General features: G+C 36.2%; 60 protein-coding genes and 1 tRNA gene (1 of these 61 running past the window's edge). 37 read left to right on the forward strand and 24 right to left on the reverse strand.

From position 1 onward, the window contains the following. Positions 1–554: hypothetical protein (locus ACW8TM_RS08025; RefSeq protein WP_491532773.1), on the reverse strand; the 554-nt coding region annotated here is incomplete at its 3' end. Positions 555–701: 147 nt separating this feature from the next. On the opposite strand from ACW8TM_RS08025, the gene ACW8TM_RS08030 reads away from it, so the two are divergent. Further along, complete coding sequence (locus ACW8TM_RS08030) at positions 702–1,241, forward strand: hypothetical protein (RefSeq protein ID WP_491532774.1); 540 nt, start codon at positions 702–704, stop codon at positions 1,239–1,241. A 5-nt stretch (positions 1,242–1,246) separates the two neighbouring features. After that, positions 1,247–2,581 (forward strand): Ig-like domain-containing protein, encoded by a 1,335-nt coding sequence (locus tag ACW8TM_RS08035; protein WP_491532775.1) that lies wholly within the window; start codon positions 1,247–1,249, stop codon positions 2,579–2,581. Positions 2,582–2,770: 189 nt separating this feature from the next. On the opposite strand, the gene ACW8TM_RS08040 is transcribed toward ACW8TM_RS08035, so the two are convergent. Further along, positions 2,771–3,976, reverse strand: a complete 1,206-nt coding sequence (locus ACW8TM_RS08040) for an anhydro-N-acetylmuramic acid kinase (RefSeq protein WP_491532776.1) — start codon at positions 3,974–3,976, stop codon at positions 2,771–2,773. Positions 3,977–4,010: 34 nt separating this feature from the next. After that, positions 4,011–5,765 carry a S9 family peptidase gene (locus ACW8TM_RS08045; RefSeq protein WP_491532777.1) on the reverse strand — a complete coding sequence of 585 codons (1,755 nt, stop codon included), beginning with the start codon at positions 5,763–5,765 and terminating at the stop codon, positions 4,011–4,013. A gap of 128 nt (positions 5,766–5,893) precedes the next feature. On the opposite strand from ACW8TM_RS08045, the gene nagZ reads away from it, so the two are divergent. Then, the gene (gene nagZ / locus ACW8TM_RS08050) at positions 5,894–7,486 is read left to right on the forward strand and encodes a beta-N-acetylhexosaminidase (protein ID WP_491532778.1); all 1,593 of its coding nucleotides are present in this window, start codon (positions 5,894–5,896) and stop codon (positions 7,484–7,486) included. Here nagZ and ACW8TM_RS08055 read toward each other — a convergent pair. The 3 genes from ACW8TM_RS08055 to ACW8TM_RS08065 are packed head-to-tail and all read right to left on the reverse strand — an operon-like array spanning position 7,472 to position 10,575. After that, positions 7,472–8,653, reverse strand: a complete 1,182-nt coding sequence (locus ACW8TM_RS08055) for an exo-beta-N-acetylmuramidase NamZ family protein (RefSeq protein ID WP_491532779.1) — start codon at positions 8,651–8,653, stop codon at positions 7,472–7,474. The genes nagZ and ACW8TM_RS08055 overlap by 15 nt on opposite strands. Then, on the reverse strand, positions 8,631–9,596 hold the full coding sequence (murQ, locus tag ACW8TM_RS08060; protein ID WP_491532780.1) for an N-acetylmuramic acid 6-phosphate etherase: 966 nt from the start codon (positions 9,594–9,596) through the stop codon (positions 8,631–8,633). Before murQ ends, ACW8TM_RS08055 begins: the two co-directional genes overlap by 23 nt. Continuing rightward, complete coding sequence (locus ACW8TM_RS08065) at positions 9,583–10,575, reverse strand: N-acetylglucosamine kinase (protein ID WP_491532781.1); 993 nt, start codon at positions 10,573–10,575, stop codon at positions 9,583–9,585. The genes murQ and ACW8TM_RS08065 overlap by 14 nt, the downstream gene beginning before the upstream one ends. A 110-nt stretch (positions 10,576–10,685) precedes the next feature. Between ACW8TM_RS08065 and ACW8TM_RS08070 the strand changes: the two genes are divergently transcribed. Then, entirely contained in the window at positions 10,686–12,056 is a 1,371-nt protein-coding gene (locus ACW8TM_RS08070) for a DUF401 family protein (RefSeq protein ID WP_491532782.1), read from the forward strand. A 12-nt stretch (positions 12,057–12,068) separates the two neighbouring features. Here ACW8TM_RS08070 and ACW8TM_RS08075 read toward each other — a convergent pair whose 3' ends face one another. Next, positions 12,069–13,334 carry an MFS transporter gene (locus tag ACW8TM_RS08075; RefSeq protein ID WP_491532783.1) on the reverse strand — a complete coding sequence of 422 codons (1,266 nt, stop codon included), beginning with the start codon at positions 13,332–13,334 and terminating at the stop codon, positions 12,069–12,071. A gap of 148 nt (positions 13,335–13,482) precedes the next feature. Between ACW8TM_RS08075 and ACW8TM_RS08080 the strand changes: the two genes are divergently transcribed. The 3 genes from ACW8TM_RS08080 (at position 13,483) to ACW8TM_RS08090 (ending at position 15,487) form a co-directional block, all read left to right on the forward strand. Further along, entirely contained in the window at positions 13,483–14,880 is a 1,398-nt protein-coding gene (locus ACW8TM_RS08080) for an amidohydrolase family protein (RefSeq protein ID WP_491532784.1), read from the forward strand. Positions 14,881–14,937: 57 nt separating this feature from the next. Further along, complete coding sequence (locus ACW8TM_RS08085; RefSeq protein WP_491532785.1) at positions 14,938–15,363, forward strand: OsmC family protein; 426 nt, start codon at positions 14,938–14,940, stop codon at positions 15,361–15,363. Between the two features lie 48 nt (positions 15,364–15,411). After that, positions 15,412–15,487 (forward strand) — tRNA-Gln (locus ACW8TM_RS08090). Between the two features lie 12 nt (positions 15,488–15,499). Here ACW8TM_RS08090 and ACW8TM_RS08095 read toward each other — a convergent pair. From ACW8TM_RS08095 to ACW8TM_RS08105, 3 genes are all read right to left on the reverse strand, one after another. Continuing rightward, on the reverse strand, positions 15,500–16,006 hold the full coding sequence (locus ACW8TM_RS08095) for a hypothetical protein (protein ID WP_491532786.1): 507 nt from the start codon (positions 16,004–16,006) through the stop codon (positions 15,500–15,502). A 64-nt stretch (positions 16,007–16,070) separates the two neighbouring features. Next, entirely contained in the window at positions 16,071–18,701 is a 2,631-nt protein-coding gene (locus tag ACW8TM_RS08100) for a hypothetical protein (RefSeq protein ID WP_491532787.1), read from the reverse strand. An 86-nt stretch (positions 18,702–18,787) separates the two neighbouring features. Next, positions 18,788–19,579, reverse strand: coding sequence for a winged helix-turn-helix domain-containing protein (locus tag ACW8TM_RS08105; protein ID WP_491532788.1), 792 nt, complete (start codon positions 19,577–19,579; stop codon positions 18,788–18,790). A 107-nt stretch (positions 19,580–19,686) separates the two neighbouring features. Here ACW8TM_RS08105 and pgk point away from each other — a divergent pair, with 107 nt between their 5' ends. Further along, positions 19,687–20,916, forward strand: a complete 1,230-nt coding sequence (gene pgk, locus ACW8TM_RS08110) for a phosphoglycerate kinase (protein ID WP_491532789.1) — start codon at positions 19,687–19,689, stop codon at positions 20,914–20,916. Here pgk and ACW8TM_RS08115 read toward each other — a convergent pair. Both ACW8TM_RS08115 and ACW8TM_RS08120 read right to left on the reverse strand, forming a co-directional pair. Continuing rightward, positions 20,913–22,421 (reverse strand): hydroxymethylglutaryl-CoA synthase, encoded by a 1,509-nt coding sequence (locus ACW8TM_RS08115; protein WP_491532790.1) that lies wholly within the window; start codon positions 22,419–22,421, stop codon positions 20,913–20,915. The genes pgk and ACW8TM_RS08115 overlap by 4 nt on opposite strands. Further along, positions 22,411–23,622: a thiolase family protein gene (locus ACW8TM_RS08120; RefSeq protein WP_491532791.1), complete on the reverse strand. Its 1,212-nt coding sequence runs from the start codon at positions 23,620–23,622 to the stop codon at positions 22,411–22,413. Before ACW8TM_RS08120 ends, ACW8TM_RS08115 begins: the two co-directional genes overlap by 11 nt. Before the next feature lie 87 nt (positions 23,623–23,709). On the opposite strand from ACW8TM_RS08120, the gene ACW8TM_RS08125 reads away from it, so the two are divergent. Further along, the gene (locus ACW8TM_RS08125) at positions 23,710–24,588 is read left to right on the forward strand and encodes a DUF8155 domain-containing protein (protein ID WP_491532792.1); all 879 of its coding nucleotides are present in this window, start codon (positions 23,710–23,712) and stop codon (positions 24,586–24,588) included. A gap of 10 nt (positions 24,589–24,598) precedes the next feature. Here the strand turns inward: ACW8TM_RS08125 and ACW8TM_RS08130 are convergent, their stop codons facing one another. From ACW8TM_RS08130 to ACW8TM_RS08150, 5 genes are all read right to left on the reverse strand, one after another. Further along, positions 24,599–24,775, reverse strand: coding sequence for a hypothetical protein (locus ACW8TM_RS08130; RefSeq protein WP_491532793.1), 177 nt, complete (start codon positions 24,773–24,775; stop codon positions 24,599–24,601). Next, on the reverse strand, positions 24,759–25,136 hold the full coding sequence (locus ACW8TM_RS08135; RefSeq protein ID WP_491532794.1) for a YkgJ family cysteine cluster protein: 378 nt from the start codon (positions 25,134–25,136) through the stop codon (positions 24,759–24,761). The genes ACW8TM_RS08130 and ACW8TM_RS08135 overlap by 17 nt, the downstream gene beginning before the upstream one ends. A gap of 88 nt (positions 25,137–25,224) precedes the next feature. Next, a complete protein-coding gene (locus ACW8TM_RS08140) occupies positions 25,225–25,407 on the reverse strand; it encodes an ATP-binding protein (RefSeq protein WP_491532795.1) in 183 nt (60 codons plus the stop codon). 46 nt (positions 25,408–25,453) lie between these two features. Next, positions 25,454–27,124, reverse strand: coding sequence for a hypothetical protein (locus tag ACW8TM_RS08145; protein WP_491532796.1), 1,671 nt, complete (start codon positions 27,122–27,124; stop codon positions 25,454–25,456). Between the two features lie 81 nt (positions 27,125–27,205). After that, positions 27,206–28,264 carry a radical SAM protein gene (locus tag ACW8TM_RS08150; RefSeq protein ID WP_491532797.1) on the reverse strand — a complete coding sequence of 353 codons (1,059 nt, stop codon included), beginning with the start codon at positions 28,262–28,264 and terminating at the stop codon, positions 27,206–27,208. Positions 28,265–28,354: 90 nt separating this feature from the next. Between ACW8TM_RS08150 and gcvPA the strand changes: the two genes are divergently transcribed. The 3 genes from gcvPA to ACW8TM_RS08165 are packed head-to-tail and all read left to right on the forward strand — an operon-like array spanning position 28,355 to position 31,567. Continuing rightward, a complete protein-coding gene (gene gcvPA / locus ACW8TM_RS08155) occupies positions 28,355–29,758 on the forward strand; it encodes an aminomethyl-transferring glycine dehydrogenase subunit GcvPA (RefSeq protein WP_491532798.1) in 1,404 nt (467 codons plus the stop codon). Next, the gene (gene gcvPB, locus ACW8TM_RS08160) at positions 29,758–31,293 is read left to right on the forward strand and encodes an aminomethyl-transferring glycine dehydrogenase subunit GcvPB (protein WP_491532799.1); all 1,536 of its coding nucleotides are present in this window, start codon (positions 29,758–29,760) and stop codon (positions 31,291–31,293) included. Before gcvPA ends, gcvPB begins: the two co-directional genes overlap by 1 nt. Then, positions 31,283–31,567: a ubiquitin-like small modifier protein 1 gene (locus tag ACW8TM_RS08165; RefSeq protein WP_491532800.1), complete on the forward strand. Its 285-nt coding sequence runs from the start codon at positions 31,283–31,285 to the stop codon at positions 31,565–31,567. Before gcvPB ends, ACW8TM_RS08165 begins: the two co-directional genes overlap by 11 nt. On the opposite strand, the gene ACW8TM_RS08170 is transcribed toward ACW8TM_RS08165, so the two are convergent. Next, positions 31,564–32,844, reverse strand: a complete 1,281-nt coding sequence (locus tag ACW8TM_RS08170) for a tRNA (N(6)-L-threonylcarbamoyladenosine(37)-C(2))-methylthiotransferase (RefSeq protein WP_491532801.1) — start codon at positions 32,842–32,844, stop codon at positions 31,564–31,566. The two genes, ACW8TM_RS08165 and ACW8TM_RS08170, sit on opposite strands and share 4 nt — an antisense overlap. 294 nt (positions 32,845–33,138) lie before the next feature. Here ACW8TM_RS08170 and ACW8TM_RS08175 point away from each other — a divergent pair, with 294 nt between their 5' ends. The 18 genes from ACW8TM_RS08175 to ACW8TM_RS08260 all read left to right on the forward strand — a co-directional run bounded on the left by ACW8TM_RS08175 (position 33,139) and on the right by ACW8TM_RS08260 (position 43,250). Next, a complete protein-coding gene (locus ACW8TM_RS08175) occupies positions 33,139–33,306 on the forward strand; it encodes a ribbon-helix-helix domain-containing protein (RefSeq protein ID WP_491532802.1) in 168 nt (55 codons plus the stop codon). A gap of 58 nt (positions 33,307–33,364) precedes the next feature. Continuing rightward, positions 33,365–34,408 carry a diphthamide biosynthesis enzyme Dph2 gene (dph2, locus tag ACW8TM_RS08180; RefSeq protein ID WP_491532803.1) on the forward strand — a complete coding sequence of 348 codons (1,044 nt, stop codon included), beginning with the start codon at positions 33,365–33,367 and terminating at the stop codon, positions 34,406–34,408. Then, on the forward strand, positions 34,392–35,021 hold the full coding sequence (locus ACW8TM_RS08185; RefSeq protein ID WP_491532804.1) for an METTL5 family protein: 630 nt from the start codon (positions 34,392–34,394) through the stop codon (positions 35,019–35,021). The genes dph2 and ACW8TM_RS08185 overlap by 17 nt, the downstream gene beginning before the upstream one ends. A gap of 62 nt (positions 35,022–35,083) precedes the next feature. Beyond that, on the forward strand, positions 35,084–35,674 hold the full coding sequence (locus ACW8TM_RS08190; RefSeq protein WP_491532805.1) for an exosome complex RNA-binding protein Csl4: 591 nt from the start codon (positions 35,084–35,086) through the stop codon (positions 35,672–35,674). Continuing rightward, on the forward strand, positions 35,658–36,332 hold the full coding sequence (locus ACW8TM_RS08195; protein WP_491532806.1) for a DUF2067 family protein: 675 nt from the start codon (positions 35,658–35,660) through the stop codon (positions 36,330–36,332). The genes ACW8TM_RS08190 and ACW8TM_RS08195 overlap by 17 nt, the downstream gene beginning before the upstream one ends. 19 nt (positions 36,333–36,351) lie before the next feature. Beyond that, the gene (locus tag ACW8TM_RS08200; protein WP_491532807.1) at positions 36,352–36,633 is read left to right on the forward strand and encodes a DNA-directed RNA polymerase subunit L; all 282 of its coding nucleotides are present in this window, start codon (positions 36,352–36,354) and stop codon (positions 36,631–36,633) included. Between the two features lie 8 nt (positions 36,634–36,641). Continuing rightward, entirely contained in the window at positions 36,642–37,034 is a 393-nt protein-coding gene (locus ACW8TM_RS08205) for a ribonuclease III family protein (RefSeq protein ID WP_491532808.1), read from the forward strand. Beyond that, positions 37,031–37,486: an endonuclease dU gene (locus ACW8TM_RS08210; RefSeq protein ID WP_491532809.1), complete on the forward strand. Its 456-nt coding sequence runs from the start codon at positions 37,031–37,033 to the stop codon at positions 37,484–37,486. Before ACW8TM_RS08205 ends, ACW8TM_RS08210 begins: the two co-directional genes overlap by 4 nt. A 33-nt stretch (positions 37,487–37,519) precedes the next feature. After that, entirely contained in the window at positions 37,520–37,858 is a 339-nt protein-coding gene (locus ACW8TM_RS08215) for a transcription factor S (protein WP_491532810.1), read from the forward strand. Further along, on the forward strand, positions 37,858–38,070 hold the full coding sequence (locus ACW8TM_RS08220) for a hypothetical protein (protein WP_491532811.1): 213 nt from the start codon (positions 37,858–37,860) through the stop codon (positions 38,068–38,070). The genes ACW8TM_RS08215 and ACW8TM_RS08220 overlap by 1 nt, the downstream gene beginning before the upstream one ends. Positions 38,071–38,129: 59 nt before the next feature. Beyond that, positions 38,130–38,876: a proliferating cell nuclear antigen (pcna) gene (gene pcn / locus ACW8TM_RS08225; protein WP_491532812.1), complete on the forward strand. Its 747-nt coding sequence runs from the start codon at positions 38,130–38,132 to the stop codon at positions 38,874–38,876. 44 nt (positions 38,877–38,920) lie between these two features. Continuing rightward, on the forward strand, positions 38,921–39,961 hold the full coding sequence (locus ACW8TM_RS08230; protein WP_491532872.1) for a DNA primase regulatory subunit PriL: 1,041 nt from the start codon (positions 38,921–38,923) through the stop codon (positions 39,959–39,961). After that, on the forward strand, positions 39,954–41,189 hold the full coding sequence (locus ACW8TM_RS08235) for a DNA primase small subunit domain-containing protein (protein ID WP_491532813.1): 1,236 nt from the start codon (positions 39,954–39,956) through the stop codon (positions 41,187–41,189). The genes ACW8TM_RS08230 and ACW8TM_RS08235 overlap by 8 nt, the downstream gene beginning before the upstream one ends. Positions 41,190–41,238: 49 nt before the next feature. Next, the gene (locus ACW8TM_RS08240; RefSeq protein WP_491532814.1) at positions 41,239–41,760 is read left to right on the forward strand and encodes a DNA replication complex subunit Gins51; all 522 of its coding nucleotides are present in this window, start codon (positions 41,239–41,241) and stop codon (positions 41,758–41,760) included. 6 nt (positions 41,761–41,766) lie between these two features. Further along, on the forward strand, positions 41,767–42,054 hold the full coding sequence (locus tag ACW8TM_RS08245; RefSeq protein WP_491532815.1) for a 50S ribosomal protein L44e: 288 nt from the start codon (positions 41,767–41,769) through the stop codon (positions 42,052–42,054). 5 nt (positions 42,055–42,059) lie between these two features. Then, a complete protein-coding gene (locus ACW8TM_RS08250; protein ID WP_491532873.1) occupies positions 42,060–42,263 on the forward strand; it encodes a 30S ribosomal protein S27e in 204 nt (67 codons plus the stop codon). A gap of 15 nt (positions 42,264–42,278) precedes the next feature. Further along, positions 42,279–43,070 carry a translation initiation factor IF-2 subunit alpha gene (locus ACW8TM_RS08255; protein ID WP_491532816.1) on the forward strand — a complete coding sequence of 264 codons (792 nt, stop codon included), beginning with the start codon at positions 42,279–42,281 and terminating at the stop codon, positions 43,068–43,070. A 9-nt stretch (positions 43,071–43,079) separates the two neighbouring features. Then, positions 43,080–43,250 (forward strand): RNA-protein complex protein Nop10, encoded by a 171-nt coding sequence (locus tag ACW8TM_RS08260; RefSeq protein ID WP_491532817.1) that lies wholly within the window; start codon positions 43,080–43,082, stop codon positions 43,248–43,250. On the opposite strand, the gene ACW8TM_RS08265 is transcribed toward ACW8TM_RS08260, so the two are convergent. Further along, complete coding sequence (locus tag ACW8TM_RS08265) at positions 43,247–45,286, reverse strand: STT3 domain-containing protein (RefSeq protein WP_491532818.1); 2,040 nt, start codon at positions 45,284–45,286, stop codon at positions 43,247–43,249. The two genes, ACW8TM_RS08260 and ACW8TM_RS08265, sit on opposite strands and share 4 nt — an antisense overlap. 174 nt (positions 45,287–45,460) lie before the next feature. On the opposite strand from ACW8TM_RS08265, the gene ileS reads away from it, so the two are divergent. Continuing rightward, a complete protein-coding gene (gene ileS / locus ACW8TM_RS08270; protein ID WP_491532819.1) occupies positions 45,461–48,643 on the forward strand; it encodes an isoleucine--tRNA ligase in 3,183 nt (1,060 codons plus the stop codon). A gap of 12 nt (positions 48,644–48,655) precedes the next feature. Further along, positions 48,656–49,768, forward strand: a complete 1,113-nt coding sequence (locus ACW8TM_RS08275; protein WP_491532820.1) for an ATP-NAD kinase family protein — start codon at positions 48,656–48,658, stop codon at positions 49,766–49,768. Here ACW8TM_RS08275 and gcvH read toward each other — a convergent pair. The 5 genes from gcvH to ACW8TM_RS08300 all read right to left on the reverse strand — a co-directional run bounded on the left by gcvH (position 49,765) and on the right by ACW8TM_RS08300 (position 54,956). Further along, positions 49,765–50,193, reverse strand: a complete 429-nt coding sequence (gene gcvH / locus ACW8TM_RS08280; protein ID WP_491532874.1) for a glycine cleavage system protein GcvH — start codon at positions 50,191–50,193, stop codon at positions 49,765–49,767. The two genes, ACW8TM_RS08275 and gcvH, sit on opposite strands and share 4 nt — an antisense overlap. Continuing rightward, entirely contained in the window at positions 50,162–51,301 is a 1,140-nt protein-coding gene (gene gcvT, locus ACW8TM_RS08285; protein ID WP_491532875.1) for a glycine cleavage system aminomethyltransferase GcvT, read from the reverse strand. Before gcvT ends, gcvH begins: the two co-directional genes overlap by 32 nt. A gap of 55 nt (positions 51,302–51,356) precedes the next feature. Further along, positions 51,357–52,301, reverse strand: a complete 945-nt coding sequence (radA, locus tag ACW8TM_RS08290; protein WP_491532821.1) for a DNA repair and recombination protein RadA — start codon at positions 52,299–52,301, stop codon at positions 51,357–51,359. Between the two features lie 62 nt (positions 52,302–52,363). After that, the gene (gene ahcY / locus ACW8TM_RS08295; protein ID WP_491532822.1) at positions 52,364–53,605 is read right to left on the reverse strand and encodes an adenosylhomocysteinase; all 1,242 of its coding nucleotides are present in this window, start codon (positions 53,603–53,605) and stop codon (positions 52,364–52,366) included. Next, entirely contained in the window at positions 53,595–54,956 is a 1,362-nt protein-coding gene (locus ACW8TM_RS08300; RefSeq protein ID WP_491532823.1) for an amidohydrolase, read from the reverse strand. The genes ahcY and ACW8TM_RS08300 overlap by 11 nt, the downstream gene beginning before the upstream one ends. A 97-nt stretch (positions 54,957–55,053) precedes the next feature. On the opposite strand from ACW8TM_RS08300, the gene ACW8TM_RS08305 reads away from it, so the two are divergent. From ACW8TM_RS08305 to ACW8TM_RS08325, 5 genes are all read left to right on the forward strand, one after another. Beyond that, positions 55,054–55,479 (forward strand): translation initiation factor IF-2 subunit beta, encoded by a 426-nt coding sequence (locus ACW8TM_RS08305; RefSeq protein ID WP_491532824.1) that lies wholly within the window; start codon positions 55,054–55,056, stop codon positions 55,477–55,479. Between the two features lie 46 nt (positions 55,480–55,525). Then, the gene (locus ACW8TM_RS08310; RefSeq protein ID WP_491532825.1) at positions 55,526–55,855 is read left to right on the forward strand and encodes a DUF424 domain-containing protein; all 330 of its coding nucleotides are present in this window, start codon (positions 55,526–55,528) and stop codon (positions 55,853–55,855) included. An 18-nt stretch (positions 55,856–55,873) separates the two neighbouring features. Beyond that, on the forward strand, positions 55,874–56,950 hold the full coding sequence (locus tag ACW8TM_RS08315; RefSeq protein ID WP_491532826.1) for a 60S ribosomal export protein NMD3: 1,077 nt from the start codon (positions 55,874–55,876) through the stop codon (positions 56,948–56,950). A gap of 75 nt (positions 56,951–57,025) precedes the next feature. After that, entirely contained in the window at positions 57,026–57,352 is a 327-nt protein-coding gene (locus ACW8TM_RS08320; protein ID WP_491532827.1) for a translation initiation factor aIF-1A, read from the forward strand. Between the two features lie 17 nt (positions 57,353–57,369). Beyond that, positions 57,370–57,671: the start of a serine protein kinase RIO gene (locus ACW8TM_RS08325; protein ID WP_491532828.1), read on the forward strand. It continues 496 nt past the right edge of the window; the window shows 302 of its 798 coding nt (coding positions 1–302); it begins with the start codon at positions 57,370–57,372; the stop codon falls past the right edge of the window.

Below are 57,671 nucleotides of genomic sequence, written 5' to 3' on the forward strand. Positions count from 1 at the left end.
ATTAGTATTGGCTTTATTATCCATGCCAATAAAGCCATTAGCATTAATGGTGGCACAGTTACTGTGAATATATAATATAATGCTTCTTCAAGTTTTGCTATTCCATATAGGGGGCTTAGTGAGGCTAAGGGTAGTGCTGTCCAGTATATTAATGATAATGCTTCGAGAATAACTAATATAGCTAACATTATTGTTATGGTATTACTGATTTGTACTATCTGGCTTTTAATTAAGATTATAGCTGACATTACTGATAATGCAACAATTACTTCCCCTATACCAGTTAGAGTATAAGCTACACTTAAACTCATAATTAATGTTGACATTAGAATTAATTTTCTCTTTGACGGTAAAGCTGATTGAATAAGCAGCATGGTTGATAATATTTGTATGATGAGCAAGATTTCTCTAGACCATTCCACCTGAAAATTTCTTGTTAAAGTTATTCTATGTACCGTGGGATAGTAATTTACCCTAAATAGGTGAAGTAACATTATAATTGTTAATATTGTTTGACATGCAAGAATTGCTGTGTTCACCGTTTTACTCTTCAATGATTCCACCTTTTCTCTTCTAGTAATAAGAGTTCACTGAAAATATGTTAATTTTATCTTGATTAAATATGTAAGATTTTAATTTAAATGATTATCATGAAAAAATCTTTAAATAGTTTCATTAATATAGAATTTTCGGTGAACTAGTTGCCTAGTGATGATAATGATGTTATCGTTATAACTGTCGATTTTAAAACTCTATTGGCAGTTGTAGCGATAACATTATTGATTGGGGGGATTATAGTCAGCTATATATTTTCTCTAGCAACCTATATTGCTCCATCACAAGATTACCCTCTATACATCCAAAATGCCTTCACAGCTGATCAAAATGGCAACCCCAAAAATACCTTTAAGAGAGGGGAAATTGTCCTTGTCAATGTAACTATTGAAATGGCTTTGCAGTATTACTTTAATACTGAAACCTATTATTTCGGTGTTCCGACTAGATTTCTAGTGCTTTTACAATTTGTCCATGACTATGAACCTGTATATCTTGGCTTTGTAGTGGCTGAGCTTCCTCCAGGTGAGAGTAGATCTTATGGTGTTGGCTTTAGGATTCCTGATACTGCTCCATTTGGCGATTATACGGTTAAAGTTATGGTTTGGAGTAACTGGCTAGATAAGGGTGGTGTAACCTTAGCATACAATAGTGGTTTGGAAATTACATTTAGAGTTGAAGGCTGATGGCGATGGGTCGGAGTTATCTTAGAGAAGTGATAATTACTATTCCATTAATTCTGTTAGTGCTTTATTCTTCTTTTATTCCAATATCATTTGCAACGTTATCTGTTGATACTGATAAGGATACTTATTATCTAGGTGACTTGGTTACTGTTAGTGTTAGTGGTGCTACTCCTAATGGACATGTAAACTTACAGGTTAATGATCCAGCTGGCACTCCTGCATATGTAGATGAAACTATTGCTTCTTCTACTGGAACTGCCACTTTTAAGTTTAAGCTTCCAACTACTTGGTCTACTGGCAGTTATACTGTTATAGTTACTGATTCTTCTACTGGAGCTTCAGCTTCTACTACTTTTAACGTTGAGAAGGCACCTCCACCTCCTGAGGTTGGTAGAGTTTTGATTTCTGCTGATAGGACTGAGGTTGAGGTTGGTGGTTCAGTGACGTTTATTGTTACTGTTTTGGATACTAATGATGAACCTATGGCTAATCAGCGCGTCTACCTCTATGTTGAGAATAACCTTATCGCTTCTAAGTTGACTGCCTCTAATGGTAAAGCAATTTTCACTGTCACCTTTGATGTGCCTGGCTATTATGATGTTTATGCTAAGGCTGATACAGTTAAGTCTAGTATTGTTACGATTTATGTTTATAGGGCTCCGTCAAGGGTCACACGTATAGAATTGAGTGCTAATGTAACTGAGATTGATGCTGGTGGAAGTGTACTGCTTTCTGCTGTTGTTTATGATCAGTATGGTGATATTATGGCTAATGTTCAGGTTGACTTGTATATTAATGGCTCCTATTACACTTCAGCTAAAACTTCTAATGAGGGTGTGGCTACTTTCATTGTTACTTTAAGGGAGAAGGGAACCTATGAATTCTATGCTAGGGCTGATACAGTTAAATCTGATAGTGTTTATGTAGTTGTTCGTCCTCCTCCACCACTTAAGCCTAAAGTAACGATAGTTGACATTAATGTTGATAAAATTGAAGTTTTAGTTGGTGGTTCAGTTAAGGTTAGTGTACGTGTGCTTGACCAGTTTAATAAGCCTATGGCTGATGTACTGGTAAAGCTTTATGTTAATGATACGCTTTATGCATTAAATAGAACTAATGTGAATGGTAAGACATTCTTCAGTGTAGTATTTGACAAGGCTGGAACCTATGTGCTTCAAGCTGAGGCTGAGGGTGTTAGGTCTGTTGAAGTATTAGTGTTTGTATCTCCACCACCGCCTCCACCTCCACCAATTATGCAATATTTAGTTTACATTGTATTGCTATTGATTATAGTGGTGGCCATAGTGCTAGTGTTGTATTATAGGAGGCGAGAATACTAGTATGGCAATGCATTATACATCTAATCTCTTACTTAATTTAGTTGAATGTCTTCATAGTGTTAGTTGAAATGGAGTGGCGTTTTCTACTATATATGATGGTTGAATTATGCTTGTAAGATTAATTATGAACATCATATGTTGAATGTAGGGTTAACTAATATTGTTTCAGCTACTGCTTGAGGATTTAGATTAATAGTATTTTCCTAGGACTATTTTCCCCATGATTACTTTTCTGGATGCTCCTGTTGCATTTGGCATGTTGTTGAAGTGGCCATGAATTACTTCATTTGCTAATATTACCATTAATAGTGGCTCTTTTGCTTGTGTAGGTATTCCAAATTCTTCGTGGAATCTTATTTTTACTTCTCTTAGTTCTTCTTTTAGCATTTTTATCAACGTTTTATTGTATGCTCCTCCTCCACCTATAATTACTTCTTCAGGTATTTCTGGGAGATACTTTTTGTAGCTTTCAGCTATTGTTCTGGCAGTGTATTTGGTTAGTGTTGCAATTAAGTCCTCATTTTCTACTTTTAATTTTCTTGCTTTTTCAAGTATTTTTTCTGCAAATTTTATTCCAAACTCTTCTCTTCCAGTTGTTTTTGGTGGGTTTCTTCTTAAGTATGGGTGTTGCATTAGCCATTCTAATAGTTTCTCTGAGATTTTTCCCTTGGCTGCGATTTCTCCATTTGGATCGTAGTTTAACTTTCCTTTAGTTATATAGTTGGTGAAGTAGTCTATGAGTATGTTTCCAGGTCCAGTGTCGAAGGCTATTACGTTGTTTATTGTTGCATTTTTAGGTATGTATGTTACATTTGCTATTCCTCCTATGTTTTGAATTGCCCTCGAAATTTCTTTACTTCTAAAGATTATGTAGTCTGCATATGCTGATAGTGGTGCTCCTTCACCATTTACCGCCATGTCTTTAGGTCTGAAGTCAGCTATTGTAAGTATCCCTGTCTCTTCAGCTATTATTGATGGCTCCCCTATCTGTAGAGTTGATTTTACTTCATATCTCCCTACTCTTGTCTTCTTTGGTTGATGATATATTGTTTGTCCATGGCTTGCTATGAAGTCTATTTCACTTATATCTATATTGCTTTCTTCAGCTATTCTTATTGCTGCTTCTGCAAATATTTTGCCTATGACAAAGTTCATTAAACATATTTTTTCAACTGTACTTGTTTTAGGATTGAATAGTTCAAATATTCTCTTTCTAATTTCCTTTGGATATGGATATGTTTTATGTGATATTATCTTGAATTTTGTGTTTAACCAGTTTCCCTTTATTTCAGTTAGTATTGTTGATACTCCATCTACTGATGTACCTGACATTAATCCTATTGCCTTTAGACTTTCCTTTTCCTGTAGTTTTGCTAGTTTTCTAATTGGATTCATGCTTTTCCTCAAATGAATATTTATTGGATTTATTTTACTTTAGATATTTCTCTAGGAATATTATTGCTGGGAACAATATTTTCAATGCGTCTTCCACTTTTAATATTACATGTCCCATGTCTGGTGCTATGTGAGCTTCAAAGGTTTTCTCATTTTCTAGTAGTTTCATGCAGTATTTTAGTACTGGTTTTAGCGGTGTCCTTGTATCGTTTTGTGGATGTATTATACATATTGGAGCTTTCAGTTTTTCTATAAAGTTTATTGCTGATCTATCCTTCCAGAGTTCCTTTTTGCCTGCAAATAGTATTTCTATGAATTTTTTGAATATGGAGTCGCTTAAATAATACATTTCCTCCCAGTCTACTATTCCTGCTCCTGCTACTCCACATTTCCATAAATCAGGATATTTAACTGTTGCTAGATAGGTCATGAAGCCGCCATAGCTGTAGCCCATTATCGCAATTTTATCTTCATCTGCTATTCCATTTTCAATTGCATATTTCCTTGCATAGACAATGTCCATTAAGTCTCCTCCACCTGGATCACCTATGTCTAGTCTTCTAAATTCTTCTCCATATCCAGTTGACCCCCTAAAGTTTGGGGCTAGTACATGGTATCCTGACACTAGAAGTGAGCTTATGGTTCTATTCCATGAATCATTTACTTCAGCCCACGGGCCTCCATGTACATATATTATTGTTGGCCCTGGCTTCGACACTACTTTGCTTTCAAATATGTACATTGGAATTTCTAGTCCATCGAAGCTTTTATATTTGGTGAATTTTATGTCTCCAAAGCATTTTGAAATGTGCTCTGGAATCTTTGCTCCTAGAATTTCTTCAATCTTACCATTTACTAGATTTACCTTTAATATTCTTGTGGGTGTTTTTGCGGATGACCATGTAACATAGACTTGTTTTCTATATATGTAGGCATTACTTGTAGTTCCTTCGGGGAGTTTTACCTCCTTTCCATCTATGAATAGTTTTGTTCTACCGTTGATTTCACCTATGAACCATATTCTTCCATCTTCAGTCCAGTCATAGTTTATGTATTCTGCAAACTTATACTTCTTATAGTCTTGGCTTGGCAGTTCTATTTCCCTTAGCTTATCTTCATAATAATCGTATATTACTAGTTTTTCTTCTCTAAAGGCGTTTGTTGAGAATAATATTTTTCCATTAAATATTCTTGGCGGCTTACATGTTGCCCCTTCCTTTGGAGTGTATATCTTGAATTTTCCGTCTTTAAGATCATATATGAATATTTCAAAGGTTTTTGGATCCTTAAATGAACCATATCCGGCGATTAAATTTTTACTGATACTTGAAACTATAGTTAAGGCTTTTATTCCATAAACTTTCTCATATCTCCCGTTTAGTTCGGCTGTATAGATTTCTACTTCTTTTTCACCTGCACAGCTGAGAGCTATTTTTTCTCCATCAAATGATATTCCAAAGATTCTTCTGGGTTTAAAGTCTATGATTGTTTTCTCTTCTAAATTATTTACATTTATCGAGAATACTTGATGTAACTCTTTTCCTCCACTTACATCTCTAATATAGATTACTTGTGGAGATTTGGATTTAATGTCTGCAACTCCGCTTATTCCCTTCTTTGTTAGTCTTAATGTCTTATTGGTTTTTAGATCTAGTGTCCATAGGTCTCTTATACCCTCTTTTGTTGACATGTATATTAATTTGTCATGTGTTACTCCTTCAACTCCATATAATGGTAGTTTAATTAATTCTTCTATATTTTTCAATTTATCTATGATGCTTGTTGACATAATTTTCCCAAGTATAATTAGTGTTGTAGTTGTTATTAAGTTTCTTAATGCTGATTTACAATAATGATTATTTATAGTTCGTTTTCAAATAGGATTGTTAAGATGAAATTATGGGTTGGGTGACTTGATTGGATTTAGATTTCCTTTCTGGTCAGTTACTTATGATTGGCTTTAGGGGTACTGAGTTTAATAGTGAGCATAAAGATTTGCTTAAGACTTTAAAGCCTTCTGGAATTATATTGTTCAGAAGGAATGTTGTTAGTCCATGTCAAGTTGGTGAGCTAGTTAGTGACTTTCAAACTTATGCTAAGGAGATTGGTTTACCTCCACTTTTTGTTTCAATTGACTATGAGGGTGGAATTGTAATTAGAATTAGTAGCGGTGTTACACCTATTCCTAGTGCCATGGCTATTTCAGCTACTAGGCGGGTTGAGAATGCTAGAATTGTTGCTGAAATCGCTGCTAAAGAGCTTAAAGCTATGGGTATAAATGTTAATTTAGCACCTGTTGTTGATGTAAATTCTAATCCTCTTAACCCTATAATTGGTGTTAGATCTTTTGGTGACGATCCATTGGAGGTTGCAAGATTTTGTGAGATTTACATTGAGTCTCTTCAATCTAATGGTATTATGGCGGTTGCAAAGCATTTTCCAGGTCATGGTGACACTTTGGTTGATTCTCATCTTAATTTACCTGTATTGAATTTAGATTTAGATACTATGTTGAGGAGGGAGCTTATTCCATTTAGGGCTGCTATTGATGCTGATGTTTCAGCTATTATGACTGCTCATATAGCTTATCCTCAAATTGATGATTCCGGCCTTCCTGCAACTCTTTCTAAAACTATTATAACTGGCTTGTTGAGGGATTGCCTTAAATTTAATGGCCTTGTTATGACTGATGCCCTAGAGATGAAGGCTATATATGATCGTTTTAGTCCTCGTGAAATTGCTGTTTTGGCATTGAATGCTGGGGTTGATTTGCTTCTTCCTTGTTCTAATTATGACTTAATGCTTTCTCTTAAGGATGAAATCGCTAGAGGTGTGAGGAGTGGAGAGATTAGTAGAGATAGGTTGATGGATATTTATTTGAGACTTGAAAAGTTTAGGAGGAAGTTTAATCTTTACTCATACAAGTTTAAACCTGAGCACTTATTGGTTGTTGGCTGTCGAGAGCATAGGAATTTGATTTCTAATGTTTATATGTCTTCAATTACTTTGGTTAAAAATGATAATGTTATTCCGTTAGATGGTGACTTGACTTCTATTGGAGTAGTTTTTCCTAAGATTGTTGTTGAAAGATTTCTTAGTTTTGATAATTTTTCTCTATGGCTTAATAAGATTCTCAGCAATTTTTGTAGTGATATTAGAGTTTTTATGTATGAGACTGATCCTTCTAATGAAACTATTAACTATGTTTTTGATGGTTTAAGGGGCTGTGAAGTTAACTTGGTTTTCACTTATAATGCATTGTCGAATAGGGGTCAAGTGGAGTTGGTTAGAAGGCTTATGGATGTAGGTGATTTAATTGTTGTTGCTTCTAGGGATCCCTATGACATATTGGCTTTTCCTGAAGTCAAATGTTATATTGCGACTTATGGTTTGAATGATGTTCAGCTTAGATTTTTGATTAGGGCTTTATTTGGTGAATTGAGTTTTAGGGGTGGTTTGCCTGTGAATATTGATGGGCTTTTCAGTAGGGCTCCTTTAAGTGTAGATTAAGTGTTTTTCTCTCTCAATTGCATATATATCCAAGTCTTTTTCCAGCTCGTCTAGTATTTGCCATGGATTTTCTCCTTCATCTATCATTTCTCTAAGTTTACTTGTTCCTGCCAGGTGGTCTATGAAGTATTTTTCTTCTCCATCTTTTATGCTTTTTATCCATTCAAATTTTTCTGGATACATTTTCTTAACTGTACTTAGAATGTGTATTCCAATTTCGAATGGTTTTAAATCATCTTTGTCGGTTATGTGGATTTGTATTCCTCCACATACTTGGTTTTTATATTTTGAAGTGTATGGGATGAAGTAGATTGGTCTAAATTTTACTCCACTTAAACCTTCTTTATTTAATTTTTCAGCTAGTTTTTTAGCTTTAATCCATGGGGCACCTATTACTTTGAATGGGTTTGATGTTCCTCTTCCCTCAGATATGTTTGTTCCTTCAATTAATGTTGTTCCCACATATGTTATAGCTGTTTCTGGTGTTGGAATGTTTGGGGATGTTGGTATCCATATTAGATTTGTGTCTTCAAACCAGTAGTCTCTCTTCCAGTTTTCCATTGAAACTACTTGTAGTTGGGCTTTTAGATAATATTTTTCATTTAATAGTAGTGCTAGTTCACCTATGGTCATTCCATATCTAACTGGTATTTCAGCTATTCCTACGAAGGATTTGAATTCTGGTTTTAGTATTGGTCCTTCAATTACTTCTCCATTTAATGGATTTGGTCTGTCTAGCACGTAAATTGGCTTCTTAGCTTTGCCGCATGCTTTGATGCAGTAGTATAGGGTTGAGATGTAAGTGTACCATCTTACGCCGACGTCTTGTAGGTCGAAGATTAATGCATCTAATTCTTCAAGTATCTCTTTTGGTGGTTCGTAGGTTTCTCCATATAGACTGAAGATATCTACGTCATACTCATCGTTGTGGATTATTCCCTTTATTTTATATGTGTCTGGTTTTTCTCCTGTGAATCCATGCTCAGGTGAGAATACTATTTCTACTCGGCATCTCCCTTTTCTTTTTGCCTCGTCTACTATGTGTGTTAATTCGCTTGTGACTGATGTTTGATTTGCCACTATTCCAATTTTTAATCCTCTAATTCTTCTGAAGTCTTCTTTTACTAGGATGTCTAGTCCTGTTTTAACTTTTGTTTTTCTCTTCACTTTTTCTCAGCTCCTCGGCTAGTTTAATTGCTTTTGTGGGTATGTTGTTTGCCATTCTTAAGAGTGTTTCTGCTTGTTGCTTGGTTACTTTTGCTTTTGCCATTACTATTGCTACTGTTACGTTTCCATGGGCTTCTTCTAGTAGTCTTGATGCTTCTTCATAATTTACATCTGCTTCCATCATTATGATTCGCTTTGCTCTTTCAATCAGCTTTTTACTTACTGGTTCTAGGGATACCATTAGGCTTCCATGTACCTTTCCAAGTTTAATCATTACTGTTGTACTTAGCATTGTTAGGATCATTTTTTGTGCTGTTGCCGCTTTCATTCTTGTTGAGCCAGTTATTACTTCTGGTCCTGTTTTTGGGCATATTATTGTATCTGCATGTCTTGTTATGGGTGAGTTGCATGTACTTGTTATTGCTATTGTCTTTGCCCCTAGAGTTTTAGCGTATTTTAGGGCTGCTATTACGAATGGTGTTCTACCACTTGCTGAAATTCCTATTACTACGTCTTTGCTGGTTATTCTTCTTGCCTTTAATTCTCTTATAGCCATTTCTTCATCGTCCTCTGCTCCTTCTATTGGTCTGAACATTGCTCCTGGTCCGCCTGCTATTATTGCATCTGCAGTTTCCGGCCCAACATTATAGGTTGGAAGTAGCTCTGCAACGTCTATTACTCCTAGTCTTCCACTTGTTCCTGCACCTACATAGATCCACTTTCCACCCTTTTTTATTGCATTGACTATTACTTCCACTGCTTCAGCTATTTTTGGTATTTCTTTTTCAATTGCGTATGCAATTTTTTTGTCTTCTTCATTTATTACTTTTAGTATTTCGATGATTGATAGTTCACTTATTTTTTCGAATTTTTTGCTTGTTTTTTCTGTTTCTATTTTTAGTAGTTCTTGGAAGACTTTCTTGTCTCCTTTAATTTTCCTCATTTATTAAACCCCATTTTCTAGCTGTTTCTATTAACTTTTCCTCTACTTCTCCTTTAACTTCTATTCCTAGATAGTTTAGGGCTAGCATTAATGCTCCTGTTACTGGTTTTAGGATTGGTTTTTCTAGTTTTGCTTTTATCTTTTTTTCTCTTAATCTTTCTTCTATTGGTTTTATAATGTAGTCTCCAGCTTCAAATACTCCTCCCGAGTAGTATATAGGAATTTCCTCCTTTTCTATTCCTAGTTTCTTTATTACTGTGTATATCATTTCAGCTAAATTTTCTCCTGCTTCTCTCAGTATTCCTATGGCTATTTTGTCTCCTAGTGATGCACATTTTGAGACTATTTCTGCTATTGATGCTATTTCTGCTATTGTTATTTTCCTTCCATAGGCTATGTCTACTAGTTGGCTTGGATTTTCAATATTAAATTTTTCTAGTATCATACTTGTTAGTATGGTTGTTTTCCCTCTTCCATCATGGGCTTTCATTACTTCTCTTAATGCCTTTAATCCTATCCAGTAGCCACTGCCTTCATCGTCTAGTAGATATCCCCATCCTCCTGCACGTGCAATTTTTCTTTCTCTATTTATTCCAAGGGCTATCGATCCTGTTCCCGATATTATTATTACTCCTGGCTTCATTTTTGTAGCTGCAGTTAAGGCTATCATGGCGTCTGAAACTATTACTATTTTTTCAGTAATTTTCATTTCTTTACAGATTTCCCTTATTATTTTTGAGCATCTCTTTCTCTCTGTTCCTGCGATTCCGAGTACTGTAATTAACGCTTTTCCATCTACTCTGCTAATTTTAATTGCATTTTTTATGGCTTTTTCAAGTTGTATTGCTACTGTGTTTCTATCAGTTATGTTTATGTTTGTTGATCCTGCCTTTCCAATTCCCATTATTTCTCCTTTTAATGTTGATATTGCTGCTATTGTTTTTCTTCCACCTCCATCTACTCCAACAATGTATTCCATTATCGCCCCTCGTTGCTTCTGATTTATTTATTGGTAAAGTTATACGTAACGTTTTTAGTTTTCCCTTATATTTTAATTAATCTGAACTATTTTGATTGGACGTGTTTGAAATGTCTATTGAGTTAATTGCAGTGTTGCTCGCTTTTGTTGTGCTTTTTATTTTACTTCTTTTTAGGGTTAACCTGGTTACTTCAATTTTTACTTCAACCTTTATATTAACTGTTCTTACTGTTCCTTTACATGTCCTCATGGATGCTTTGTTTAATGTTGATTTTTATTTGAGGATGTTGGAGCTGGTATTAACTGTTTCTTTGATCACTATTTTTGGCTTTTATTATCAAGAATCTGGTTTTTTGGATGGCTTGGTTGAGTGTTTGATGGGTTTAACTAGGAATGGTAAGCATGTCATGATGCTTGTTCCAGTTATTTTTGGCTTGCTTCCAACTCTTGGTGGTGTTTTACTTTCTGCCTCCATCATTGGTATTGAAGGTAAACGTTTAGGTGTTAGTAGAGTGGTTAAGAATTTTGTTAATTTATGGTTTAGTCATAGTGTTTCCCTTATCTTTCCTCTTGGGGTATTAATTGTCTATGCTTCTCTTCTTACTGGTGTTTCTGTTTTTGAGATTGTTTATTACTTGTTTCCATCCTTTTTTATTGCTTTAATTCTTGGATATTTTTTGGGTTTGAGGGGGTGTAGGGATGGAGTTTTGGATGTTTATGGTAGAAGAGAAAAAATAAATTTTTTTATAGATTTCTTTTCTCCCTTGTTGGCTTCAATTATAGTTGCCTTTTTTGCTAGATTTGCTTTTGGAATTGCTGTTTCAATTTTAATTGGAATCTTAATGATTTTGTTTTCTTCTGGATTTAGGGTTTCAATTCTATTGTCCGCTATTTGGAAGAGCCATTTTTATAAGATTGCATTGTTTTCTGTTGCCGCTATGTTGTTTAGAGTGGTTTTAAGTCTCTCTAGTGTTTCGAGGTGGATTATGTTTTTGAGTTTTGATGTTCCTGGATTTATTGTCTATACAGTTTTTCCTTTTATCCTTGGTTTCCTATTAGGTTCTCCTATTGCGGCTTTGACTTTTTCTTTTTGCATAATTTTTTCAATTAATGGTTTTCTTCCTGCTTGGATTGTTAGCTTAATTTATGCTTTCACCTCGTTTGGGTGTCTTGTTTCTCCTTTCTATTCAAGTTTTATTTCATCGTCAAATTATTTTAAAGTGAGAATGCTTGACATTTATCCTAGATTACTTATTGCTACTTTTATTACGCTTTTAAGTGTCATTATTTCGGTTTATATTTTAGGTGGCTTTATTTTATGGTTTTTAATTGATTTGTTTAATTGTTTCAAAGCTTCATATTTTGCTGTGATCTTTAAGGTTTTTGAGTATATTGTCGGTTTTTTCAATGTATTGGTGGAGAGTTTCATTTTACAAACAGTTTTAAGTTATAGGTTGTCTGAGGGTTTGACTTTATCTTAATTGAATTGTAGTTTAGAAGTATACTTTTTCTGGTTCTCTTATTATTGTAATTAACATTGTCAGGGTGATTATTGAGAATATAATGTCTATTGTGAATGGTGTAATTGGGTTTACTTCATATCCTGCGCCTGCTATATATCCTATTGGGATTAGTATTAGTTGGCTTAGCATTAATCCTACGGCGTTTATTCTTCCTCTTAGTCTTCTTGGTGTTAGGTCTGCTTGTAATGTCCTCAGTCCTGCTGATATTCCACTTCTAGTTACTGTTATTGATATTATTGCTAATAGGAAGGTGTAGAAATTGTTAGCATTTATGAATAGTAGGGTTGATATTATGAAGGCTATTGATAGTATTATGCTCATTCTTCTTTTCCCGTACTTGTCTATTAGGTATCCTATTGTTATTCCAAGTATTATTGAGAATGCACTTGAGATTGTTAGTATTAGTCCCCATGAAAAAATATCTAGTCCTTTCACCTGTGTATAGTATAATATTCTATATTGTCCCACTGTTTGTCCTAGTCTTCCTATGAATGATGCTATTAATATACACCATATTTCCTTTGGTATTTCTTTTAATGTTTTGAATAGGTCTTTCATGGCCATGTTGATTGATGTTTCTTCCTGTTGTTTGACTTTTAGGGTTTCCTTTAGGAATAATATTCTTATTGTAGCTGCTGTCATTCCACTAATAAATTGGAGTGTGAAGGCTAGTCTTACCCCTGTGTTGAAGCCGTATGTCTGGATTAGTAGTGCTCCTATGGTTGGAGAGAATATGGCTGGTATGCTTGGTAGATAGCTTTGTAGTGTGAATCCTATTCCTCTATATTCTGGTTTTAGTGAATCTGCAGTCATTGCTCTTAGGGCTGGCATGTAGATTCCAGCTATTGCTGATATTATTACTGCCATGAATGCCCATTTCCAGTCTGCTGCGAATACGTAGAATAGATATGATGATGCCATGAAGAATGTCATTATTGAAATTATCTTTTTTCTACCCCCTTTGTCTGCTATGTATCCTCCTGGTATGAATATTAGGAATCTAATTATTGATGAGACTGATGACATTAAGCCTATTATGGTTGCACTTCCACCTAGAACTTCAATTATGAAGGGTGATCTATATGGTTGAGCTAGCCTCATTGAGAAGCGCCAGACAATCCAGCTTGATAGTAGTACTAGAAAATTTCCTTTCAATATTTCTCTCCATACTTTTATGTCTTTTAATGTGAACTTACTTCTATCAATGCTGATTAGTTCTGGTGTTTCACCTTGCATTTCAAGTGCACCACTGTTTTTGTAGATTTTATATTATTTGTTTGACTGGTCTTTTATTGTTTTCTAATTGATTATTTTTTTGATTTGGTCTAATTACAACTTTTATATTAGGTTTCTCTAAGTTATGTTGTTTATGGGGGTCTGGATTATGGTGTGTTATGATTTACTTCTTAAAGGTGGATTAGTTGTTGATCCAAAGAATGGAGTTGAAGAGGTTCTAGATATTGCTATTAGGGATGGAAAAATAGCTGAGGTTGCTGATGAATTAGATGCTAGAAAGGCTGAATCGATAGTTAATGTTGAGGGTAAAATTGTTTTCCCTGGTGTTATTGACACTCATGTTCATATTCGTGGACTTGGGCATAGGATGATGGCTAAAGCTGGTGTTATAACTGCCTTTGACTTTGGCTCTAGGGTGGAGAGAATTGTAGATGACATTAGGGTTTATGGAGCTGGATTGAATGTTGCTTTTCTGACTAATATTCGGAGTTATTATCCCCTTTCTGGTGAAAAATTATCTGATGAGCAGATTTCAGAGGCTGTTTCTAGGGCTGTGAGTGAGGGTGCTTTGGGTATTAAGATTACGGGTGGTCATAGACCCTTTACTCCTGAGACTACCGCTAGAATTATTGAGGAGTGTAATAGGCAAGGTGTTTATATTGCATTTCATGTTGGTACTACTGAGACTGGAAGTGATATTAATGGTTTGATTGAAGCTGTTGAACTTGCAGGTGATAATGGACTGCATATTGCACATGTTAACAGCTACTGTAGAGGTTTAATTGATGATCCAATAGTTGAGGCTTTAAGGGCTTTGAGACATTTATCTGGTAGACGAAATATTGCTTCTGAATCTTATCTTGCAACTGTTAATGGTACTAGTGGTAGGTGTGTTAATGGTGTTCCTGTTAGTAAGGTTACATGTAATTGTCTAAGGCTTGGAGGATATCCCGAAACTTATGATGGCCTTAAACAAGCTATTCTTGATGGATATGCTTCTGTGAGGGTTAAGGCTGGTGGTGAAGTTATTCTTGTCTCTGGAAAGGAGGGTTTAGAGTACTGGTTGGAGGCTGAAACTGATATTGGTTTGAGCTTCCCAGTTAATGACCCTGAAGCTCAGATAATTTTAGCTACTGCTAAGGCTTCTAATGGCAATTTTATTATTGATGCTATTAGTACTGATGGTGGTGCTATTCCAAGAAATGTCGCTGTTGAGAAGGGTATGCTTCTAGTTAAGTTTGGTGCTTTGACTCTATCTGAGTTGGCTATTAAGCTTTCACTTAATCCAGCTAAACTTATGGGCTTAGAGAGTAAGGGGCATCTTGGTGTTGGTGCTGATGCTGATATAACTGTTATTGATCCTGTTAGGTGTAAAGCTTGTATGGGTATTGCTAGGGGTGAAATTATTATGATTAATGGAATTGTAGTTGGATGTGGTGGCTTCATTTTAACTACTGAGCATGGTGAAGAGAATATTAGTAAGACTGGTATTCCATACTCTTTAATTGATCTATCTAAGACTAAGATTTATAGTAAAGGCAACTAACTATAACAGTAATTATTTTATAATTTATGTTGCACTTTTAATGAGAGGGGTTTATCTGTGAGTGAACTTGAAGTTAAATTGAAACTTATTAGAGATGTTGGATTTATTGGTCAGACTAGCTCTTATGCAACTGTAATTTTAAAGGCTCCGTCAAGTGTAGTTGAAGCTCCAATTGGACCTAGCCCCATGGAACTTGTCTTGATTGCGCTGGCTGGATGTACTGCTTGGGATATAATTACCATTTTGGATAAAATGAAGCAGAAGCTTAATGGACTTGAAGTTCATGTGAAGGGTGAAAGGAGAAGTGAGATTCCAAGAATCTATACAAACATTCATGTACATTATATTGCTTATGGTAATATTGATAAAGAGAAACTTGAAAAGGCTATCAAGCTTTCCCAGGAAAAATATTGTTCAGTATCAATAATGTTAAAGAATGGGGGAGTAAAAATATCTACTTCTCATGAAGTGAGAAGCCTATAGATTGATATGCGGAAAATTTATACCATCTGTTTACTTCAATCTTTATGGAGCCGGGTGGTGTAGCGGCCAAGCATGGCGGGCTTTGGCCCCGCCGACGGGAGTTCGAATCTCCCCCCGGCTACCATAAACTTATAATTTAATTGTCTTTGAAGAACTTCGTTAATGTTGTTTCTTTTGTTTCTATTTCTCTTTGTTTTATTGTTTGTAGGAAATTGTCTCTTACTGGTTTGTAGACTTTCTCATAGAATTTCTGTTGATCTAGTAATGTGCTTCTGCTGAAGTTGCTTACATACTCTATTGCAGCTCTCCATGCTTTTTCGAAGGGGATTATGCTGTTTATTTTTGCTATTATTTGTCTTTCGAAGTCTTCTGGTTTTTGCTCTGTGTTGCCGATAGTAAACCATCCTTTATCTGACATGTATGCTCCTTCATCTCCTACGTATATCATAATCTTTTCTTTTCTTTTTCTTATTGGTTTTTGTGTCTCGACTTTGAGTTTTTTGGTTTGTATTCTTCCTCTTTTTTTAGCCCATGCATAGAATATAGCTCTATTTAATCCGAAGGAGAATGCCTTTTTTATGTCTTTTGATAGAATATAGTATCTTGCAGCTTGGAGTAATGCCATTACTTCAAATCTTCCCACCTTATCTCCCTTCTGAATAGTATCTAATGGAGAATAATTATGATCTAAAAAATAAAGATGGTGTTTAGGATTTAGGTTTAATTCTTCTTCTTGTTGCTATGACTGCTGTTGTTATTGCTCCTACTATTATAGCTGTTATTACTATTGTTTCTAGACCTACTATTAACTGTCTTGGTGATATTACTATTGTTAGTGTTGCTTCTGCCAGTGTATATCCTTCCTTTTCGGCATATATTTCTGCTTTATATTCTCCTACTTCTAGGTCTCCAGTTGATATTTCTGCTTTATATTCACCTGCACCTAGATCCCTTGCAGTATAAGTTTTTCCTGCTAATGTTACTTGGATGCTTGCTCCCTCTACTGGTTTTCCTGTGGCATCTTTTAAGATTACTTCTACGACTACTGTTTCTCCTTGAGTTGCTGTTATTTCTGTTTTAATTGGAGTTACAGTCATTATCATTAATGTTTTTTCAGGTAGTACTTCCTCTAATTTTGGTACTTCTATCGTGTAGATTGGAGTTTCTTCTACTTCTACCTCTAGGCCTATGCTTGGATCATGTTGTAGCGATGCTCCGTTAAAGTATGGGTAGCATATATAGATTCTTAGGAATCCTCCTGCTTCTAGATATGCTGCCTTTACACTAATGTCCTCTTCTGTTCCATTCGGGTAGGTTATCTTTGCTGTATTTATAAATTTGAAGAAGCCTCCTAGAGTTGCGTCTTCTGAGATGAATTCTAGTTTTAATGGTACTCCGAATCTTTTTGGGATGGTTAATGGTTTTTCTAGATCCTTTGTAGCATTAACTTTTACATTTACATTTATGTTTACTTCTCCTCCAACTGCATTTATATTGGTTAGTACGCTTGCCTTTGACGCTGATTTTTCAATTTCTATTGCTGCTTCCTCTAGGGGTTTTCCTATTTGTTTTAGTTTTGTTAGGTTTAATGATGCTATGTCAATCCATAGAGCCAATCCTTCTACTCCACTTATTGTTAAATTATATTGTTCTTCTAGTAGTTGTTTTACATTGTCTAGAATCCATTCCCATTTCTGTAGGATGAAGTCTACCTTTAATTCTGCCCTTGTAACTGTGTATGTTACATTGTCCACTTTTTCTTTCACTGGTACGTAGTAGAAGCGGCATCTAAGCATTAAGTTGTCTTCGAGGAATTTGAATTGTGGACTTGGCACTTCAATTAATTTGTAAAGGAAGGTTAGCCCAATGACATCTCCTTCTGGTGTCGTTATATTTTCTATGTTGGTTAGATCCCAGAATCCTGAGGCAAAGTGGAATAATGGTGGATGCCAACTTGTATACCAAATGTTTACCAATCCCTTTAATTCTCTTGCCCTTTCCGCTATTTTTCTTCCAAGATGTTTTGATTTTCTTATTTTCTCACTAATTTTCTCTTTCCATCTGTTTATTTCATCATTGATTTTTTCAATTTTTACTTCAATTTCATTTGCTATCTCTACGCATTTTGTTACGTTTAGATTTAATGTGTTATTTAACTCTTTTATCAAGTTTAATGTGTGGGTTATGTCTATTGACAAGTTTAACGTCATATTGAATATTAGTTGAATTTCTGTGTCATTTAGTTGAATTTCCCTTATTTTTATTTGTGTGTTGTTTATTTCCACGACTATTTCATGTAATTCTTCTTCTACACCACTAATTTCATGTAGAGTTTTCTCAAGTTTAACTGATAGTTCGTTCGTTTTTATATTTAGATTGTTGATTATTTCTTTTACTTCATCTATTTCATGAATTATTCTGTTTGTTTTGTTTAGACATATGTTTAGTTTTTGTTTTAAATATCCTGGTACTGGGATGTGTTCGAAGAATGTGTTTATTACTTGATTTATGATTGATATTTCATTTTCAATGTCTATCATTATTTCCGTTGTCTCGTCTACTTTAATGGTTATGTCTCTGACTATTTCAGTGCTTACTTGTATTGTGGCATTTTCTAGTTGTTCTAGTAGTTGGGGCAGATTTTCTATTATCCTAATTACTGCTCCTCTAATTCTATTTCTTATTTTCTTAATGTTTCCAGCTATGTCGCATCCATGTTGTCTACTTTCTTCATCTAGGTCGTCTAATGTTCCATTGAATTCGTTGATTTGATTGAAAGTTTCATGTAGTTTCATTTTTATGTTTCTTATTAGGTTTCTTATTTCATAGTGTATGTTTTTCATTTGATTTATCTCATTGTGTATTGTTTCGATTATTTTTGTGGTATTGCTTATTTTGGGTTGCTGCTTTCCTATTGTTTCTATTGTTTTGTTGAGTTGAATTTGTAGTTGATGATGTATTTCCACTTCTCTTTGTAGGTGTTCTAAGTGTTTTGATATTATTGTTCTGTTTATTAGGTGTGCTGTTAAGTTTAGGGTTCTTTTAAATTCATGTAGCTCGGTTACGTTAACAGTGAAGTATTCCCATATTCCCTTGAAGTGTATTACATGTATTGTGTTGTTGTCTTCATTATAATACCATATGAATATTGGGTGTCTTCCTCCTGCTGGAAATATTATGGTCATGACATCTGTTTTGATAACTTTCCATCCTGGTTTTATCCATGGTTTTATACCTATTTTCTCGTTTATTTGTGGTGTGGGTTGAGCTGTTGATATGATTGAAATTAATGGGAGGGTTACTAGGAGTAGTGCTATTATCTTCATTTTCATCTTCATGGTCATCGCCACTTATTCAGATTGAGTAGATGCAAAAAAACTTTGTTTTTTCGATGTTTTTCGAGTTTATCTCGATTTTTTCGAGGTTAAAAGATTATTATTGCTATTGCTTGGAGCATTAAGATTGCACTGTACATGGCTATTAGAGTTATTATAGCTGCTCTTTCACTTCTAATTTTTATTGTTCCTATTAGCATGGCTATCAATAGGATTGTTGTTAAGGCTTGTGAGATAATGTAGATTTGCTGGTCTAGTGGTGTTTTTGTTTTCATCGCCCATAGATATATTAGTATTGGGGATATTGCCACTGCTAGGTTTATGGTTACACGGATTATTTCTGTTGCACTTAGTTTTCTCTGTGCAATTATTACTGTTAAAATTACTATTACTGTTGAGAAGGTTAACCAGTTTCCTATCACGTGGGCTATTGATAGGTAGAGTGGAATTAACTTGCTTTTAATGAAGGTTAGCATTAGACTTGTTCTCAGCCCGTAGAGGTAGTCGAATGTTATGTAGTTGCTTAGAACAATTATTGCTATAAGTATTCTCAGTATTCTAACGGTTGTATGTGAGTCTTCTTCGAATAGCTTGATTAATATGTGTAGTTTAAGTTTTCTTATTGTTTCTGTTTCTTCTATCAGCGTTATTGCTTTCCATCCTTCTGGGCTTAACCTTATTTTTCTATCTTTTTCTTTTTCAATGTATTTTCTCATTAAGTTTAGATGGTAGTATAGGGTTCCATAACTTATGTTTAGTTTCTCTTTCAGCTCTGTTGGTTTCATTATTTTCCTTTCTGCTAGGAGTAGTAGTATTCTTCTCCTAATTGGGTTTCCTAGTAGCCAGTATTCATCTTTTTGTTTGCCCTGTTTACTGGTCATTTCTATCTGATTTATAGACTGTTCTTATTGTTAATGTAGATTATGGTTTTAAAAGTTGGTTAAATTTTTAAATTATATTTACAGAGATAAATATAGGTGGGATTTTAATGAAGGTGGATTATTATAGGGCATCTCGTCCTTTTTGGCTTGTCAATTTACCGTCTCAAATAAGATCTCCAACATTGGTTAGAATTGACATTAACATTCCAGTTGTTGATGGTAGAATTATGGAGGATAATATGAGGATGATTGCCTATGCCCATGTTTTAGAATTATTGTCTGAGTATGCTGGTTTGGTTGTTACTGCTCATCAGGGTAGGCCTGGAAATAGGGATTTTATTAGTTTGAAGCAACACTGGATCGTTTTAAGAAAGCTTCTTCCATCTAGTATTGATATTGAATTTATTCCTGCCAATAAGGTTTTCTCTGATGAGACTAGAGAGAGGATTAAGGAGCTTAGGGAGAAGGAAATTTTATTACTCGATAATATACGTATGTTTGAGGAAGAATTTAATTTTGATCCTGATAATTCACGTTTTATTAAGTTTTTTAGAGGTGTGATTAAGAGTTGTGTTAATGATGCCATGCCTGTTTGGCATAGGGCTCACACTAGTTTGATGGCCATGCCATATATTGCTCCTACCTGGATTGGTGTTAGATCTGTTTATGAACTTAGGGCTTTGAGTGAGGTTTTGTCTGAGCCTGGTGAGAATTGTGGAATTGTTATGGGTGGAGCCAAGTTGGCTAAGACTAACTATTTAGTTTCTATTTTGTCTAGAATGGATGGATTTACAGGTGGTCTTCCAGGTCAGCTTATTGCTAGGGTTAAGGGCTATGATTTAGGGCCTCGTAATAACAAGTTTCTTGAAGAAAAGATGCCTCCCAAGAGTTTTGAGGCTGCTAGGTTGCTTGTTAAGAAGTTTAATATTTATCACCCAATAGATTTTGTTGTTCTTGAGAATGGTGAGAATAGAGAGTTATCAATTGATGAGGTTCATAAGAGTAATGGTATTATTATGGATGTTGGTATGGGTACGGTTGAGTTGTATGCTGAGAAGCTTCAAGAGAAGACCTTTAGGATTAGGGCTGGCCCTCTCGGTGTTTATGAGAGGGGTTATAATCATGGCATTTTACTTACTAAAAGGATTGCTGGTAGTGGTTTAATTTTCCTGGGTGGTGATACTACTGCTGAGATTGTGAAGTATGGTTTGGATAGAATTATCATTAGTACTGGTGGTATGCTTTGTGTTAGTGGTGGTGCCTTCTTACATGGATTAGCATGTGAGCCTTATCCTTCTGTTGATTTAATTTTAAAGCAGAAAAAGATTGGGATTTAGATTCCTTCCTTGAATTTTCTATATGTATTATAATCCACGTATATTAGGAATGGGTTTTCAGCTTGCCATTGAATATTGAATTTTTTAGTTCTACTTCGTTTTTCAGTTATTTTTGGTGTTACTGTTATTAGGTATGCGTCGCTTCCTGCTCCTGATCCATAGCTTACTAGCAGTATTTTTTCATATGGTTTTGCAATGTCTAGTACTGCTGCTAATCCTACTGGTGATGATCCAGAGTAGGTGTTTCCAAATTTTGCTACCTTTAGTCCCGGTAGGCATTGTTCGTCTTTGAATCCCAGCCGTCTAGCAGCTTTTAATGGGAATCTTACATTTGGTTGGTGTGGTATGAAGTAATTTATATCGCTTGGCTTTAAATTCATTTTATCCATTAATCCTTTAGCTGCCTTTATTACATGTTTAAAGTAGGCTGGTTCTCCTGTGAATCTTCCTCCATGCATAGGATATTTTTGACCGTCTCTTCTCCAGAAGTCTGGTGTATCTGATGTACATGAGTACCATCCTTCTATTTCTGCTATTACATCTCTATTCCCAATAATGAAGGCTGCTGCTCCGAAGCCGACGAAGAAGTCTAATTCTCCTCCTGGAGCCCATCTTGGGGCTGATTGTGAGTTGTCTGTTCCAATTACCATGGCGAAGAAGTCTTCTCCTTGATCACTTGCATATTTTGATAGTGCTACTGCATCTTTAAACATACTTGTAGCTGCTTTACATGCGAATTCAGTGTCTATGGCGTCTACTGCTCTTACTCCTTCCCCTGCACATTCTCCTAATTCTAATACTTGTGCTACTTTTGATGCTATTGGTTTTACTGCATATGGATTTGATTCTGACCCTACATAGATTTTCTCTATGTATTTGCTGTCTATGGCTGCATGTATTAGGGCTATTTTTCCTGCTTCTACTGCTGCTGTTATTGCATCTTCATCTAGGAAGGGAACTGATCTTTCCATTCTTCCTTCTTTTATTCTGAACCTTGATGTATAGACTCCATAGGCTACTATTCCAGGCTTGTCTGAGTATTCTTTTGGATTGTTTTTGTGGTATTCCATGTATGGGTAGTATTCATCTGTGAAGGTGAAGGTTAGTGATGAAGTTGGAATTATTTCTTGTGGAGTTACTGAGTATCTTCTTCTAAATCTTGCTATTACTTCTCTTCCTTCAATTTTCGATGGATCGAATTCATCTTTAACTATATAGTCTGTTAGTCTTCCAGGTACTGTTACTCCGTCAAATGAAACTATTCCATATATGAAGGGTTCAAGCATTCTAAACTTATTTGTTGCTCCTCTTATTACTGTGCATACTTCTAGTACTCCTTTTTGATAGAAGAAATCTATTTTCTTCATTTTTCCAAAGCTTTTTCTTCCACATGAGCCGCAATAGTCCCGTATTTTAAAGTATTTTTTACCACATATGGTGCATTGGCTTCCTCGTAGTCTATCTGCTATGTAGCTGACTCTTCTTTCAATTGGTTCAGAGCTCATTTTCCCATCTCCTTATAATATAGATGTATGATTTTGTCCCAAATCCTTCTAACTCCATGGTTAATGCGTATGGTTCATTGTTTTTTAATTCTATTTGCCTATTTCCTGCTTCTTCTAGTAGTTGTAGGTATATTTCATGTATTTGTGCTCCTCCTGTTGCCCCTAATGGGTTTCCATCTGCCTTTAGACCTCCATTTGTGTTGACATGTATGGTGTTGCTGTTAATGTTGTAATTATATTTTTCATTTTCGTAGCTTTCATGTACTATTTTCCATGCTGTTCCAGGTTTGCATAGTCCTAGGTCTTCTAGAGCTATTAGCTCCATTAGAGTTGACTGATCATATAACTCTGCTAATTCAATTTTTTCTATTGGTATTTTAGCTTCGCTTAATGCTCTTTGTATTGCTTTTCTAGTTGATTTAAATCCTACCTTTAAATCTCTTACAAAGTACGATATATAATCTGTTGAGCTTCCTCTTCCAATAATTTCTAATCCTTTTTCTGCAATTTCTCTTGCTTTTCTTGGGTTCACAATAATTGCTGCTGATGCTCCATCTGATATAGGTGCAAAGTCGTATAAACCAAGTATGCTTCCACTTCTCCTTCTTGTTTTAATTACGTCTTCAACTCGAATCTTCCTTTTATAGAAGTGTGCTAGTGGGTTTATGGAGCCATAGTGATGGTTTTTGCATGATATGAAGGCTAATGCCTTCATTAGTTTTTGTATTTCTTCATTGTTTAAATTATATGTTTTTATGTACTCTCTTAGCATTAATTCATGGAAGGCTTCTGGTGTACCTCCTGCATGATAACTCCATGGGTCCCCTAGCATCATTAAATCATCTCTTATTTTATCTAGTCTATCTGTCATTTTCTCTACTCCTCCCACTAGGACTATGTTGAATCGTCCTGCTTCTATGGCGTTACATGCACAGCTTAGTGCTGAGCTGAAGGATCTTAAGGTTTCCATTGGTATGTTTACTTCTAGGAGTTCTGAGACGAAGCCTTCTTCAATGCCTATTTTATTAGTTACTTGTAAGAAGTAATCTGAGATGAATACTGCGTCTAGATCTCTTCTTTCTATACCTGCAGTTTCAAGGGCTTTGAGGCCGGCCTCTTCTATTAGTTCTTCTGGATTTTCTCCATAGTGTTCTCCAAAGGATGTTCTTCCTACTCCTATGATTATTGGTTTATTCGTCATTTGACGTGTCCTCCTTCTCTTCATGTCGATACTAATATTTAAGCTATAGTTAGAGTGTTAAATAGGTTACGATGTTGGTGGTTTGTATTGGCTGGGTATATCCTTATCGCTTCTTCTAATGGTGTGGATATTAAAATTCCTGAGAATTGCTGGTTTAGTTTTTTTAATAGTCCTTATCCTGCCCATAGGTCTTGCTCTGCAATTGACATTTACTTTCCTAGTGGTGAGGCTCTATTCCCTGTCAATGAAGGTTTGGTTTTAGAAGTTGAACGTTTTGAGTGTCCAGTTTTTAGAAGTGATGCTGATGGCTTTGATTATTTAATTATAGTTAAGGTTGGTGATGACGTTGTTCTGAAAATTTTACATGTTAAACCTTGTGTTTCTCCTGGAGATGTGGTTGGCTTGGGTGACTTTCTGGGTTCACTGATCATTTCAGGATATTTTTATCCTTGGTCTGATAGACATATGCATGTTGAAGTTAGGAGTATTTCTGATCGTTATCGTGCTCTTGGTGCTTACAAATTAGATATTAAACCTACTGTTGAGATGCTGCCTAGACTTCATGGAGGTAATTTTTGTTATATTGTCGATGAAATTTTTAATGACTATGTTTGGCTTAAACCTTTAAGTGGGAATGTTTTTATGGGTTGTGGATTGAATGGAAAATTGGGCGATTCATTCTTCTATGTTGACGGAGGTATCCCTCATTACGGTTATGGTGCAGTTTTAGGTGGTATGGGTGGTTTTGGAGATAAGGTTCTAGATGTTTTTGGTAGTGTTCTTGGTGAGATCTATCTTTCTGCTGGTAGTTTTTCATTGTTTAAGCCTATTTCTCAGCCTTTTATTGATGACTTTCCAGTTTATGGTATTGCTAGCTATATTAATAATTCAAGGTTGAAAATTGTTAAGCCTAACGGATGGCCATATAGGCGTGGTGATGTTGTTAATTTGACTTTTAAGCTTTGATTGGCTGGTTTTATCTGGTTTGTATTATTTCTTCAACTATATTCCCACATTTGATGCATTTTTTAGTTTCTATTTTCTGTTTTCCTCTATGGATTATTTTTGTCTCTACTTTTACGTATAGTTTGCAGTATGGGCAGAATTTTTCTTCTAAGAAGAATTCACTTATTTTTCTAAGTATTTTCTTCATGATGTTCTATCTCCCAGATTAATTTTAGTAGTTTTGGTGTTTTTCTCCTTAACTCTTCTCTGGTGACTGTGTATGCCATTGGGCATTCAGTATCTACGCTTATTCCTTCATTTTCGATGTATATTATTGGATATATTCTGCATCCTTCTGGTCGATGGGGATATATTTTACAGAGATTTGTCTCTTCATCTAGGAAATAACAGTGTCCTTTTACGTTTTTTAGTTTCCATTTTTCTCTATTGAAGATTGCGAATTCAGTTACTTTATATCCTAGAGATGATATTCTTTTTAGGTCTCTTAGTGTTAGTGGCATTTCTGTTTCTCTACAACATTTTCCACATTTTATACATTTAAATGGCATTTCATTTAAGCATGAGTTTTTTATGCTAATTAGTTTATTGTATTTGAAATAAAAATGTGAGAATAAATGTAAACCTTATGTTATCTTTTTATTCTTCTACGACTATTGCTTGTACTGAGCATTGTGCTTCACATGCTCTACATCCAACACATTGGTCTTCATTTACTACTTTTGCTTTGTCATCGACTAGTTCAAAGACTCCCATTGGACATACTTGTATGCATGTTCCACAGCCTATGCATTTTTCAAGGTCAACCACAGGTTTTGGCATAGTTTCACCTGTTTGCTAATTTTTTATTTTCTTTTTAAGTCTTTCACTAGGTGATTAGCTCTGTTAATCCCACTAATTTGTCTTCAAGTTTTAGTCTAGTCTTTCTGATATCTTTTTCTAGTTTAGTTCTGTTTTCTTCGAAGGTTATTCTGCTTATTCTTTTCAGCATGTATTGTTTTTCGTTTTGAATTGCTTTCATAATTAGGCTTGTTAATTCTCTTTCAATTCTATCAATTTCTTCTATTGCGATTCTTAACTTCATGTTTTCTGTTTTTAATTCATTTTTGAGGGTTGATATTTTTATTTCTATTTTTCTTAGTTCATTTCTTAGTTCTCTTACTCTCACTCTGTATGCTTTTCTCGAAATTTTTCTTCTTCTTAGGGTTTCTTCTAATTCCTTTAGGCTTAATAGAATTTCTATTTTCTCTCCTATTGTGTCATTTAATTCTTCTGCTTTTATCGCTACTCTACTTTTAATAATTTTTACTGGTTTTTTAGGCTTTACTATGTATCTTTTAATGAATATTGCTGTTCCGATTATCATGCCTGTGACTATGCCGATTATTATGTTTGTTGGTATGGTGAAGGTTGTTGGGGGTTGAGTGTAGGTTACCGTTGCTTCTTGGAGGCTTATTTCTTCCACAATTTTTTCGCCTTGATATATTATTATGTTGTTACTTGTTTGAATTGGCTGAATTCCAGTTGTTGAGATTATTTTGCTTCCACTTGGAATGTATATTATTATTCTGAGTAGATCTATTGGTAGGTTATGGTATGTTTTTGTTGGTATCTTGAGTTTTCTTCCTTCGTTTTCAGTTATCCATTGATTTGATGGTATTTCATATTTGATGTATATTCTGTATTTCCATTTTTCTTTAATGTTTACTCTTGGCTTCACATTTACTGTGACTGAGTTATTGGTATTATATGTTTTAAAGTTTAACTGTCCAAAGTCGTCTTCCACTGAGGCTATTCTGGCTTGTGGTGGTAGTGTGAAGTTTATTCCTTTCTTTGTTGTTATGTCCGTGTAGCCTAGGTTTTCGAAGATGATTGTTTCTTTAACTTGGATTTCTCCGTTTGGATGGATTTCTCTTGTGATGCTTCTTGCAATTACATGTTGGATTTCTCCTGTGAAGTCTATTACAATGTCCTTATTAGTCATTGGTGGTAATGTTGTTTTGTTGAATTTTATTGTCCATCTTTCATTTAGTTGGGTTGTCGCGTTTGGTGATATTCTCGTTATATTTTTTGCTTCTATTGGCAGTATTGCTACTGTCTGGATTTCATGTATTTTTACTGGGATTGTAGGGTAAAGTGGTAGTCTTACTCTTATGAATGCTATGAATGATATGTATGTTTGTATCCAGTAAATTATGATTTTAAATTTGTATGGTGTTTTTGTTTGTTTGAGTTTGAATTCTATGTATGTTTTGTTTCCTCTTACTATGTTGAACGGTATTTCTTTTTCATTTTCGTCTATTGCCTTTATATTGTATAAATTTTCTTCATATTGTTTGGGTATGTGGTAGGTTAGGTTTTCTAGGTTTCCTTGGATTATTGTTATTTCATCAATGGTTGAGGCATAGTTGGCTTTTATGTCTATTGTTCTACTTATTATTATTTTTACTTCTTCTGATTGAATTGTGGTTGGTATATGTTTTAGCATTAATGTGATGATTATAAGTATAGTTAGAGTTAGTTTTAAGTGTAGTTTCATATGTTTATTCACCTTTCCTTACAATTGTAATGTACTGTTGATTTATAACTCTTTATAATTTTAATGTTTAGTTATTATTGTTCAGGGTAAGGCTATGTATTTTGCTATTTTTCTAGCCTTTTTTGGGCCTATTATTTTTATTATGTCTTCAATTTTCCATTTGTCTTTCCCATTTAATTGCAGTTTAATTATTTTCTTGGCTGATTTCGGTCCTATTCCTGGTATTTTTAATATTTCATTTATATTTGCTGACGATAGGTCTATTGGGTAAAGTTGGGGGTTTGCTTTTGCATATGCGATTTTTAGGTTTTCATTAGGTAGCATTTCCTTTTCATTTAGTATTGTTTTGAAGTCTTCTATAGTGAAGTTGTAGTTTCTAATTAGATAGAATGCCTGATATAGTCTATATTCTCTCCATTTGGGGCATTTTTCTAGTTTTTCTAGTGGTGTATCTTTTATTGGTGTGAAGGCGCTGAAGTATATTCTTTTTAGATTGAATTTTCTTATTAGTGCTTGCATTGATATTAGGTGGTCTAGGTCGCTTTCTCCCAGTCCTACTATTGTTTGGGTTGTTACTCCCCCTAGGCATAGTTTTTCTTTTCTTGCTTTTGCTACTTCTTTACTGCACCATTTTAATCTTAACATTATGTCGTTCCAGTAGTCTCCTTTGTCTGGGCATACTTCTGTGAATATGTCTTTTCTTGGGGCTTCAATGTTTATTCCTATTCTGTCTACTATTGGTACTGCCTTTTTTATTATGTGTCTTGGTGTTCCAGGCATTAATCTTAAGTGTACATATCCTTTGAATCCTCTTTTTCTCAGTTTTTCTATTGCCTCTACTTGTTTTTCAACGGTGGTTTCTGGATCTTTGTGGATTGATGATGAAAGAAATATTCCTTTTATCTTCCCTTTCTTCCATAGATTTAAAGTTATGTTTACTAGTTCTTCTACTCTCCAGTTTGTCCTGATGGTTTTTCTCCCTCTTCTTAGGGCGCAGTATTTACATTCATTTATACAGTAGCTTGAGTATAATGTTTTTAGTAGAGGGATTTTCTTTCCTTTGGCAGAGGCCGTGTAGATTGGTATTTTGCATTTATCCCATTTTGCTTGGACTGTTAGGTATTTCCATTTTTTATGCACTTGGTCTTCATCTCCTTTAACTAAGAGTTATCTGAGATAATGCTAGATTAAACTTTAATTTATTTTTAACATAGTGTTATTGGTGGAATTATGGATGGGAGTGGCTTTTCACATCCATATTTGCCCAATTCTTCTCCTAGGGTTAAGGGTGAAATGCTCAGGGAGCTTGGTGTTGATAGTGTAGATGAATTGTATTCTGATATTCCTTCTGAAGTTAAGTTGAATAGGGATCTAAACATTCCTGGCCCTATGTCTGAGTTTGAGGTTTACAAGTTTATTAAGGAAATTTTGGGTATGAATAAGAATTGTTTGGATATGCCTGTTTTTCTTGGTGCTGGTTGTTGGCCTCATTATGTTCCTAGCTTAGTTAGACATATTATTGGTAGATCTGAATTTTTGACTTCATATACCCCCTATCAAGCTGAGATTTCTCAGGGTATGCTTCAAGCATTGTTTGAGTATCAGAGTTTAATTTGTGAGTTGACTGAGATGGATGTTGCTAATGCTTCTATGTATGATTGGGCTTCAGCTTTGGCTGAGGCTGCTTTGATGGCTGTTAGAGTTACGCGTAGGAGTAGAATTGTTATTCCAAGGATTATTCATCCTGAACGTAGATTGGTTTTGAGGACTTATACTGAGCCTCATGGAATTGAAGTTGTTGAAGTTGGATATGATTCTGAGAGAGGTTTTCTTGATGTTTCCAGTTTGAGTGAGGTTATGAGTAGGGATGTTGCTGCTGTTTATATTGAAAATCCTTCTTATCTTGGCTTTGTTGAGGTTAATGTTGAGGCTATTGGTGATATTGCACATGATTATGGTGCCCTGTATATTGTTGGTGTTGACCCTATTTCACTTGGCTTTCTAAGGGCTCCTGGTAGCTATGGTGCTGACATTGTTGTTGGTGAGGGTCAGCCTCTTGGTAATCCAATGAATTTTGGTGGGCCTTCACTTGGTATTTTTGCATGTAGGGATGATAGGAGGCTTATTAGGCAGATGCCTGGTAGAATTATTGGTTTAACTACCACTATTGATGGTTCTGAGAGAGGTTTTGTTATGGCTTTACAGGCTAGAGAGCAACATATTAGACGGGAGAAGGCGACTTCTAATATTTGTACTAATGAGGCTTTATGTGCTGTGGCTGCTGCAGTTTATTTGTCTCTTTTGGGGCCTAGTGGTCTTCGTAGTCTATGTGAAACTATACTGTATAATTCTCACTATGCTATGAAGAGGTTGAATGAAATTTCTGGTGTTAAGGCTCCTTTGTTTAAGGCTCCTCACTTTAAGGAGTTTGTCGTTAATATCGATGGTTCAAGATTTTCCATTTATGAGCTTCATAGACGTTTACTTGAACTTAATATTCATGGTGGCAAGGTTATTAAATCCGAGTTTCCTGAGCTTGGTGAATCCGCGCTCTACTGTGTAACTGAAATTCATGATAAAAGGGATATTGATAGGCTTGTCGAGGGATTTAAAGTTGTCTTGGGGGAATCTTAGTGTTTAGACAGGCTAAGTGGAGTGAACCGTTAATATTTGAGTTAAGTGTTGAAGGTAGAGTTGGCCATATTCCTCCTAGAGTCAATGATGATATTAAGCGATTTGTAGGTGATGTCTTTGAAAGTTTTCCCAGCGAGTTAATTAGGGAGAATCTTAATCTTCCAGAGTTGTCTGAAGTTGATGTTGCTCGTCATTTTATTAGACTTTCAGAGATGAATTATGGTATTGATTCTGGGCCATATCCTCTTGGTTCATGCACTATGAAGTATAATCCTAAGATTAATGAGGATTTAGCTTCACTTGAAAATGTTGCCTGGCTTCATCCTTATCAAGATGAGTCTACTGTTCAAGGTGCTTTGAAGTTGATGTATTTAGTTGAGAAGTGGCTTGCAGAGATTACTGGTATGTATAGAGTTACTCTTCAACCTGCAGCCGGCGCTCAAGGTGAACATGTTGGCTGCTTAATTATAAGAGCTTATCATAGGTTTAAGGGTGAAGATTTTCGGGATGAAATTATTGTTCCCGACTCTGCTCATGGGACTAATCCTGCTAGTGCTGCTATGGCTGGCTTTAAGGTTGTTGTAATTCCTTCAGCTGATGATGGATGTATAGATTTAAAGGCCCTAGAGGCTGCTGTTTCTAGTAGAACTGCTGGTTTAATGCTTACTAACCCCAACACTTTGGGTATTTTTGAGGAGCATATCTTGGAGATTGCTGATATTATTCATGATGCCGGCGGCTTATTATACTATGATGGAGCTAATTTGAATGGAATTATGGGTATAGTTAGGCCTGGAGATATGGGTTTTGATATTGTTCATATTAATGTGCATAAAACTTTTTCCACTCCACATGGCGGGGGAGGGCCGGGTGCAGGGCCTGTTGGAGTTGCTGGTTTCTTAGAGAAGTTTTTACCTGTTCCTACTGTGGAATTTGATGGTAAGCGTTACTATTTAGATTACAATCGTCCATATTCTATCGGTAAAGTTAGGGGATTCTATGGTAACTTTGCAGTTTTGGTTAAGACTGCTGCTTATATTTTGTCTATGGGTTTCAGGGGTCTTAGGGAGGCAGCTGAGTTGTCTGTGTTGAATACTAATTATTTTATTAAGAGAATTTCAAATGTTAAGGGTTTATCCCTACCGTTTTCACCTGATAAGCCTAGGAAGCATGAATGTGTTTTAAGTGCTTCTAAGCTTTTGAAGGATACTGGTGTTAGGGCTCTTGATGTTGCTAAAAGACTTTTGGATTATGGTTTACATGCACCTACAATGTATTTTCCATTAATTGTCAAGGAGGCGTTGATGATTGAGTTTACTGACACTGAATCTAGGGAGAATATTGATCGCTATGTTGAGGTTTTAAGGGAGATTGTCAAGGATGCTTATGAAAATCCGAGTAAAGTGAAGTCTGCTCCAGTTAACACTGCTATTGGTAGGCTTGATGATGTTAAGGCTAGTCATCCTAGAACAATGTGTCTTTCATGGAGGATGTATAGGAAGAGGTTCTTGGAGTGTAGAGAATGTGAAGGTTAAAGTTTTGTTTTTCGCTTCTATTAAGGATCTTGTGGGGACTTCCAAACTGATTTTAGATGTCGATGAATCATCTACTGTCCTTGATATTCTTAAATATTTGATTGAAGTTTATGGTGATAAGTTTAGGGAATATGTTTTTAGTGATGATTTTAGTCTTAAGCCTCATGTTCGTCTAGCTCTTAATGGTGACTATGTGGATTCCTTCATGCTGGATGAGTTGAAACTTCGTGATGGTGACGTCGTTGCACTTTTACCTCCCGTTTCTGGTGGTTAAATTATTTTTCCCTCTAGTTGTATTGGAGTTGCTCCAGTAATTTTTACTTTTATCCATTCTCCAAGTTTTACTGATGGCTCTTTAATTACTACTATTTTGTAGTTTTTTATTCTGGCTTTTATGCTTTCTTTCTTCCCTTTTTCTAAGGGTAGTGCTTTTCTGGTTTCCCCTATTAATTCCATGTTTCTTTTTAATCCTATTTTGAAGGATAGTTCAGTGATTATCTTTGAGCGTTTCTTCTTTATGGTTTCTAGTATTTGGGGCATTGCAGCTGCCCTTGTATGTGGTCTTGGACTGAATCTTGATACGTGAATTTTGTCTGGCTGTGTTTCTACTATTACTTTGCATGTATTATTGAATGCTTCTTCATCCTCTGTTGGAAATCCAACTATAACGTCTGTTGCATAGAATAGCTCTGGATATTTTCTTCTAAACTTGTAGATTATCTCTTTGAATTCTTCTACGCTGTATTTTCTATTCATTAGTTTTAGTATCCTATTGTCTCCGCTTTGTAGTGGGAGGTGTAGGAATTTATATACTTTCTCGTTTTTGAATGCTTCTATTAATTCGTCTAGGATTCTCAGTGCATTGTTGGGGGTCATCATTCCAATTCTAATCATGAAATCTCCTGGTATTTCTACTACTTTATTTATTAGTTCTGGTAGTGTTACGCCTATGTCACATCCATAGGCTGCTGTATCTTGGGCTGTTAATCTAATTTCTTTTGCTCCTTTGGCTACTGCCTTTTTTATAGCGTTAACTATCTGGTTTGGTTGGAAGCTTCTTAGTCTTCCTCTAGCTATTTTTACGATGCAATAGGAGCAGTTACCTAGACAACCTTCAGCTATTGGAATTGTATATTGTAGGTTTTCTATGTATGTGGGTAAAATTTTTCTTCGAGTTTGCCCTTCATTTATCTTTATTATTTTATCTTTGCTTTCTACTATTTCCACTATTTCTTCAGAGTATCGGGGTGATATGAGGGATGCACTTTTAGTTATACTTGCTATTAGAGCTGGTTGAGCTTTTACCATGCATCCAGATATTATTAGTTTGAATTTCTTTTTCCGTCTTTTTTCTTCGAGTTCCTTTATTCTCTTCACCATTTTTCTTTCAGTTTCTCCTCTAACTGTGCATGTATTTAGTATGACTACATCAGCATTATTTATGGTATCGACTATTAGATGTCCCCTACTTGCAAGTAGGCTCTTCATTATATTGCTATCTGCCTTATTTGCAGAGCAACCATAGGTTTCAATGTATACTTTTAGTGCCATTTTTCTCAACAAATAACGCAATTACACTCTAATAAATTAAATTTTCCTGTGCAGGTTTTCTCAGCTTTTCTGCCTTTTTCCCCCTTTTTTAAAGTTTTCTTCTCTTTTTACCACGTATTTCATATTTTCCTTCTCTTTATTTTTCTTTTTCTCTTTTCTTTTTCTTTTGTTTTCTTTTTCCCCTTTTTTCCATTTTGTATTTTTTATTGGTATTTGTATTCTCTGGGTATTACCTGTTTAATACCAGCATCTAAGTGTGTCGTTTGATAGTATATATTGATGGGGGAGAGGTGGGTGAAAGTAATAGTAGCAAGAGTTCCTGAAGCTATTCTTAATGAAATTGACATTCTTGTCAAAACCGGCCGCTATTCTTCAAGGGCGGAGGTGATAAGAGTAGCTGTCAGAGATTTGATAAGGAAGGAGTTTGTTAGTGCTAGGTCAGCGCTTAAAGTGTACGGTTGATTCATAAACTTCCTTTTCTTTTTGAAATAAACTAAATTATTAGTTTGTGGATTTTCTTTTGGGTATAGTTATGTATGACTTTGAGGTTGATAGAATTTTAAGGGAGATTAAGCGTTTAGGGGCTAGAAGAGTTTTATTGCAGTTTCCTGATGGTTTAAAGAGTTTTTCTTTAGATTTAGTTGATAAGCTTAGATCTAAAGTTGATGATGTTAATTTTTTTGTTCTTATTGACTCTTGCTATGGTGGTTGTGATGTGGCTCTAGATGAAGGGAGAAGATTAAATATTGATTTGATTGTTCATTTTGGTCATACTCCCTTTATAACTGGAAATACTGAGGTTAATGTCCTCTATATTCCTGTGTTTAGTAATTTGCCTGTGGAGAAGGCTGTTCGTTCTGCCATTAACTTGCTTGGAGAGTATAGGGTTGTAGGTGTTTTGTCTATTGTTCAGCATGTTCATAGGCTGGGTGAGGTTTGTAGTTTGCTTGAGGAGAATGGTTTTAAGGTTGTTGTTGGAGATAGGTGTGGTAGAATTTCCTTTGATGGACAAATTTTAGGTTGTGATGTTTGTTCTGCTCTTTCTATTGCTGATGATGTTGATGTTTTTCTAGTTGTTGCTGGCGGTGATTTTCATGCTTTAGGTGTTGCTTTGTCTACTGGTAAGCCCGTAATTGTGGCTGATCCCTACAGAGGTGAGGCCAGGGATATTTCTAAGCTCGTTAAACGTGTTTTAAGTTTGCGTTGGAATAGTATTGTGAAGGCTAGGGATGCCAGTGTTTTTGGTGTTGTTGTTGGTGTTAAGCCTGGTCAAGCTAGAGTTGATGTTGCTTTGAAGGTTAGGGATTTAATTTTAAGCTGTGGTAGAAAGTGTTATCTCTTTGCTGGGAGAGAGATTGTTCCTGAGGCTTTTTATCCCTTTATTGATAGGGTTGATGTCTTTGTTGTAGTTGCTTGTCCTAGAATTGTTATTGATGATGCGCATAGGTTTAGGAAGCCTATCCTAACTGTTGGGGAATTGAAGATTGCTTTAGGTGTTTCTAAGGGGGATTATACTTCCTTTTTACCTTTGTTTTATGGTGAGGGTTGTGAGGGTTCTGGTTAGTCGTTTGAGACATCTTGAAATGCTTTTGGAGGAGGTTTCTGCTCATCCTAGTCCTTCTCCAACACTTGAGCAGTATACTATTCCTGCTAGTGTTGCTGCCAGGATTTTATGGATTATTGATAAGGAGTATGGTGATGTTAGGGGTAAGAGAATTTTGGATTTTGGCTGTGGTACTGGTAGACTGGGTATTGGTGCGGCTCTTTTAGGTGCTAGATATGTTGTGGGTGTGGATGTTGACTTAACTGCTTTGAGGGTTGCTTTAGCTAATGCTAAGAAATTGAATGTTGGTGATATTGTTGATTTTATTTATGCTCGTATTGGTGATTTTAATATTCGTGGTGATGTTGTCATTCAGAATCCTCCCTTCGGTGTTCAGAGGAGGAGGGCTGATAGAGTTTTTTTGGAAACTGCAGTTAAATCTGCCCCTATAATTTATTCTTTGCATAAGTCAGGGGAGAGTAATAGAAGGTTTATATTTGAGTTTGTTGATGATTTGGGGGGAGTGATTGTAGATGTTGTTCCCTTAATGCTTGAAATTCCATGTTTATTTGACTTTCACTATAAGCGGAGACATGTGGTTAGGGTTGATTTATATAGAATAGTGGTTGATTGAAATATTAATTTCCTATAACATATATCGGTGAGAGTTTTATAATGTAGTGTGGTGGGGAAATCATGGTGCGCAGTAAATTGATTGGCAAAGTAGTTTTTCCAGGGGAGTTTTTAGGTGTAATTGAGGAGTTTATTCCAGGTAGAGGTACATATGAGGAGGATGGCAATATTTATGCTGCTAAGTTTGGAGTTGTTGGTTTTAACTTTGAAGAGCGGGTTATTTATGTTTCCGCTTTTAGGAGGGATATGATTCCTCTTCCTGAAGAAGGTGATGCTGTTATTGGTATAGTTCATGACGTTAAGGATGAGATTGCTATTATTAGGATTGAGTTTATAGAGGATAGGGTTAAGCCTTCCTCTTATATTACTGGTTTTCTACATTTATCTCAAGTTTCAAATGATAAGTCGTTTAGTAGTATGTTTGAGGTTTTAAGGGTTGGTGATGTGGTTAGAGCTAAGGTCTTGAATTCGTGGAGTCCATATCAATTGTCCATTAAGGATCCTGGTTTTGGAGTTATTTTTGCTAAGTGTTCACGTTGTCTTTCACCTTTAATTAAGAGGAGGGGCAGGCTTTTCTGTAGTCTTTGTCGTGCCTATGAGTCTAGAAAGATTGCTTCTCTATATGGGGAGTGGAGCTATGAGGAGAGCAGTTGAAAGAGTTTTTAAGATTAGTGTTTCATGTGAGGAGGATCTTTTAAGGTTACTTGAATTATTGTGTAGTAGGCTTAGTTTTGTTGATTTCAGTATTTCCTCTAGGTCTGGTTTTATTAAGATAGTTGTTAGGGGTTCTCATGATGATGTTAAGCATGCCTCTGAGGTTATTAGGGAGTTGACTCTTTCTGTTAAGCGCAAATCTAGGGCTGGTACTGGTGGCTTCAATGTTTTTTCTGTTAGAGAAATTTCTAAGATGGCTGGTATGGCTATTTCCTTGGACTTGTTGGCTGAGGCTTTAAGGCTCAAGGGGTTTAAGTGTAGGATTGTTAAGAATTCAATTGAGACTGACGCTTCTGAAAATGTTATCTATGATGTTTTGAGGTTGATGAGTTCTGCTTATTCTGATCTTAGATTTGAGACTAGGTCTAGTAGTGTTAAGCGTCTCTTAGTTTTAGCTTCAAGTGTTACTGGTGTTGATTTATGGAGTGTTGTTGAAGTTGCAAGGGAGCTTGAATTTATATCTAGAGATGAGGAGGGTAGACTGGTCTTATTGAGGGAGTGGAAGGATGCTTTAAGAAAGCTTCTTCCAGCCTTGAGGAAGCTTGAGATTGATGATTTTTCTTCCGCTAACTTTATTTCTTTAAATGAAGATTTTTAGTTGTCTTGGGGGATATGAGTTGAAGGTAAAGATTTTAAGGTTGACTGATAATTCAATTGAGATGGAGATTGAGGGTGAGGATCATACTTTATGTAATGCATTGTGTAAGGAGTTGTTTAATGACAAGTCTATTGTGTTTGCCTCTTATCATATTGATCATCCCTTGGTTGGTAAGCCTAGAATTTATGTTCAAACCGATGGTAGTAAAAGCCCTGTTGATGCTATTGTTGAGGCTTCTAAGCGTTTAAGGGAGAAGGCTTTAGAGTTTAGTGAATTGTTTTCTAAGATTCTTAAATCTTAGGTGAGTCCATGGAGGATAAGCTTTCTAGAATACTTTTAAATCGTGATTTAGCTAAGCTTGGTGATAGCCTAGTAAATTTCATATATTCTGCTGCTAAGTCTAGGGTTTTAGGTGGCTTTTATGGTGAGCGTGTTTCTAATAGAGTTTTATCGGAGGCTTTGCATAGGGTTGGATTGAGAAATAAGCTTCCTCTACGTAGTAATGTTCATGTGAGAAGTAATGCTGCTGAGGCTTTGATTGCATATGCTTGGGTTAATGGCTTTCTAGGTGTTGAAGAGGCTATTGATTTTTTGGCATCTAAATTAAGGTTTTCTAATGATATTAGTAGACGTGGAGAGTTAGAAGCTGCAGTTAATGCTTTTACTGAGTTGCTAAGGTATGTTTTGGAGGTTTTTTATTGAGTGTTAAGTTGGAGTCTCGTATTGCAGGCTTCACTTTTTATGATCCCTTGCTTTTATGTGTTGTTTTTAGGGGTGGATTGTTTTTGGATGGTGTTTTGTCTATGGTTTCAGGGGGGAGTGATTTAACTTTGAGAGCTGTTAATTTATTGAAATCTTCAACTCATTTTCAGCAGGTTAACTATATTTTGTTTGATGGTTCTAGTTGGCGTGGAGGTTTAGATTTAGATTTTCTCTATAAATGTTTTGGTAAGCCTGTTATAGTTGTTTTTGAAAAAAATTGTTCAGATTCAATTTTTCTCTCTAAGTTCAATTTATATGTTAATTTTAGAGGTGTGTCTCTTAGTAGAGTGATGGGTTTATTGGATATTTCAACCTTTAATTTATTGCCTGAACCTCTTCGTGTTGCTAGGCTTTTAGCGTTAAGTCTATTAGATGCTTTGTCGTGTAGTTAGCTGGCTTATTGAGTGGTAGTTGAGGCGAGTGAAATGGAGTTTTGTCCTAAATGTGGAAGTATGATGAAACCTAGGAGAGAGGAGACTGGCATTATGCTTTATTGTTCTAGTTGTGGTTTTTCTAAGCCATTTGGTGGAATGGATTCATCCTATAGATTTGTGAGTGAAATTAAGCATTCTCCTGATAAGACTATGGTTGTTGTTGATGAGAGTAAGCTTCCTAAAGTTCTGCCTACTATTAGAATTGAGTGTCCTAAGTGTGGGCATATGGAGGCTTATTGGTGGATGCTTCAGACTAGACGTGCAGATGAAAGTCCAACACGTTTCTTTAGGTGTACTAGGTGTGGTTATACCTGGAGGGAGTATGATTAGTGAAGAATGTTGAGTATACTCTTTTGGATAAGATTGAAGCTTTAAATCTTCTCTTAAATAAGGCTTTGAAAGTTTCAGTTAACGTTGAAAATCGAGTTCCATATTATATGAATGCTAGGACTTATGCTGTTAAGCTTAGACGTATGCTTGAGAATGCTGTTAAATTGTCTAGTGAAATTTTTGAGGAGTTTAAAAATTCTGTTGGCGAATAAATGGGATACTAATTATTTATTAATGTTATAGTTTTTATAGTAAGATTGGAGGGAGAACTATGTTTAGGATAGTTGTTACAAGTGCGAAGCTTTGGAGGGGTATTATAACTGCTATTTCAGAGTTGATTGATGAGGCAAACTTTGTTGTTTCTCCTGATGGGCTTAGCCTTAGAGCTATGGATCCATCGCATGTTGCAATGGTGGAATTGCTTTTACCGCCGCCGACCTTCGATGAGTTTCAGTGTAGTGAGAAAATTGTGATTGGTGTTAATTTAGATGAATTTAATCGATTGCTTAAGAGGGCTTCTGCGAGGGATAGGCTTGAGTTAGAGTTAAGTGAGCCTGGTAGATTGACTATTAGATTTCTAGGTAAGGCTTTAAGGACTTTCAAGATGCCATTGATTGATATTGCAAGTGAGGAGCTTCCCTCTCCTTCATTAGAGTTTAACGTTAAGGCTAGGGTTTTGGCTGATGCTATGAGGGATGCTATTAAGGATGCAAGTATTATTAGTGACTATGTGCGGTTTATGGCTAATCCTGGTGAATTAATCTTAGCAGCGTCTGGTGATAGAGGTGAGGTTGAAGTTAAATTGAATGAGGAGATGGGTTCATTAATTGAATTGGAAGTTAAGGAGCCTTCTCGTAGTACTTATAGTTTAAGCTATTTATCAGATATGATGAAGGCTGTTGCAACTGCTGAGGTTGCCGTAGTACATTTTTCATCTGACATGCCGTTGAGATTGGACTTTGAGCTTCCAGGTGAGGGTAGAATTACATATTATTTGGCACCGAGGATGGAGGCGTGACATCATTTTCTATTTCATTTTTATAAGAGGTTGATTGATTGAGGGTGATTTTAAGTAAAGAGGATTTAGCTAAGTATCCCTTTACAGTTGAGGCTGCAGAGTATATTAAGCGGGCTGACTTGACTTTAGGTGATTTAGTTGAACCTGGTTTCCGTTTAATTTTAGATAGAGCAGTTGAGAGAATTAAGAGTGCTGTTGAGCTTGGTAGAATTAAGACTGATTTATCTGATGTTGAGGTTGAAATTTTATCTTATCCTACTGCTATGGCTATTTTGACTATTATTGGTGAGCCTGCTCTTTCTAGGAGATATGCTGTTGCTGAGGCTAAGAGGATTTATGAGGAGCTTCGATTGGATGATGAATTGAAGATTGCCTACATATGTGAGCGTAATTTTGGTTGGAGGGTTAGGTTTATTGACACTGGCTTGTTTAATATTTTCTTTGTAGATTATCTTAGGGTTGCTCCTCTTTTTCATGCTCCAAGCTGGAAGCTTGTTAATAGATTGGTTTCTAAGGGTTGGGTTAGGATTAAGAAGCATGAGTTGGCTAGACTTATTGGTGAGGCTGTTAGGGTTAGAGTTGTTGAGAAGTTAATTTTACCTAAGCCTCCAATAGCTGTTCCTCCGGAGATTATGAATGTTATTGATGATATTAAAAGGTTGTTTGAAAGTCATAGGAAGATTATTAGGGCTGAGGAAGCTTATGCTGGACCTGTCGTTGAGGAGGCTTTCCCACCATGTATAAAAGCTATTTTAGGTGATTTGATTAAGGGTGGTACTATTTCACATATGGCTCGTTTTACTTTAACTGCTTTTCTCTTGAATGTCGGTAAGAGTGTTGATGAAGTTGTTGAGTTGTTCAGTTCTTCAGCTGATTTTAGCCAGAATGTTACTAGATATCAAGTTGAGCATATTGCTGGTCTTCGCGGTTCACATATTAAGTATTCTCCTCCAAGCTGTAGTACTCTGAGGACTTTTGGGCTTTGTATTCCTGGAGATTCTTTATGTAATAGGGTGAAGCATCCTTTAACCTACTATAAGATCAAGGTTAGAAGAGCTGAGGAGAGTAGGAGTAAAATTGAGTAGGGAGGCCTCTTTTCTTAGACGTATTTTTTCTTCTTACTATCAGAGGAATTTTATTTCTCCTCCTAGATATATTGGCAGCCGGGAGTTTGGCTTTATATTATTTGATAGGGAGGGTATGATTCGTCATTTATCCTTCAAGGATGCTTCTGATTTGAATGACTTTTTGAGGAGAAATACTCCTTTACATGCTTATTATTCATCTGCCTATTATGAGAGTCCTAATGCTGAGAATATGGAGAGTAAGGGTTGGTATGCTGCGGATTTAGTTTTTGATATTGATGCTGATCATATACCTACGGAGTGTAAGGAGGAGCATGATAGGTGGATTTGCTTAGATTGTGGTTTTTCGAGTAGGGGTATAGCTCCAGAGGATTGCCCTAAATGTGGCTCTAAACGTTTGAGGGTTGATTCTTGGCTTTGTGAATTGTGTTTGGAGACTGCTAGAAGTGAGACTATTAAGTTGATTGAAGAGTTTTTATTGTCTGATTTAGGTTTGTCTTTGAGTGAGATGTCCTTTAACTTTTCTGGTCATAGGGGTTTTCATGTTCATGTTTTTAGTGAAGTTGTTTTAGAGTTGTCTCAAGAGGCTAGAAGGGAGATTACTGATTATATTCGTGCTCAAGGTTTATTGCCTAGGTTTCATGGTTTCTCTAGGGTTTTTGTTGGTGAGACTTTTCCTGATATGGCTGATCCTGGTTGGAGGGGGAGGCTGGCTAGGGGTCTGTATGATTTTATTAGTAGGGCTTCTTTTGATGATCTTAAACGTGTTTTAGGGAGAAGTCGAGTTGCAAAGTTAATTTATGATAATAGAGATTTTATTTTGAGTAATTTAAGTAGTAGTCCGCCTAGATGGCCTAGTGTTAGAGGTGTTTCCATTTCAGCTTGGTCTAAGCTTGCTCTATATGTTGCTGGTTTGCAGAGAAGTTTTATTGATGAGCGTGTTACAACTGATATTAAACGTTTGATGAGGCTTCCTGGAAGTATTCATGGTAAGACTGGATTTAAAGTTGCATCTTTAACTTTCTCTGAATTAGAGCGTTTTGATCCTTTGAGTGATGCTCTTGTTTTTGGAAGAGATGTGCTAAGAGTATATGTTTCTAGGACGCCGAAAATTGTTGTTTGCGGTGAGGAGTTTGGTCCTTTTGAAGATGTTGTTGTAGATTTGCCTTTATCAGTTGCTGTCTACTTGCTTTGTAAGGGGGTTGCCTCACTTCCACTAGAGGAGTAGTTAATAAATATAACTTAGATTTATTTAATGTTTTGATGGTGTATTAGTTATGTATAGGATTCTTCTAGATGCATTGATGGCTGAATTGTCTGAATCTAATTTGTCTCAGCTTCCAAACGACTTTTATATTAATGTTCAAGCTTATCTTCATAGTCTTAAGGATAAACTTGAGAATGCTTCTGATGTTGATGCAAAATTAATTGAAACTGAGGCTAAATTGGCTTCTGAAATTGTAGCTACCATTGTGTCTTTAAGATTGAGGAAGATTTTAAAGCATCTTTTAAGTGGTAATTTCAGCCCACCTGCGAATTTGCTTGATGTAGAGTTGGAGGCCTTTGAGAAGATTTATGCTGCTGTTGAAGATTTTCTTTCATTAGCTGAGAAGTTTGCTAGTTTAGAGAAGGGTATTCTCGCGAAAAAAATATTAGTTCGTTTTATCCGAGAGGTTCCTGCATTTGTTGGGGCTGATTTGAAGACGTATGGTCCCTTTAAACCTGAGGATGTGGCTAGCATACCCTTAATAAATGCGGAGGCCTTAGTTAGAAGGAAGATGGCTGAGATATTGGGGTGAGTATGGATGAAGGTGCCTAAACTTATTCGTACATACTGTCCGAAGTGTAGAGCTCATACTGAGCATACGGTTAGCTTGTATAAGGCTGGTAAGAGGAGGGCTCTAGCAGCTGGTGAAAGGCGTTTCGCTGCTAAGAAGAAGGGTTATGGTAGTAAGCGTAAGCCTGAGCAGAAGAGATTTGCCAAGGTAACTAAGAAGCAGACTCTTAAGCTTACCTGTAAGATTTGCAGGTATACTTATCATAAGAGGGGTATCAGAGTTAAGAAGCTTGAATTAGTTGAGGTGAGACGATGATGAAGATTAGCGTTAAGAAGAGGAAGATTCTTGTCCCTGAGCCTAAGAGTAGATTTATTGTTGTTAGTTGCCCTGATTGTGGTAATGAGCAAATTAGTTTTGACAGGGCTTCAATAGTTGTTAGATGTAGGGTTTGTAATAGAGTTCTAGTTAGACCTACTGGTGGGAAGGCTATTATTGAGGGTAAGCTTGTTAGAGTTTTAGAGTAGTTTAGGGGTGTTTTTATGGTTAGGAGGCGTAGGCGTTTCCCTGAGGTTGGAGAGCTTGTTATGACTACTGTTGCTATGGTTTTTGATAGGGGCGCCTATGTTCTCTTAGATGAGTATGGTGGTATTGAGGGCTATGTTCCTATTGGCGAGGTTAGCTCTAGTTGGGTTCATAATATTAGGGATTTTCTTAAGGAAGGTAGAAAGGTTGTTTTAAAGGTTATTCGTGTAAATGAGCGTAAAGGTCATGTTGATCTTTCTTTGAGAAGGGTTAGTGATAAGGAGCGAAAGGATAAGATTTTAGAGTGGAAGAGGGCTCAGAGGGCTGAAAAATTTCTTGAGATGGCTGCTGAACGTTTGGGGAAGACCTTAGATGAAGCCTATGAGGTTGCTGGCTGGCCCTTAGAGGATTTCTATGGTGAGATTTTCGCTGGCTTTGAGGCTGCAGTTATGGAGGGTGAGAAGGCTTTAACTAGGGCTGGGGTCCCTGAGGATTGGGCTAGGGTTTTAACTGAATTGGCTAATGCTTATATTGAGCTTCCTGAAGTTAAGATTAGTGGGATTTTACAGTTATCCTCTACTAAGCGTAATGGTGTTCTTGATATTAAGAATGCATTGTTATCTGCTGTTAAGGCTGGCAGGGATTTTGAGGTTAATTTTCGAGTATATACTATTGGTGCTCCTAGATATAGGATTGATGTAAGGGCTAGGAATTATAAGATTGCTGAAGCTGCTTTGGATAAGATGGTGAAAGCTGCATTAGAGACTATTAAGAAGCTTGGTGGTAAGGGTAGCTTTACTAGGGTTTGAGGGATTAATTTGCCCTGGCTTTTAAGGAAATGCGTTAAGTGTGGTAGATATACCCTTAAACGTGATAAATGTCCATATTGTGGTGGCCGTGTTAGGATTCCTCATCCAGCTAAGTTTTCACCTGACGATAGATACTCTAAGTATAGGAGATTGATGAAGAAGCTTGCTGGTAAGACTTAGCCTTCTTGATATTTTACTTTATATATGAATACGAATCCATTGGATGATTGGAATACTAATTCAAAGTTTTCTGGCTCCGGTATGTCTATTCCAAAGGTTATCCATATATTTCTTCTTGTCCAAAATAGTAGTCTATATAGGGTTGCATTGGGAGCCTTTGGTCCGCCTGGAACCTGTATTCCTCTTTCACGATATACTTTTATGTAGTCTGATGCATTGAAGCCTGCTATTGCTATCATCCAGTGTGATTTTGCGAAGTCTCCATACCCTCTTCCATGGAGTAGGAATCCTGTGTTTGGATCGAAGGTTTCAAATACAACTACATGGGTTACCCCTAGCTTTTTGAATATTTCTAGTGCTACTGTTTCGTTTGACATGAAGGCCTTTGCTATGCTTTTGATTTGTGTGCCGTTTAGTGTAGCGTTGTCGCATACTGATGTTTTATTGCCCAGAGCTGTTATCCAGTATCCATAGTCCCACCAAGATGCAACTACTGCGTCGTCTGGTAGGTTTACTCTCATCCATAGGAGTGCTTCAATCCAGTCTGGGTATTTTGTTCCTCCTGGTACTCCTCCGCATGAAACTATGGTTGGAGGCGTGTATGCTACTGCTCTCCATGATGTAACTGTTATCATTAGAATTAATGTTGTTATTATCAGTATCCATGCACTTCCTCCTCTTCCTCTTCTAAACACCATTTTTCTACGTCTTGTTATTCTAGCTTCTTTTCTTGTTATTATGTCTATGTGGGGTTTTAGGATGTTGACTAGACTTATTGCACCTAATATGCTGAATAGTGGTGCTGCTAGCATGATTAATCTTATCATGGACGATGCAAAGTATATGGCTGCTAATCCACCTATAGCTATTAGTATTTCGTTTTCTTTTCCACGTTTAAAGGCTAAGTATATTCCTATGGGTGCTAGGATTGTTAGTATTTGGTAGTCTAGGAGCATGTATGCCCATGTGGGTGCTCTATGCTCTGCAACTGATGCAACTAATGGTTGTGCTTCTTTTGCTGATGGAATTACGACTGACAATATTCTTCCAGTTAGGGCTTTGAGGTAGCCTTTACTCCAGAATGTGTAGAGTCCTAGTCCTACTATGCTGAGTATTGCTGTTAGACTTGTTAGCTTTAGTTTTATATTTAGATTTGTTCCTATAATGTTTCTAGTTGATAGTAGTACTATTGTTAGCATTGGCAGTATTGTTCCAAAGCTTATTAGATATTTATTCGCAAAGTATTGGAATTGGGCTGCTAGAGTTAATCCCACTCCTATCGTTAGTGAGTATGTCACTAGTAGTTTCCTTGAATATTTGCCTATGAGTATCATTGTTAATGCGTATATTGCGTATAGGTTTAAGAGGTATATTCCTCCTCCCCATGATATCATCATGTATGCTAGTGATGCCCCTGACAAAGCTGCTGATATAGATGTAACTGTTATTGAATCACTCTCCATGGCTATTATCCAGAAGTATAGGGAAAGAGTCATAGCAAAGAACCCTACGCTTTCTGTGTCATAGAAGCCTGCAGAGGTCCTGCTTATGAATGCTGGAATTGTAGCTAGGAATAATCCTGAAAATAGGCCTGTGCCTTCTCCGCCAATTTCTCTTCCTATTAGATATGTTAGAACTGCTGATAACGCACCTAGTAGTGCTGGTAGTATGGTGCATACTTGCATTATTGATGCTTCAATTCCTAGGGCTTGTGTGAGTAGGTAGAAGAAGGCTCCTGTGAAGGGTACGCCTGGATAGGAGGTTTTCGGTATATTTCTTCCATATGGATGCCAGCTGAAGGTGTCATACCATGAAAACCATGATTGGAATCCATTATTTATAATGTATTCTGTTACTCGGTATTGGAAGTATGGGTCATATCCACTTAGCCAGTATCCCCATTTTAATGGGAGTAATCTTATTCCAAGGGCAATTGTGAAGATTAGTATGATTATGCTTAGTGTTAGAATTTTTCTTATTGTTTCCAGATTTTTAATGTGTTCAGTTGAGAGCTTTGACTTTAAGGTCCTTAACAATAGATTGCCCTCCCTAAACATAAATGCTTGAAAAACTTTAAATATTATTGGTTTCTCCTTTATGAAAAGGAGGCTGGAGTGTGTATCAGCGCCAAATTCAGTAGCCTTTATGTCTATTTGCTTGGTTATTGTTTCAAGTAAAGGATTCAAGGATAGTTTTATGGGGGATTAATTATGGGTGTAGTGGGGGTTATTAGCAAGGAGTATCGTGGAGTTGAGCTTGAAAGGGAAGTTTTTGATTGGTGGAGGAAGAATAATATTTATGAGAAAGTTAAACGTTTAAGGTTGGATAAGCCAAAATTCTATTTTCTTGATGGTCCACCATATGTGACTAATCCGATTCATGTTGGTACTGCTTGGAATAAAGTGCTTAAAGATACTTTTCTCCGCTACTTTAGAATGCGTGGATATAATGTTAGAGATCAGCCTGGCTATGATATGCATGGTCTTCCAATTGAAGTTATGGTTGAGAAGAAGCTTGGTTTAACAACTAAGAAGGATATTGAGAGGCTTGGTATTAGAAGGTTTGTTGAGGAGTGTAGACGGTATGCCTTGGAGCATTTGAAGATTTTAGAGCGTCAATTTAGAGATTTAGGTGTTTGGATGGATTGGGCTTCACCTTACATGACTATTACTGAGAATTATATTGAGGCTGAATGGTGGGTTGTTAAGAAGGCTGAGGAAAAGGGTTTACTTGATGAGGGTTATATGGTTTTCCATTGGTGTCCAAGATGTGAAACTGTTCTTTCAGGTTATGAGGTTACTGAGGAGTATAGGGTTGTTAAGGATCCATCTATTTATGTGAAATTTCCAGTGGAGGGTCGAGAGAAAGAGTATATTTTGATTTGGACTACTACTCCGTGGACTCTGCCTGCTAATGTTGCAGTTATGGTTCATCCTGATTATGCCTATGCTAGGGTTAGGGTTGGAGATGAAGTTTATATTTTAGCTGAGGCTAGATGTGAGGCTGTTTTTAGTGAAGTTGGTTTGTCCTACGAGGTTATTGAGCGTTTTCAAGGTAGAGATTTGGAGGGATTAAAGTATATTCCTCCACTTTTAGAGGAAGTTGAGGTTCAGAGGAAGATTCGTGGTGTTCATAGGGTTGTTTTGAGTAGTGAGTTTGTTACCATGGAGGAGGGTACTGGTTGTGTTCATTCAGCTCCTGGCCATGGTGAAGAGGACTTTATTGTGGGTTTAAAGTATAATTTGCCGGTTATTTCGCCTGTTGATGAAGCTGGTAGATTTACTAGTGAGGCTGGAAAGTATGCTGGTAAGCTTATTTGGGATGCTAATGAGGAGATTATTCAAGATTTGAAGAGGAAAAATCTGCTTTTATATAGGGGTTGGATTCATCATAGATATCCTCATTGTTGGCGTTGTAAGACTCCTCTTCTTCTCCGCGCTACTCATCAATGGTTTATTAAGGTTCCTGAGATTAGAGATAAGCTTTTAGAGGAGAATGATAAGGTTGATTGGGTTCCTGAGTGGGCTGGTAGTAGTAGATTTAGGAATTGGCTTTTAAATGTTAGGAATTGGGTTATTTCAAGGCAGAGGTATTGGGGTACTCCTCTGCCAATTTGGATTTGTAGGAGATGTGGTAGGCGAGAGGTTATTGGTTCTATTGCAGAGTTGAAGAGGAAGGCTTTGAAGCTTCCTGAGGTATTTGAGTTGCATAGGCCTTGGATTGATGAAGTTGTCCTTAAATGTGAATGTGGAGGAGAAATGTATAGGGTTGCTGATACGATTGATGTTTGGATGGATTCAAGTGTTGCTTCATGGGCCTGTCTAGGTTTTCCATCTAGTAGAGAAGAGTTTGAAAAATGGTGGCCTGCAGATTTAATTTTAGAGGGTCCTGATCAGACTAGGGGCTGGTTTTACACTTTACTTGTTAGTGGCTATATTGGTTTCAATATGGCTCCTTATAGGCGTGTTTTGATGCATGGATGGTCTCTTGATGAGAAGGGTAGGGCTATGCATAAATCTCTTGGCAATGTAATTTATCCTGAGGAGGTTTTCTCTAGGTATTGTCGCGACGCCTTTAGATGGTATGAGCTTCAGTATACTCCTTGGGAGGATTTAAAGTTTTCAATGAAGGAGGTTGGGGAGGTTTATAGGGTTTTAAAGATTATGTGGAATGCATATTACTTTGCCAGTCTATATATGAATTTAGATAAATTTGACCCTAAAGTATATACTCTTGAAGAAGTTAGAGGCTATCTTCAACCTGAGGATTTATGGCTTTTAAGTAAAACTCAAATGTTAATAAGACAGGTTACTGATGCTATGGATAGACTTCACGTTCATGAGGCTGCTAGAGCTTTGAGAACATTTATTGTTGAAGATGTTAGTAGATGGTATATTAAATTGATTAGGAGGAGGACTTGGATTGAACATGAAGATCCAAGTAAAAATGCAGTTTATGCAACTCTCTATTACGTATTGTTGACTTTCTTAAAGTTGGCTGCACCTATAATTCCATTTATAACTGAGAAGATTTATCAAGAAATGTTTAGAGTTGCAGATGAAGACCTCCCTGAAAGTATTCATATGTGTGATTGGCCAAGTGTTCTGGATGAATTTTTAGATGAAAGTAAAATTGAATACATGAAGATTGTCAAGTCAATTGTTGAGGCTTCCATTAGCGCTAGGCAGAGTGCTAGAATAAAGTTGAGGCATCCATTGCAGGAGTTAGTCATACTTAGTGATGATAATAGGGTTATAGTTGCAGTTGAATCCTTTAAAAATATTCTTCATGAACAAGCTAATGTAAAGGAGATTAAAGTTTTACCTAGAGATCATGAACGTGAATATGTTAGAGTTAAAATTACCCCTAATCTAGCTGTTTTAGGTCCTAAGTTGAAGGATAAAATGTCGTTCTTACTAAGATTATTGGAGTCTATTGATCCAAGTGAAGTTAAAAGTGCATTGGAGAGAGAGGGTAGTTATAGAGCTGTACTGGATGGTGAGTCCTTTGAATTGACTAGTGAGGATTTAGATTTCTCTGAAGAGGTTGCTGAGAATTATGTTAAGGCATCATTCAACTTAGGCATTGTGTATTTGAATGTTAAGTTGACTGAAGAACTTCTAGCTGAGGGATTAGCTAGGGAGGTTGTTAGGCGACTACAGGAAATGAGGAAGGAACTAGATTTACCAATAGAAGCTTATGTTAATGCTTATGTTGTTACTCCTACTCAAGAAACTTTAAATATGCTTAAGTCGATGGAATGGTACGTTTTACGTGAAGTGAGAGTTAAAGAGCTTATTTTAACTGCGCGTTCACCACCATATAAGGCGGCTTATGAGAAGTTGTGGCGTATTAATGGTGAAGAGTATCGTATGGGTATTACTCCAATCTAGTTTGGCGATAAAATGAGGAAGCTTGGCTTAATAGTTAATCCCATTGCAGGTATGGGGGGTAGAGTTGGACTTAAAGGTACTGATGGTGATGAAATCTTAGAATTGGCAATAAAGTTGGGTGCTAAACCTATTGCTCCAAAGAGAGCTATGGAAATGCTCTGTGAATTGCGTAAATTTAACTTTAAATTAAACTTAATAACTTATCCTAGATTTATGGGCGAGTTTGAGGCTAAGGAGTGTGGCTTTAATCCTATTGTAATTGGAGAAATTGGGGAGAGAACTAGTAGGAATGATACTATTAGAGCTGCCCGTGACATGGTTGAGCTTGATGTTGATTTAATTGTTTTTTGTGGTGGTGATGGAACTGCTAGAGATATTTGTGAAGCTGTTGATAGACGTGTCCCTGTTTTAGGTGTACCCACTGGAGTTAAGATGCATAGTGCTGTTTTTGCTGTTAATCCAAGGGTCGCTGCTAGAATTATTGTTGATTTCTTTAAGGGTATTCTTCCCTTGAGGGATGGCGAAGTTATGGATGTAGATGAGGATGCTTTTAGGAGGGGCGTTGTTTCAGCTAAGCTTTATGGTTTCTTGTTGGTTCCATTTGAACCTAACCTTATTCAGGGGGCTAAGGCTTCCACCCCTCAAACTGATGATGAACGTGAAAATCAAATTGCAATTGCTAGGTATTTTGTGGAGAAGATGGAGGATGATGTAATTTATATTTTAGGTCCAGGTTCCACTGTTAAGGCGGTAGCTGATGTTCTCGGTGTCCCTAAAACTTTGCTTGGTGTTGATATTGTTTATGGGGGAAAGTTATTGGCTTTAGATGTTAATGAACAACGTATTTTAGATATTATTGAAAGGTTTAATGGGAGATGTGTTATTGTTGTTACTCCTATAGGTAATCAGGGATTTATTTTTGGTAGGGGTAATCAGCAGATTAGTCCTGAGGTTATCAGGTTGGTTGGTAGGGATAATATTGTTGTTCTTGCTACTCGCTATAAGCTTTCAACTATTTCTTTTCTACGGGTTGATACTGGTGATGTTGAAGTTGATGATATGTTGAGGGGTTATATGCGTGTTATAGTTGATTATGGTGTGGAAAAAATTGTAAGGGTTGTTTAAGCTTCCTCTATCTCTTTTTTTATGAGTTCGGCATATTCTTCTGCTGTTAAGAGTTCTTTGACTTCTGCTAGTTTTTCTGGTTTTAGGAGTGCTATCCATCCTTCTCCATAGGGGTCTTCATTTATTAGTTCGGGGCTGTTTTCTAATTCAATGTTGACTTCAATTATTTCTCCACTTATTGGGCTATATACTTCTGATACTGCTTTAACTGATTCAATTGTGCTTATAGGTTCCATTTTCTTTATTCTTCTACCTTTTTCAGGTAATTCTATGTAGACTATGTCTCTGAGTTGTTTCTGAGCATAATCGGTTATTCCTATTCTTATTAAGTTGTCCTCGATTTTTGCCCATTCATGTTTTTCTGTGTAGTATAGATTTTCTCTTATTTCATATTCATTTATCTTCAACTTTTCTCCTCCTACCATACTTGGTTGGATCATAGAATGGCCATTCCACTATCTTGGCTTTTACTTTCTTTCCCCTTATATTGACTTCGATTTCTGTTCCTGGTTTTGAGTACTCTGTTTTTACATATCCCATTCCTATTCCAATTTTTAGTAAAGGTGAGTATGTTCCACTGGTTAGTATGCCTATTTTATTTTCCCCCATGTACAGGTCATAGTGTGGTCTAGGTATTCCTTTCCCTATCATCTTTATGCCTATCCTAATTTTTTTAACACCTTTTTCGGATTGTTCTAGTAATGCTTGTTTTCCAATGAATTCTCCCTTTTCAAATTTTACTACCCAGTCTAGCTTTGCTTCTAGTGGTGTTATGTCTTCATTTATGTCATTTCCATAGAGTGGGAGTCCAGCTTCTAGTCTTAAGGTGTCTCTTGCACCTAATCCACATTCTTTTATTTTAAATTCTCTTCCTGCTTCTAGGATTTTATTGTATATTTCTATTGCTTTTTCAGGTTTATTTAATGGTATTTTCCATAGGGTTATTTCGAAGCCGTCTTCACCTGTATATCCTGATCTTGTGATTATCATGGTTATATCTGAGATTTTTGTCTCAGTTATTCTCCAGTGTCTTAGTTTACTTAGATTTACATCTACTATTTTCTGAAGTGTTTTTTCTGCTAGTGGGCCTTGAAGAGCAAACATGGGTACTTGGTCGGAGATATCTTCAATTTTTACCTTGAATTTTTCTGAGTGTTTTTTGAGCCAGTTGTATATTTTTTCTCGGTTAGAGGCATTACAAATTAATAGGTATTTTTGTTCTTCTAGTCTAAGTAGCATGGCATCGTCCTTTATTCCTCCTGTATGATTGCATATTAATGTATAGTGTAGTCTCTTTACTCTTAATTTTCCCACATTATTTACTGTTACGTATTGGAGAAAGTTTAGTGAGTCTTCTCCAGTTATGAGCATTCTACCCATATGGGTTACATCAAATATTCCTACTGCATTTCTAACTGCTAAATGTTCTTCAATTATGCTTGTAAACCATACTGGCATGTGCCATCCTACAAATTCTATCATTTTTGCTCCTTTTTTGACGAAGAGGTTGTGGAGATGAGTTTTTCTGAGCAGAGTCTTACCCCTACTCTAATCTATTATTTTTACTTTAAAGTTATTGGTTTGAATGTTAGCTTTCTTCTGGATCTCTTATTCCTTCTTCTGTTATTACAAACATTGCTTCTCCTTCTGGTAGATATGGGCTGTCTACTAGTCTAGCTATTCTTCTATTGCCCTTTGACTTTCTTAGGTATATTCTTGCTCCAGGTACGTGGAATAGTACATGTCCTCCAACAGCTGTTGTTGGGTCTCCGAAGAAGATGTCTGGTCTGGCCATTACTTGATTTGTTATGAATACTGCTATGTTGAATACATCTGCTAGTCTTGCGAGGGTGTGTAGATGTCTGTTCAGTTTTTGCTGTCTTTCAGCTAGATTTTCTCTTCCTGGATATTCTGCTCTGAAGTGTCCTGTCACGCTGTCAACTATCACGAGTTTTACTTCTTCTTCTTCAATTATCTCTTTAGATTGCTCTGCTATTAGCATTTGATGGTCGCTGTTATATGCTCTTGCAAATATTATGTTTCTTAGTGTTTCCTTTGTGTCTAGACCAACTGCACTTGCCATTGCTATTATTCTTTCAGGTCTGAAGGTTCCTTCACAGTCTATATATAGTGCTTTTCCATTTAATCCTCCTGCTTCTACTGGTAGTTGGACATTTACTGCTAGTTGATGTGCTAGCTGTGTTTTTCCACTTCCAAATTCACCGAATACTTCTGTTATTGTTTGTGTTTCTACTCCTCCACCTAGTAGTTTATCTAGGTTTCTACTTCCAGTGGTTATTCTGCTTACTTTAAGTCTTTGTTCATATATTATATCTGCTGTTTTAAACCCTATGTCCAATGCTTTTCTTGCTGCTATTATTATCTTTTGTGCTGCTCTTTCTGATAGTCCTGTGGCTGCTGCTAGTTCTCCTGGTGTTGCTACTGCTATTGTTTCAAGGGACTTGTATCCTGATGCTATTAGTTTTTCAGCTGTTGCTGGACCTACTCCTGGCAAGTCTTGTAGTGTCTTCATTTTTCTTAGTGTAAACTCGTTTATTTATTGCACCCCCATTTTATCTTATTGTTTTTCCTTAATTAAAGCTCCCACTTTTGTAAATATTCTTCTTGCTCTAATGTTAATGTATCAATTTCTATGCCTAGGCTTTCTAGTTTGAGTTTTGCTACTTTCATGTCTATTTGTTTGGGTACTGGGTGTAACTTTGCCTTTAGTTTTCCTTTATTTTTGACTAGGTATTCTACTGATAGTGCTTGGTTTGAGAAGGACATGTCCATCACTTCGCTTGGATGTCCTTCTGCTGCTGCTAGGTTTACTAGTCTTCCTTCTGCTAGGAGGTATAGTTTCCTACCGTTTTGCAGTGTATATTCTTCTACGTTTGGTCTAATTTTTCTTTTTTGGGTGGCTAGTTTTTCTAGGTCTTTTAGATTTATTTCTACGTTGAAGTGGCCGCTATTTGCTAGTATTGCTCCATTTTTCATTTTTTTGAAGTGTTCTTCTCTTATTACATTTATGTTTCCTGTTGCTGTTATGAATATGTCTCCTATTTCTACTGCCTTGTCCATTGACATTACTCTATATCCATCCATTACTGCTTCTAGTGCTCTTAGTGGGTTTACTTCTGTTATTATTACATTGGCTCCCATTCCTCTTGCTCTCATGGCTATTCCTCTACCACACCATCCATATCCTGCTATGACTACATTTTTTCCTGCTAGTAGTATGTTGGTTGCTCTCATTATTCCGTCTATGGTGCTTTGTCCAGTTCCATATCTATTGTCGAAGAGATATTTGGTGAGGGCGTTGTTTACTGCTATTACTGGATATTTTAAGATTCCCTCTTTCTCCATGGCTTTTATCCTTATTACTCCTGTTGTTGTTTCCTCTGTTCCTCCAATGGTTTCCTCTACATATTCTTCTTTATGTGCTGTTACTGTTAGATCTGCTCCATCATCTATGGTTATGTGTGGTTTATGTTTTAGTGCTAGTCTTATACATTCAAAGTATTCTTTTTCATTTTGTCCTTTCCATGCATACACTTTTATTCCTTCTTCTACTAGTGCGGCTGCAACTTCATCTTGGGTTGATAGTGGATTTGATGCACTTAAGGCGATTTCTGCTCCTCCTGCTAGGAGTGTTTTCATTAGTATTGCTGTTTCCTTTGTTACATGTAGACATGCACTTATTCTTATTCCGTTTAAGGGTTTTTCTTTGTTGAATTTTTCTTTTATTTTCATTAATACTGGCATTTTGTTTTCTGCCCATTCTATTTGTTTTCTTCCCTCTTCAGCTAGGCTTAAATCTTTTATTTTATATTTCATCTAGTTTTCCCTCATGTAATCTTTCTAGTAGTTTTTCTTTTACTTTTTCTACTTCTCTTAGTATCCATTCTTCATTTACTGTTTTTATTTGATTATTTTCCATGATTATTTTCCCATTTATTATTACGTCTCTTACGTCAAGACTTCTTGCTGCATACACTATGTGACTTATTTCATTGAATAATGGTTTTAAGTGTGGCTTTTGAATATCTATGGTTATTATATCTGCTTTTTTCCCTTTTTCAATAGAGCCTATTTGACTCTCCCAGTTTAGTGCTTTTGCTCCATTTATTGTTGCCATTTTTAATGCTTCTTCAGCCTTTATTGCTGTTGGATTTAGTAGTATTCCTTTCTGTAGAAGTGAGGCTATTTTCATTGTTTCAAACATGTCTAGGAGGTTGTTGGAGCAAGCGCTATCTGTTCCTAGAGCTACTGTTATATTTTTTTCTATTAGTTTTTGGATGGGGCTTATTCCTGATGCTAGTTTTAGATTGCTTACTGGATTATGGGCGACTTTTACTTTGTATTTGCTTAGAATTTTCATATCCTTCTCTGTTAGCCAGACGCAGTGTGCGGCGATTACATCTTCTTTTAATACGTTTAGGCTTTGGAGATACTCTATTACTCCTCCATTTATTTTTACTTTGAAGTTTTTTTCAATCTTCTTTGTTTCATCTTTTGTTTCAGCTAGATGTATGTGCCATATTGCTTTTTCATAGTTTTTCTCTGCTTTCTCATTTATTTTGTCAGCGTATTCTCTTAGCTTTATCATGTATTGTGGACTTACAGTGTAGGGTGCATGGGGTGCTATTGCTGCTCTTATTTGCCATTTATTTTTCCCATGCCAATTTTTTATTAAGTGATCTAGTCTTCGAATGTCTTCTTTTTCTCTCCAAGTGAAACATACATGTGAGATTACTCCTCTTAACCCTGTTTCATATATTGCTTTTGCTTCATTATAGTCTGGATAGTAATGGTACATGGTGTTTACTGTTGTGGTTCCCATCTTAATGGCTTCTATAGATGCAAGTAGTGCTCCAATATATATGTCTCTACTTGTCATTTTACTTTCTAGTGGCCATATCCATTTTTCAAGCCATTCATGTAGCATTAAGTCATCTGCATATCCTCTTAGTAGGCTCATGGCCATATGTGTATGGGAGTTTATTAGGCCTGGTAGTACTATGCAGTCGGTTGCGTCTATTACATCATATCTGTTATATTTTGATTTTATTTCACTATATTTTCCTAGATCTATTATTTCTTCTTCTTCGACTACTATTGCTCCATCTTTGATTACTCCATGTTTACTCATGGTGATTATTGATTTTCCATGTATAATATATTCCAAGTTTTTCACCATACTTATATTAGTCTTCTAATTTAATAGGTTAAGTTGTAGAAAACTTTATGTTTAGGTTTATCTTCATGATGGCTGGTGATTTTCCATGAAATCCGTTAGTGATTGGAGTTATGAGGAGCTCTTAGATAGGGCTTTGTCTATGGTTCCTAGAAAGACTTCTAAGGGTGAACGCTTTAAGATTCCTTCGGCAGTTATAACTATTGTTGGTAACAGGACTATTCTCCATAACTTTAAGGATATATGTGAGGTTTTGAATAGGGAAGCTAGACATGTGGCTAGATTTCTTCTAAGGGAGATTGGAACTGCTGGTGATATTGAGGATTCTAGACTTATTCTTCAAGGGAGATTTTCAAGAACTACTATCAATAATGTAGTTGAACGTTATGCTAAGTACTTTGTAATATGTCCTGTATGTAATGCTCCGGATACTTATCTTACTAAGGAGAAGAGAGTTTATATTTTAGTTTGTACTGCTTGTGGTGCTAGGACTAGTGTTTCAGCTAGGATTTAGAAAATTAAATTAGTTTTCATGAAGTAGATTATCTTGGTGTAATGTTGTGTCTAATAGTGATTATAACGAAGGTGAGAAGCTTTTCTACATAAATGTGTGGATTAGAGGTAGGGATGTAATGGTTGCTATTTGTGATGCAGAGCTCCTAGGTAAAACGCTTAGGGAGGGTGCATTGAAGTTAGAGGTTAAGGAGAGTTTTTATGGTGGTAGACTTGTTTCTTTGAGGGAGGCGTTAGACATCCTTAGAGGTGCCTCTATTGGGAATCTTGTTGGGAGAAATATTGTTTTTAATGCGGTTAGAGAGGGTTTAATTCATGAAGATGCAATTTTATGGATTGGAGATCAGCCTCATGCACAATTTGTTAATATAATTTAGGTTTGGGTGTTTTATGTTATGGGAAGGTTTTGTGCTATTTGTGGCAAGACCCCCTCTGAAGGGGAACTTTTAATTGATAATCTATGTTGGGATTGCTATAGGGTGAAGCATAGACTTATTAAGGTTCCAAATATTGTAGAAGTTGAAGTTTGTAGGCATTGTTTTTCATATAGATTGAATAGGAGATGGTTTGAGCCTCAAGGTGATGTCAATCCTCTTATTAGTGCTGCTGTTGAAGCCACTAGGAGTTTTGTTTCTCTTAATGGTTCCGGTGTCTTTGAAGTTTTCCCATTAGAGGTTGTGGATAGAACTAGGGTTAAAGTTAGGGTTTCTGCTTTAGGAACTGTTCATCCTAAGATTCCTAAATATAGGGAGGAGGTGACTGTTGAGGTTAAATTGAAGTATGTTTCATGTCCAATTTGCATTAAGATTGCATCTAAATACTATATTGCTACTCTCCAGATTAGAGCTGATAAGAGAAATATTTCTGAGAGTGAGCTTAAGAGCCTTGTAGAGTTAATTGAAAATATTGTTTTGAGGGAGTTGAAGACTGATAAGTCTGCATATATTGTTGAGTTTTCTGAGGTGGATGGTGGATTAGATTTAAAGTTTGCCAGTACTCGTGTTGCTAGATTGGTTGCATCTAAGATTAGGGAGAGGACTGGTGCATCTATCAAGGAGACCTTTAAGGTTATTGGCTTTAACCGTTCTACTGGTAAGAGATTGTCTAGGTTGACTATTTCTCTTCGTTTACCTCCATTTACCTTGAATGATATTATTAAGGTTGATGGTGAAGTCTTCTTGTTAAAGGATTTTAGGGGAGGTAGATTTATTTTATTGAATTTGTCTTCTTGGAGTAGAGTTTCTTTTTCCCCTAAATTATTGTCATCTAAGAGTGTTGTTAAGATTGCTTCACTTAATAGTTTGCCCCGTGGACTTATTATTTCTGTTCAGGATGAGATAGTTCAGTTAATGGATTTATCTTCATATGAAATTTACGAGTTGAATAGGCCTGCTGGTTTAGAGTTGAAGAGTGGTGATGAAGTTCAATTTATAAGGTTGGATGATAGAGTCTTTATAGCTAATTTACTGTAGCTTTAGGATTTAACTTAAAGTGGTTGAGCAATTAGGTTATTAAGTTAATTGTCTAATTAATTGGTTGGTGATAGTTTGGGGAGAAGAAGGAGGAAGAGGTCTATTGGGGAGACTTCTGAGCTGAGAGTGCCTAGTGAAGGTGAAATATTAGGTATTATTGTCCAGCTTCTAGGTTTTGATAGAGCTAAGGTAAAGTGTACTGATGGATATACACGTATATGCAGAATTCCTGGGAGATATAGGAAGAGGATGTGGATGAGGGAGGGTGACATTGTTCTGATTGTGCCTTGGGATTTTCAGTTTAAAACTAGGGGGGACATTGTTTGGAGGTATACTAAGGATGAAGTGTATAAGTTGAGGAGTCAAGGTGTTATACCAGAGGATTTGGAGCTTGAGTATTAGTATTGGAGAGTTAATTGATGAGTGAAAATGAGGAATATGAGAAGCTTCGTAGAATTGAAATTGAGAGAATAGATAAGAGGCGTATTAAGCGTGTTAAGGATGAAGATTTCTATGAGACTGTTGAAGAGGTTTTCGATAAGCTTACCTTGATGGCTCTTTATGATCTGATTAATAAAGGTTTTATTCATGTTATGTATGGAGTTGTTAATGCTGGTAAGGAGGCTAGAGTTTATTGGGCTGAGGATTCTAAAGGTAATGATGTTGCCGTTAAGATTTACCTGACTTTTTCTGCAGAGTTTAGGCGTAGCATTTTAATGTA

This window comes from Candidatus Culexmicrobium sp. (assembly GCF_058356305.1).

Excerpts from the sequence above, each read along its gene's own strand:
- ACW8TM_RS08035 (WP_491532775.1), top strand. The coding sequence starts at position 1,247 with ATGGGTCGGAGTTATCTTAGAGAAGTGATAATTACTATTCCATTAATT.
- ACW8TM_RS08040 (WP_491532776.1), bottom strand. The coding sequence starts at position 3,976 with ATGAATCCAATTAGAAAACTAGCAAAACTACAGGAAAAGGAAAGTCTA.
- ACW8TM_RS08045 (WP_491532777.1), bottom strand. The coding sequence starts at position 5,765 with ATGTCAACAAGCATCATAGATAAATTGAAAAATATAGAAGAATTAATT.
- murQ (WP_491532780.1), bottom strand. The coding sequence starts at position 9,596 with ATGAGGAAAATTAAAGGAGACAAGAAAGTCTTCCAAGAACTACTAAAA.
- ACW8TM_RS08065 (WP_491532781.1), bottom strand. The coding sequence starts at position 10,575 with ATGGAATACATTGTTGGAGTAGATGGAGGTGGAAGAAAAACAATAGCA.
- ACW8TM_RS08070 (WP_491532782.1), top strand. The coding sequence starts at position 10,686 with ATGTCTATTGAGTTAATTGCAGTGTTGCTCGCTTTTGTTGTGCTTTTT.
- ACW8TM_RS08075 (WP_491532783.1), bottom strand. The coding sequence starts at position 13,334 with ATGCAAGGTGAAACACCAGAACTAATCAGCATTGATAGAAGTAAGTTC.
- ACW8TM_RS08080 (WP_491532784.1), top strand. The coding sequence starts at position 13,483 with ATGGTGTGTTATGATTTACTTCTTAAAGGTGGATTAGTTGTTGATCCA.
- ACW8TM_RS08100 (WP_491532787.1), bottom strand. The coding sequence starts at position 18,701 with ATGAAGATGAAAATGAAGATAATAGCACTACTCCTAGTAACCCTCCCA.
- ACW8TM_RS08105 (WP_491532788.1), bottom strand. The coding sequence starts at position 19,579 with ATGACCAGTAAACAGGGCAAACAAAAAGATGAATACTGGCTACTAGGA.
- pgk (WP_491532789.1), top strand. The coding sequence starts at position 19,687 with ATGAAGGTGGATTATTATAGGGCATCTCGTCCTTTTTGGCTTGTCAAT.
- ACW8TM_RS08115 (WP_491532790.1), bottom strand. The coding sequence starts at position 22,421 with ATGAGCTCTGAACCAATTGAAAGAAGAGTCAGCTACATAGCAGATAGA.
- ACW8TM_RS08120 (WP_491532791.1), bottom strand. The coding sequence starts at position 23,622 with ATGACGAATAAACCAATAATCATAGGAGTAGGAAGAACATCCTTTGGA.
- ACW8TM_RS08130 (WP_491532793.1), bottom strand. The coding sequence starts at position 24,775 with ATGAAGAAAATACTTAGAAAAATAAGTGAATTCTTCTTAGAAGAAAAA.
- ACW8TM_RS08135 (WP_491532794.1), bottom strand. The coding sequence starts at position 25,136 with ATGCCATTTAAATGTATAAAATGTGGAAAATGTTGTAGAGAAACAGAA.
- ACW8TM_RS08140 (WP_491532795.1), bottom strand. The coding sequence starts at position 25,407 with ATGCCAAAACCTGTGGTTGACCTTGAAAAATGCATAGGCTGTGGAACA.
- ACW8TM_RS08145 (WP_491532796.1), bottom strand. The coding sequence starts at position 27,124 with ATGAAACTACACTTAAAACTAACTCTAACTATACTTATAATCATCACA.
- gcvPA (WP_491532798.1), top strand. The coding sequence starts at position 28,355 with ATGGATGGGAGTGGCTTTTCACATCCATATTTGCCCAATTCTTCTCCT.
- ACW8TM_RS08170 (WP_491532801.1), bottom strand. The coding sequence starts at position 32,844 with ATGGCACTAAAAGTATACATTGAAACCTATGGTTGCTCTGCAAATAAG.
- ACW8TM_RS08190 (WP_491532805.1), top strand. The coding sequence starts at position 35,084 with ATGGTGCGCAGTAAATTGATTGGCAAAGTAGTTTTTCCAGGGGAGTTT.
- ACW8TM_RS08195 (WP_491532806.1), top strand. The coding sequence starts at position 35,658 with ATGAGGAGAGCAGTTGAAAGAGTTTTTAAGATTAGTGTTTCATGTGAG.
- ACW8TM_RS08205 (WP_491532808.1), top strand. The coding sequence starts at position 36,642 with ATGGAGGATAAGCTTTCTAGAATACTTTTAAATCGTGATTTAGCTAAG.
- ACW8TM_RS08215 (WP_491532810.1), top strand. The coding sequence starts at position 37,520 with ATGGAGTTTTGTCCTAAATGTGGAAGTATGATGAAACCTAGGAGAGAG.
- pcn (WP_491532812.1), top strand. The coding sequence starts at position 38,130 with ATGTTTAGGATAGTTGTTACAAGTGCGAAGCTTTGGAGGGGTATTATA.
- ACW8TM_RS08240 (WP_491532814.1), top strand. The coding sequence starts at position 41,239 with ATGTATAGGATTCTTCTAGATGCATTGATGGCTGAATTGTCTGAATCT.
- ACW8TM_RS08245 (WP_491532815.1), top strand. The coding sequence starts at position 41,767 with ATGAAGGTGCCTAAACTTATTCGTACATACTGTCCGAAGTGTAGAGCT.
- ACW8TM_RS08255 (WP_491532816.1), top strand. The coding sequence starts at position 42,279 with ATGGTTAGGAGGCGTAGGCGTTTCCCTGAGGTTGGAGAGCTTGTTATG.
- ileS (WP_491532819.1), top strand. The coding sequence starts at position 45,461 with ATGGGTGTAGTGGGGGTTATTAGCAAGGAGTATCGTGGAGTTGAGCTT.
- ACW8TM_RS08275 (WP_491532820.1), top strand. The coding sequence starts at position 48,656 with ATGAGGAAGCTTGGCTTAATAGTTAATCCCATTGCAGGTATGGGGGGT.
- gcvH (WP_491532874.1), bottom strand. The coding sequence starts at position 50,193 with ATGGTAGGAGGAGAAAAGTTGAAGATAAATGAATATGAAATAAGAGAA.
- radA (WP_491532821.1), bottom strand. The coding sequence starts at position 52,301 with ATGAAGACACTACAAGACTTGCCAGGAGTAGGTCCAGCAACAGCTGAA.
- ahcY (WP_491532822.1), bottom strand. The coding sequence starts at position 53,605 with ATGAAATATAAAATAAAAGATTTAAGCCTAGCTGAAGAGGGAAGAAAA.
- ACW8TM_RS08305 (WP_491532824.1), top strand. The coding sequence starts at position 55,054 with ATGAAATCCGTTAGTGATTGGAGTTATGAGGAGCTCTTAGATAGGGCT.
- ACW8TM_RS08315 (WP_491532826.1), top strand. The coding sequence starts at position 55,874 with ATGGGAAGGTTTTGTGCTATTTGTGGCAAGACCCCCTCTGAAGGGGAA.